The 57,671-nt window shown below is 39.6% G+C and carries 48 protein-coding genes and 1 pseudogene (1 of these 49 running past the window's edge); 14 read left to right on the top strand and 35 right to left on the bottom strand.

Features of this window, described 5'->3' with window-relative positions; genetic code table 11:
* Positions 1–165: 165 nt before the first annotated feature.
* The 6 genes from H4J41_RS06555 to H4J41_RS06530 form a co-directional block, all read right to left on the bottom strand.
* Positions 166–939, bottom strand: coding sequence for a tRNA isopentenyl-2-thiomethyl-A-37 hydroxylase MiaE (locus H4J41_RS06555; protein ID WP_182136999.1), 774 nt, complete (start codon positions 937–939; stop codon positions 166–168).
* A 274-nt stretch (positions 940–1,213) separates the two neighbouring features.
* Positions 1,214–2,011: an alpha/beta fold hydrolase gene (locus H4J41_RS06550; RefSeq protein ID WP_182137000.1), complete on the bottom strand. Its 798-nt coding sequence runs from the start codon at positions 2,009–2,011 to the stop codon at positions 1,214–1,216.
* Positions 2,012–2,088: 77 nt separating this feature from the next.
* Positions 2,089–3,018, bottom strand: coding sequence for a DUF6178 family protein (locus H4J41_RS06545; RefSeq protein WP_182137001.1), 930 nt, complete (start codon positions 3,016–3,018; stop codon positions 2,089–2,091).
* Between the two features lie 329 nt (positions 3,019–3,347).
* Positions 3,348–4,001 carry a hypothetical protein gene (locus tag H4J41_RS06540; RefSeq protein ID WP_259363249.1) on the bottom strand — a complete coding sequence of 218 codons (654 nt, stop codon included), beginning with the start codon at positions 3,999–4,001 and terminating at the stop codon, positions 3,348–3,350.
* 84 nt (positions 4,002–4,085) lie between these two features.
* On the bottom strand, positions 4,086–4,547 hold the full coding sequence (locus H4J41_RS06535) for a hypothetical protein (RefSeq protein ID WP_182137003.1): 462 nt from the start codon (positions 4,545–4,547) through the stop codon (positions 4,086–4,088).
* Positions 4,548–4,603: 56 nt separating this feature from the next.
* Entirely contained in the window at positions 4,604–4,864 is a 261-nt protein-coding gene (locus tag H4J41_RS06530) for a DnaJ domain-containing protein (protein WP_182137004.1), read from the bottom strand.
* Positions 4,865–5,331: 467 nt separating this feature from the next.
* On the opposite strand from H4J41_RS06530, the gene H4J41_RS06525 reads away from it, so the two are divergent.
* Both H4J41_RS06525 and H4J41_RS06520 read left to right on the top strand, forming a co-directional pair.
* Positions 5,332–5,610: a hypothetical protein gene (locus tag H4J41_RS06525; protein ID WP_182137005.1), complete on the top strand. Its 279-nt coding sequence runs from the start codon at positions 5,332–5,334 to the stop codon at positions 5,608–5,610.
* A 228-nt stretch (positions 5,611–5,838) separates the two neighbouring features.
* A complete protein-coding gene (locus H4J41_RS06520) occupies positions 5,839–6,438 on the top strand; it encodes a Yip1 family protein (protein ID WP_182137006.1) in 600 nt (199 codons plus the stop codon).
* A 130-nt stretch (positions 6,439–6,568) separates the two neighbouring features.
* On the opposite strand, the gene purF is transcribed toward H4J41_RS06520, so the two are convergent.
* The 20 genes and pseudogenes from purF to fabB all read right to left on the bottom strand — a co-directional run bounded on the left by purF (position 6,569) and on the right by fabB (position 34,135).
* A complete protein-coding gene (gene purF, locus H4J41_RS06515; protein WP_182137007.1) occupies positions 6,569–8,086 on the bottom strand; it encodes an amidophosphoribosyltransferase in 1,518 nt (505 codons plus the stop codon).
* 32 nt (positions 8,087–8,118) lie between these two features.
* Positions 8,119–8,601, bottom strand: a complete 483-nt coding sequence (locus H4J41_RS06510; RefSeq protein ID WP_182137008.1) for a CvpA family protein — start codon at positions 8,599–8,601, stop codon at positions 8,119–8,121.
* A 71-nt stretch (positions 8,602–8,672) separates the two neighbouring features.
* The gene (locus H4J41_RS06505; RefSeq protein WP_182137009.1) at positions 8,673–9,305 is read right to left on the bottom strand and encodes an SPOR domain-containing protein; all 633 of its coding nucleotides are present in this window, start codon (positions 9,303–9,305) and stop codon (positions 8,673–8,675) included.
* 18 nt (positions 9,306–9,323) lie between these two features.
* Positions 9,324–10,598, bottom strand: a complete 1,275-nt coding sequence (gene folC / locus H4J41_RS06500; RefSeq protein ID WP_182137010.1) for a bifunctional tetrahydrofolate synthase/dihydrofolate synthase — start codon at positions 10,596–10,598, stop codon at positions 9,324–9,326.
* A gap of 10 nt (positions 10,599–10,608) precedes the next feature.
* On the bottom strand, positions 10,609–11,466 hold the full coding sequence (accD, locus tag H4J41_RS06495; RefSeq protein ID WP_182137011.1) for an acetyl-CoA carboxylase, carboxyltransferase subunit beta: 858 nt from the start codon (positions 11,464–11,466) through the stop codon (positions 10,609–10,611).
* A gap of 146 nt (positions 11,467–11,612) precedes the next feature.
* Entirely contained in the window at positions 11,613–12,395 is a 783-nt protein-coding gene (truA, locus tag H4J41_RS06490) for a tRNA pseudouridine(38-40) synthase TruA (protein WP_182137012.1), read from the bottom strand.
* 865 nt (positions 12,396–13,260) lie between these two features.
* Complete coding sequence (locus H4J41_RS06485; RefSeq protein ID WP_182137013.1) at positions 13,261–14,571, bottom strand: lipopolysaccharide assembly protein LapB; 1,311 nt, start codon at positions 14,569–14,571, stop codon at positions 13,261–13,263.
* A 96-nt stretch (positions 14,572–14,667) separates the two neighbouring features.
* Complete coding sequence (locus tag H4J41_RS06480; protein ID WP_182137014.1) at positions 14,668–15,291, bottom strand: energy transducer TonB; 624 nt, start codon at positions 15,289–15,291, stop codon at positions 14,668–14,670.
* 2 nt (positions 15,292–15,293) lie between these two features.
* Entirely contained in the window at positions 15,294–15,707 is a 414-nt protein-coding gene (locus tag H4J41_RS06475) for a biopolymer transporter ExbD (protein ID WP_182137015.1), read from the bottom strand.
* 87 nt (positions 15,708–15,794) lie between these two features.
* A complete protein-coding gene (locus tag H4J41_RS06470) occupies positions 15,795–16,325 on the bottom strand; it encodes a MotA/TolQ/ExbB proton channel family protein (protein WP_182137016.1) in 531 nt (176 codons plus the stop codon).
* Between the two features lie 2 nt (positions 16,326–16,327).
* The gene (locus H4J41_RS06465; RefSeq protein WP_182137017.1) at positions 16,328–17,701 is read right to left on the bottom strand and encodes a MotA/TolQ/ExbB proton channel family protein; all 1,374 of its coding nucleotides are present in this window, start codon (positions 17,699–17,701) and stop codon (positions 16,328–16,330) included.
* On the bottom strand, positions 17,688–18,566 hold the full coding sequence (locus tag H4J41_RS06460; RefSeq protein ID WP_182137018.1) for a DUF3450 domain-containing protein: 879 nt from the start codon (positions 18,564–18,566) through the stop codon (positions 17,688–17,690). The genes H4J41_RS06465 and H4J41_RS06460 overlap by 14 nt, the downstream gene beginning before the upstream one ends.
* Before the next feature lie 302 nt (positions 18,567–18,868).
* Positions 18,869–21,577, bottom strand: coding sequence for a TonB-dependent receptor domain-containing protein (locus tag H4J41_RS06455; RefSeq protein WP_182137019.1), 2,709 nt, complete (start codon positions 21,575–21,577; stop codon positions 18,869–18,871).
* A gap of 151 nt (positions 21,578–21,728) precedes the next feature.
* Entirely contained in the window at positions 21,729–24,506 is a 2,778-nt protein-coding gene (locus H4J41_RS06450) for a hypothetical protein (RefSeq protein WP_182137020.1), read from the bottom strand.
* A gap of 248 nt (positions 24,507–24,754) precedes the next feature.
* A pseudogene (locus H4J41_RS17590) lies at positions 24,755–25,027 on the bottom strand (transposase); the annotation flags it as partial.
* A 310-nt stretch (positions 25,028–25,337) separates the two neighbouring features.
* A complete protein-coding gene (locus H4J41_RS06445; RefSeq protein ID WP_182137021.1) occupies positions 25,338–29,333 on the bottom strand; it encodes a FimV/HubP family polar landmark protein in 3,996 nt (1,331 codons plus the stop codon).
* 447 nt (positions 29,334–29,780) lie between these two features.
* Positions 29,781–30,806 (bottom strand): aspartate-semialdehyde dehydrogenase, encoded by a 1,026-nt coding sequence (locus H4J41_RS06440; protein ID WP_182137022.1) that lies wholly within the window; start codon positions 30,804–30,806, stop codon positions 29,781–29,783.
* A 23-nt stretch (positions 30,807–30,829) separates the two neighbouring features.
* Entirely contained in the window at positions 30,830–31,948 is a 1,119-nt protein-coding gene (locus H4J41_RS06435) for a 4-phosphoerythronate dehydrogenase (protein WP_182137023.1), read from the bottom strand.
* A gap of 48 nt (positions 31,949–31,996) precedes the next feature.
* Positions 31,997–32,347, bottom strand: a complete 351-nt coding sequence (locus H4J41_RS06430) for a 5-carboxymethyl-2-hydroxymuconate Delta-isomerase (protein ID WP_182137024.1) — start codon at positions 32,345–32,347, stop codon at positions 31,997–31,999.
* 576 nt (positions 32,348–32,923) lie between these two features.
* A complete protein-coding gene (fabB, locus tag H4J41_RS06425; RefSeq protein ID WP_182136572.1) occupies positions 32,924–34,135 on the bottom strand; it encodes a beta-ketoacyl-ACP synthase I in 1,212 nt (403 codons plus the stop codon).
* Between the two features lie 171 nt (positions 34,136–34,306).
* Between fabB and mnmC the strand changes: the two genes are divergently transcribed.
* Positions 34,307–36,322: a bifunctional tRNA (5-methylaminomethyl-2-thiouridine)(34)-methyltransferase MnmD/FAD-dependent 5-carboxymethylaminomethyl-2-thiouridine(34) oxidoreductase MnmC gene (gene mnmC / locus H4J41_RS06420; protein ID WP_310649803.1), complete on the top strand. Its 2,016-nt coding sequence runs from the start codon at positions 34,307–34,309 to the stop codon at positions 36,320–36,322.
* Between the two features lie 104 nt (positions 36,323–36,426).
* On the opposite strand, the gene H4J41_RS06415 is transcribed toward mnmC, so the two are convergent.
* From H4J41_RS06415 to nhaA, 5 genes are all read right to left on the bottom strand, one after another.
* Entirely contained in the window at positions 36,427–36,699 is a 273-nt protein-coding gene (locus tag H4J41_RS06415) for a YfcL family protein (RefSeq protein ID WP_182136573.1), read from the bottom strand.
* Between the two features lie 83 nt (positions 36,700–36,782).
* Positions 36,783–37,928 carry an ATP-NAD kinase family protein gene (locus H4J41_RS06410; protein ID WP_182136574.1) on the bottom strand — a complete coding sequence of 382 codons (1,146 nt, stop codon included), beginning with the start codon at positions 37,926–37,928 and terminating at the stop codon, positions 36,783–36,785.
* 96 nt (positions 37,929–38,024) lie between these two features.
* Positions 38,025–38,612 carry an elongation factor P hydroxylase gene (locus H4J41_RS06405; RefSeq protein WP_182136710.1) on the bottom strand — a complete coding sequence of 196 codons (588 nt, stop codon included), beginning with the start codon at positions 38,610–38,612 and terminating at the stop codon, positions 38,025–38,027.
* Between the two features lie 202 nt (positions 38,613–38,814).
* The gene (locus H4J41_RS06400) at positions 38,815–39,684 is read right to left on the bottom strand and encodes a prohibitin family protein (RefSeq protein WP_182136575.1); all 870 of its coding nucleotides are present in this window, start codon (positions 39,682–39,684) and stop codon (positions 38,815–38,817) included.
* A 42-nt stretch (positions 39,685–39,726) separates the two neighbouring features.
* Complete coding sequence (gene nhaA, locus H4J41_RS06395) at positions 39,727–40,932, bottom strand: Na+/H+ antiporter NhaA (protein WP_182136576.1); 1,206 nt, start codon at positions 40,930–40,932, stop codon at positions 39,727–39,729.
* A 258-nt stretch (positions 40,933–41,190) separates the two neighbouring features.
* On the opposite strand from nhaA, the gene H4J41_RS06390 reads away from it, so the two are divergent.
* Entirely contained in the window at positions 41,191–41,661 is a 471-nt protein-coding gene (locus tag H4J41_RS06390; protein ID WP_182136577.1) for an Lrp/AsnC family transcriptional regulator, read from the top strand.
* A 320-nt stretch (positions 41,662–41,981) separates the two neighbouring features.
* On the opposite strand, the gene H4J41_RS06385 is transcribed toward H4J41_RS06390, so the two are convergent.
* Positions 41,982–43,571 (bottom strand): hypothetical protein, encoded by a 1,590-nt coding sequence (locus tag H4J41_RS06385; RefSeq protein ID WP_182136578.1) that lies wholly within the window; start codon positions 43,569–43,571, stop codon positions 41,982–41,984.
* A gap of 517 nt (positions 43,572–44,088) precedes the next feature.
* On the opposite strand from H4J41_RS06385, the gene H4J41_RS06380 reads away from it, so the two are divergent.
* On the top strand, positions 44,089–44,271 hold the full coding sequence (locus H4J41_RS06380; RefSeq protein WP_182136579.1) for a hypothetical protein: 183 nt from the start codon (positions 44,089–44,091) through the stop codon (positions 44,269–44,271).
* Between the two features lie 127 nt (positions 44,272–44,398).
* Here H4J41_RS06380 and H4J41_RS06375 read toward each other — a convergent pair whose 3' ends face one another.
* The gene (locus tag H4J41_RS06375) at positions 44,399–46,642 is read right to left on the bottom strand and encodes a YjbH domain-containing protein (protein ID WP_182136580.1); all 2,244 of its coding nucleotides are present in this window, start codon (positions 46,640–46,642) and stop codon (positions 44,399–44,401) included.
* Between the two features lie 729 nt (positions 46,643–47,371).
* Here H4J41_RS06375 and H4J41_RS06370 point away from each other — a divergent pair.
* The 8 genes from H4J41_RS06370 (at position 47,372) to yacG (ending at position 54,758) form a co-directional block, all read left to right on the top strand.
* On the top strand, positions 47,372–47,800 hold the full coding sequence (locus H4J41_RS06370) for a prepilin-type N-terminal cleavage/methylation domain-containing protein (protein WP_220461000.1): 429 nt from the start codon (positions 47,372–47,374) through the stop codon (positions 47,798–47,800).
* Positions 47,801–47,908: 108 nt separating this feature from the next.
* Positions 47,909–48,340 carry a prepilin-type N-terminal cleavage/methylation domain-containing protein gene (locus H4J41_RS06365; RefSeq protein WP_182136581.1) on the top strand — a complete coding sequence of 144 codons (432 nt, stop codon included), beginning with the start codon at positions 47,909–47,911 and terminating at the stop codon, positions 48,338–48,340.
* 114 nt (positions 48,341–48,454) lie between these two features.
* Positions 48,455–50,161, top strand: a complete 1,707-nt coding sequence (pilB, locus tag H4J41_RS06360) for a type IV-A pilus assembly ATPase PilB (protein ID WP_182136582.1) — start codon at positions 48,455–48,457, stop codon at positions 50,159–50,161.
* 284 nt (positions 50,162–50,445) lie between these two features.
* Entirely contained in the window at positions 50,446–51,702 is a 1,257-nt protein-coding gene (locus H4J41_RS06355; protein WP_182136583.1) for a type II secretion system F family protein, read from the top strand.
* 139 nt (positions 51,703–51,841) lie between these two features.
* Positions 51,842–52,723 (top strand): prepilin peptidase, encoded by an 882-nt coding sequence (locus tag H4J41_RS06350; protein WP_404842472.1) that lies wholly within the window; start codon positions 51,842–51,844, stop codon positions 52,721–52,723.
* A 133-nt stretch (positions 52,724–52,856) separates the two neighbouring features.
* A complete protein-coding gene (gene coaE, locus H4J41_RS06345) occupies positions 52,857–53,486 on the top strand; it encodes a dephospho-CoA kinase (protein ID WP_182136584.1) in 630 nt (209 codons plus the stop codon).
* 100 nt (positions 53,487–53,586) lie between these two features.
* Positions 53,587–54,336 carry a cell division protein ZapD gene (gene zapD, locus H4J41_RS06340; RefSeq protein WP_182136585.1) on the top strand — a complete coding sequence of 250 codons (750 nt, stop codon included), beginning with the start codon at positions 53,587–53,589 and terminating at the stop codon, positions 54,334–54,336.
* Between the two features lie 185 nt (positions 54,337–54,521).
* Positions 54,522–54,758 (top strand): DNA gyrase inhibitor YacG, encoded by a 237-nt coding sequence (yacG, locus tag H4J41_RS06335; RefSeq protein ID WP_182136586.1) that lies wholly within the window; start codon positions 54,522–54,524, stop codon positions 54,756–54,758.
* Positions 54,759–54,999: 241 nt separating this feature from the next.
* Here yacG and mutT read toward each other — a convergent pair whose 3' ends face one another.
* Positions 55,000–55,395 carry an 8-oxo-dGTP diphosphatase MutT gene (gene mutT, locus H4J41_RS06330; protein ID WP_182136587.1) on the bottom strand — a complete coding sequence of 132 codons (396 nt, stop codon included), beginning with the start codon at positions 55,393–55,395 and terminating at the stop codon, positions 55,000–55,002.
* A gap of 311 nt (positions 55,396–55,706) precedes the next feature.
* Here mutT and H4J41_RS06325 point away from each other — a divergent pair, with 311 nt between their 5' ends.
* A complete protein-coding gene (locus tag H4J41_RS06325) occupies positions 55,707–55,883 on the top strand; it encodes a hypothetical protein (protein WP_182136588.1) in 177 nt (58 codons plus the stop codon).
* 4 nt (positions 55,884–55,887) lie between these two features.
* Here the strand turns inward: H4J41_RS06325 and secA are convergent, their stop codons facing one another.
* Positions 55,888–57,671, bottom strand: partial view of a preprotein translocase subunit SecA gene (gene secA / locus H4J41_RS06320; RefSeq protein ID WP_182136589.1) — the 3' portion only. The gene runs 895 nt beyond the window's last position; only the last 1,784 of its 2,679 coding nucleotides appear in the window; the start codon falls outside the window, past its right edge; its stop codon occupies positions 55,888–55,890.

The following is a 57,671-nucleotide window of genomic DNA, read 5'->3' as shown; positions in this document are numbered from 1 at the left end:
TTTTATCCGACATTATTGATCATTGGGTAGGTATAAACCCTACAACCGAAAATATATAATAGGGTAATAGGGTTTTAATTATTCACTGTAATAGATGGGATTTTTCGCTAACGATTGCCTTTAGTCATTATTGAGCAAGTTAAACAGCTAAGGTGGTTTTCGCCACTAAAATGATGGTGCACCGCTATGAAATTTAAAATCATTATCTGGGCTGATGATTAATTGGCTTTCTACCTCAGCAAAGTAAGCAATACGACTATCAACTTTGTCACTTTGTTCTGGGCCTGAAATTTCTTTTGCCAGTGTTAGGTAGTCTTGATAATGTCGTGCTTCAGAACGAAGTAAAGAGATATAAAAGTCGCCCAAGCGCTTATCAACCAATGGCGCCAACATAGCAAAACGTTCACAAGATCTTGCTTCAATATAAGCTCCAACAATTAATTTGTCGATAAGTGCATCAGGTTCGAAGGTTTTAACGTGCTTTAACATGCCTTTAGCATAGCGACATGGGGTAATACTACGATATTCAACACCGTATTCAGCCATAATTTCTAAGACCTGATAAAAGTGATGCAGCTCTTCTTTTATTAACAAGACCATTTTATCAATCAAACTTTGCCCATAAGGAGAATTTGCTTTTGGGATCACTGACTTTGTCAGTTTATTTTTAGTTGCTAATGAACGCCAATCACCTTCTCGCTTGTATATCAGGGTTTCAAAAGGTTGTAACCAAGCTAATAATGCATCCCCACTGGCTTTATCAACCACATATTTTCGGATAAAAAACATCGCAGATTGTGCGGCTTTAAGCTCGCATATCAGGTGATCAATTAACAGAATCGATAAGTTTTCTTTTTTCGCCGCTTCATCAAGCCATGCTTGTGGTGTTTCACATTTTAAGAATGACTTGATTGGGGCTAAAAGTTTTTCTGTGGTCACAGGTAAGGTATCTCGCTATAGGCTTAGAAATCATGACTATTTCATCATGAATTTATGAGTGGGAATATTGGTAAATCATGGAGTGAATTTTCTCTCTGTAACAAACCATACAAGGGCTAACTCGCCGCCATTAAGATATGTTATGTGCATACTTCTAGCGTAGAGTAGGTGTTTAACGTGACTAAAATATATTGACTAGGCTTGTTTCAACAACTCTGCTTGCGCGTTATTTAGTGTTAACTTTCATTTAGTAGTTTCATACCAATAAAGCCGTTTAGCTATTTTGCTGCGCTATAAAATCTAAAGAGTGTTTATTAAACACATCTGGGCTCTCAACATTACAGACATGGCCGCATTGATGAATGGTATGTAATAAACTATTTTTGTGTCGCTTAACCATCTCTTTTACCGGCTCTAGAAACATATGGTCTTCTTTACCCATAATATAAAGAATAGGTATGTCGATTTCCTTCTCTTTGAAGTAGCGCATTAAAGGGTTAACATCCATGGCTAATTTGAACCAACGAATAAATTCTTTCTGGCACAAACGCTTAGCTTCGCGAACAAATAAATGACGAGATTCTTTATGGCGTTTTTTCGGCATCATAATAAAAGCAAATAAACGGTACAACCACATATAGGGTAAGCAATGTTTAAAGGTATTGCCCAAATAAACTAAAATATTACTGCGCACGTTAAAACGTGTAATAGCACCACCTAAAACCATACTTGATACGTACGTTGGTGCAATTTCAGCTATGTTACGAATGATAATAGTGCCTAACGAAATGCCAACAAAATGTGCACAAGCAATATTATTATGATCTAAGACATCAATAATATCTTCAGAGACTTTATTAAAAGAATAATGACTGCCGACAAAGCTTTTGACTAACTGATTTGATTTTCCATGGCCTCGAAGGTCCAACAAGAGCACATTATGCTGTTGTTGGAACGCTCTGATCTGACGAAACCATACCGCAGAACTACCACCAGCTCCATGGACAAAAACCACCCATTCTTTACTTGTTTTATGTGGATAAATAGTATGAAAAAGAATTGGTTTTATCATTACTGCAAGTGACCTGTTATATATACAAATTTAATATCGACGAGTATAACTAATTTAAAAAAAAATCGCTCAAATACCTACTGATGTGATGAGGCATCTGGTCTTAAGTAGGCAATATCGTCTTCATCATCAGCATGAAAGTCGTAACCGCCATCAAAGTCACCATTCAACTCATTGGCAACAGTGATAGGTAGCTCTAATATCTCTTGTATATAAACAGCGATATTTTCTTGTTGGTGAATAATACCCTTGAGTTCAGTAAAATCCAATAAAGCTAGCGCTTGAAGATCACTTTTGGTTAATCGTGATAATTTTTCAGTAAAGCTAATAATACAACGCTCTATATTAATCAGCACTCGCTCTTTTTCTGTACTCAAAAGGTAAGTCGTTAACTCTTGATATAAGCTATGGGTAAAGATCTTTTTATCAGAATCAATCAGTAATAATGCAATAGCGCTGTTAAGAAATCGTTGTAATTCAAATTTCAATACCTCTTCATCACTATCAATGAGTATAGTGCTAGCGCAATAGCTCGCCGCAATAGTTTTATAGACTTGTAAAAGCTTAGCACTTTGATAGCCTTCATTCACTAACGCTGCATGCATAAGGCGAATATCTGAGGTGTCATTAATCGCTAAAGCATAGGAAAAAATAGAAATGCTGTCGAAGTATGACGCTGATATGGTTTTTAACTGAGCATACTTTGCCCAGCCGGCCCTAAAGCAGTAAACGACACCATGGGTTTTTAGTATCGCCTTGGCTTGCTCAGTATCGTTATCACAAAGTTCTAATAAACCTAAGTTACTCATGCCTAATACAATTTCACAGCCTTTTTTTATTTGATCGGCATAAATTATTGAGAGATTATCAGAGGCTATCCTCAACGACATATCAATTAATTGTTGTTTGGTTTTACGGATAAATTCGGCGGTAAAATAGCCGTCATTTTCACCATCTTTTAATACTAAAAGTAAAAAAGGATGATTTCTTAACTTTGCAATGGTCATTGATGGATCCCAATCAATTAAAGCGGTTGCTATTGGTGAGCTTGGCTTAAGCTTTTGTCTTTATCTCTGCTGGCGCTTGTTTTATGCCAAACAATAAAGAATCTCTCTTGATTATGCTAGGTAAACGACAAACAGCGTTAGCCGGGTAAATAGCCCTGAGCCTTTGCAGATAGTTTAAAAAGCTTAAGCTTAAGCTTAAATTTTTCATTGTTTATTAGAGCAACCCAACAATATTTTCAATCTCTAATTGATGGGTTTTTGTTGTCCAAAGCTGAAGTTCAATCTTCAATCTTCAATAGTCAACAGGCTCTAAATACAATATTTATACATTACAGTGGCGCGAACATATCGTCGGTGTCCATTTCAAGGGCTGTAACGCGATGTTTATTGGCATTTTGTTTTAGCGAGTTTTCAATATTCTCAAGTGTACCATTGCTGCTAACTGTCATCACTTCACGATAAGCTTCTTCGCTTAGTGTTTTTATTTTCATTAACAGTTCTTCAAGGCTGCCTGATGTTTGTTCTTCATCTTCTTCTAATTCAGAAAAATCGTGACCGATAAAGGGTAACGACAAATATAAAAGACCAAAATCGTCTTCCACAATAGCTTTTAATACTTCTAATTGTTTTTCTTCATCATCAGAGGAGAGAAATATTTGTGTTAATAAACTGTGTGCTTCTGTTTGCGCACAAAACACATGGTCTTCATCGATATTTTGCCAGTATGAGGGTTCAACGTTTAATAGTTGTTTAATTGAATCTGCATCCATTAACCAGGTGGCAATAGAAGGTATGGTGGCATCATGCTCTCGCACAATTTTAGCTACGGTTAAAATATCCATCTCTGTTAGTACCGCAAGCATTTTCTCATCGCCTTGTTCAGAGGCAATCGCTTCTAGTGAGGTGCCAGCACGTCGACCACTCAGTTGTGCTTGTTCAATAATGTCGCTAGCAAGAATTAATGCATTTTTTGTCAAGGTCATTCCTTAAAACTGATATCTATTGAGTAATGAATAAAATTTTTATTTTGTTCAATGCAAATTTTATAAAATCTATTGTTTATCGCCTTAGTAATTCTCATCATAGTCATTATATTCATCATCTGTGACTTGATCATCTTCATCTACTTGCGTTCTTAAAGGTGTCGCATCATAGCGGTTATAAAAATGAATCAATAAAACAGCAATTTTTAGCTCTTGTTCTGCATGCGTCATTATCTCAGTAATACAAGTTCGAGCATCTGTGTGTACTCCAACAAAAGGTTTTACTTCATCCCATGAAGGCTCAGGGGTAAAACATATTTTTTCTAGGCTTTTACTGTCAATTTTAATTTTAGTTGATATCGCCATCGCTAATTGATCAACCATGCCAGTAAATAATAATGGCATTTGCTTTAATTGTTCGAAGAGCGTCGCGACATAGTTTGATAATAAGTCAGGATTTTCAGGATCAGCTAACGAGGTCATATTCTCTAAATACAGAGAAAAATCATCGGTTAAATAATCAGGAATATTGGTTTCTGATGACATTCTTTATTTCCTAATGGAGAGGCTAATTGAGAAACTCATGTAAAGCTTAATAACTACTAACTTAAAGCGCTTTGCCAAAAGGAGTCAGCAATTTCTCGAGGATCAGTGATAACGGTATAGTTATTTTTTAAATATAAAGATCGTTTTTTTGGATCCGCAATAACATCATAAGCTTGCTGAATTAATTGAAATTTTTCTTTAGCTTCAACACTATCATTTCTGTCTGGATGATATTTATTAGCGAGTTTTCGATAAGCTTTTTTAATCTCTAAGGTGGTCGATACTCTACTAACACCTAACTGTTCAAAATAATCCATAAACCTTCAATTACCTTTTACTAGACCACATAAAATAACGGTTACCACAATAGCGCCAATTTTACCTTGACAGTTATATTATTAACACCATTATGTTTGCTTATTTATTGTTTGATCGTCAGATATTAATGGCTATTAATTTTAACTGATTATTTTTCAGCAGTTTAATCGTTTTTACTAAGCTGCTACTCACCACAACTTATAGCTCAACGCCCGGCTATCTTGATAAACGATTTTCGCAACAACTTACCTGCCTGCTATGGCAATAAAGAGTAACTTTGCTTTGGAATTAATCAATTATCGACGTTTAAATAACTCAATAATAATTAATTTTTACTAACAAGTATTCAAAGATAGCGTTAAAAGTCAGCAATTAGCTAAAATAAAGTGGCACTATTTGTTATAATATTTCCTTAACAAGTTAACCAGACGAACTTATTTTTAACAAAAACATAGTGAATACCACAATGAAACAAACTGACGCTGAATCACTAACAAAGAAACACCAGGCACTTACTCATAGTGAGCAAAAAACTGTGCTCTCACATGTGCAGCGTGAAGTTGACCATTGGTACCTAAATACCATTATGCTAAAGGGTATTGATGTACCTTTTAAGTATCGTAGAAAAAAACTTTATAAGTCGTTACACAACCAACAGGTCAATATTACCTATTATGCCACTAAAGAAACGGTTGCAGGTTTTGAACTTGAAGTCATGAAGATTGTGCGCATTAAAGTCTGCTAATTAAAGTCTGCTAGTCATTTTTTGTCTAAAAGACAAATTAGCAGACTGATAGATGGCTAAAGAAATATATTTACGTCTAAATATCAAACAAGCCTTGACGAATCCCTCTTCATCTTACATAAATAGCATATCAACAATAAAAAAAATAACGTTGATTTAAAGTCAGGTCGCAGATTTTTACTTATATCTGCAATATTTTGGGCTACAGTACAGAGAGAGGTACATAACATGATCTTAAATCATATCTGGGGGCTTTATACTGCACCTAAAAAAGAATGGCAAACCATTGAGAAACGTCACGAGAGCTTAACCTATTCTATGGTGCATATTCTCACTATAGCCTTAATTCCCGCCATTTGTGGTTATTATGCTACTGCACATATTGGCTGGGCAATAGGCGCAGGCGATCCGATTCGATTGACTGAATCAAACGCAATCTTTATGTCAATCGCTATGTATATTGGTTTAATTATAGGTGTACTTTCCCTAGCCGTTTTAATTCAATGGATGGCAAAAACCTTTGATTCAACACCAAACTTCACCCAGTCATTAGAGCTAGCCGCCTATGCAGCAACACCTTTATTGATGGTTGGTTTAGCTGCGCTATTTCCAGTGCTTTGGTTTGTAACTCTGGCCGGGTTAGCCGCGCTGTGTTACTCGGTATATCTGCTTTATTCAGGTGTACCCATTATGATGAATATACCTGAAGAAAAAGGCTTTATTTATTCAAGCTCTGTTGTAACTTGTGGTCTAGTACTGATTGTGGCACTCATGGCAGCAAGTGCTATCGTTTTTAGTTCTGGCTTAGGCGTTGAATATATTAGCTAACAACACAAAATAAACATCGTCGTGCGTTCACAGCTATGTGATCACGACATACCCTTTTTCTTGAACATAAAAAAACCGCTTAATTAGCGGTTTTTTAATATCAAAGATTTAGTATTTAAAATTTAGGTAATTATTCTGAACCTTCATTATGCATATCAATAATTGAGTCAGCATTTTTATCAGAGGTTTCTTTAGTGTCGTTATTGCGCAAAGCGTCTAATCGGTCTAAATAGCTTTGATCTATGTCCTTAGTAACATATTCGCCATTAAAAACTGAGGTTTCAAATTCAGTAATATCTGGATTTTGTATTGAAACAGCCGCAACCAAATCTTCTAGTGTTTGAAAAATCAGTTTATCTGCACCGATAAGCTCGCAGATATCGTCTAGTTCGCGACCATGAGCAATTAACTCATTAGCACTTGGCATGTCAATGCCGTAAACATTAGGGAAACGAATCTCTGGTGCAGCTGAAGCAAAATACACTTTTTTAGCACCGGCGGCACGAGCCATCTCAATAATTTGTCCTGACGTTGTGCCACGTACGATAGAGTCATCAACTAACAAAACATTTTTGCCTAAAAACTCTGTACCAATAGCATTAAGCTTGCGACGTACTGATTTTTTACGCAGCTCTTGTCCCGGCATAATAAAAGTACGGCCAATATAACGATTTTTAACAAAACCTTGGCGATATGGAATATTAAGGTGACGGGCAATCTCTAATGCGGTATCACAAGAGGTTTCTGGAATAGGAATAACAACGTCAATATCGATGTCGTCCCATTCTTTGGCAATTTTATCACCCAGCTTTTTACCCATTTCAACACGAGAACCGTAAACTGAAATTTTGTCGATAGATGAGTCAGGACGAGCAAAATAGACGTATTCAAAAATACAGGGATGAAATGATGGATTTTCAGCACATTGTTGGCTATGAATTTCACCCGATTCAGTAAAGAATATCGCTTCTCCAGGAGCAACATCACGCACAAACTCAAATTCGTTAGCATCAAGTGCTACCGATTCAGACGCCACCATATATTCAACACCTGATGATGTTTCGCGCTTACCAAATACCAAGGGACGAATACCATTAGGATCACGAAATGCCACCATACCGTAACCAATAATCAAAGCAACCGTAGCATAGGCACCACGTACACGTTTGTGAACATTGCTTACGGCTTTAAAAATATCACTTGGGTCTAACGTATGTTGCTCTGAGTTTTGTAGTTCGTGACCTAAAATATTTAATAATAATTCGGAGTCAGATGTCGTATTGACATGACGACGGGCTTCTCTGTTAAGCCATAACTTTAACTCTTCGGCATTAGTTAAATTGCCGTTATGCGCTAGAGAAATACCAAAAGGTGAGTTGGCATAAAATGGCTGCGCTTCTGATGAACTTGATGTTCCTGCCGTTGGATAACGAATATGACCAATACCCATATTACCTTGCAGACGTAACATATGGCGGGTATGAAAAACATCTTTCACCAAACCGTTACCTTTTCGCAATCTAAAGGTATCATCGTGAATAGTCACGATACCTGCTGCGTCTTGGCCACGATGCTGTAATACCGTTAAGCCATCATATAAAGCTGTAACAACGGGTGTTTTACCAACAATACCAACAATACCACACATGAATTTTTTCTCCGACGAACTAAGTTTAAATACTAAGCTAAAAAACTTGATGATTGTTTGAGATACTCAAAAAACCATTCAACTATTAATGTAAATTCTGGAACTAATTGTGAATTCTGCCACCATGCTCTAGATGACGCGGGCGTAAACGCATCCATAAAAAATAATACCGCAGCTATAATTAATACACCTCTTAACGCCCCGAACACGATACCCAATACCCTATCGGTACCAGACAAACCGGTTTTGCTAACAAGTTGACCAATGATGTAATTAATAAGCGCACCTAAAATTAAGGTGGAGATAAATAAAATGGTAATCGAGGCGGCGTTACGCAGCAGTTGATCAGAAATATTGGTGAGTTGGGTCGACAAGTTGACATAGAAGCTGCTAGCGACAAAAAAGGCACTGATCCAGACAATTAATGAAACCGCTTCTTTGACAAAGCCACGCACTAAGCTAATTAAAGCTGAAATGCCAATGACAGCCAAAATGGTATAATCTATCCAAACCATAAATCGAATATTCTCATTGATTAGAGGCGCGCATTCTATCAGAAGGCGACTAGGATTTACTATTAATTTTATTATTTAGCTGGATAAAAGCGAGCCACTTTACCTTGCACATTAGTCAACTTTTTCAATGCCGGTAACTGTGCTTCCAAGGATGACTTGATCAATTCAGGTCCAATACACACCTTGGTCAAATTACCATTTTTAGTTTTAATAGGCTTAGTAAAGGCGGTGTAGCCGGCTTTTTGTAATTTACTGAGTAAGTCATCAACATTATTTTGATGACGAAAACTGCCCAATTGAATGACCCACGCCTGTTGAGGTATTGCTTTGCTAGGTACTTTTTTTATGGTTTCAGTCACAGAAGTTTTTGCTGACGCGACTGCCGGCACAGCTGAAAAATCAGGCTCTTTGGATAAAGTAGAGACGGTAACACCTTTTTCCTTAAGGGCTTTTGCTGAGTCGATAACACTTTGCTCGTCCAGGGCAAGCTCATCAGAAATAGACTCTACGGGTAAATTAGCCAGTTTTTCTTCTGGAAAGCTTTTTTTGGCTTGCAAAAAGTCTACCTGAGGTGTGCTTGGAATGGCCTCAAAGTTATCTTGGTAAGTTTTTTTGTCACCATCAAGTACATCAGGTAAGAATATGATGGCGATAGCTGCAACAATAATGGTACCCACTAAACGATTTTGAAATGGTGTAGACAAATTAGACTCCAAGCATGGCTAAACTAACAAACGTCTTATTTCAGCAACCGTATAGAAAGATCCGAAAACCAGAATAAGATCAGTTGCTTTTGCATTCTTTTTAGCCATTTTAAATGCCTGAGAGACATTGTCAAAACAATTCACCTTAGCAGGGTCTATTTCTGTAGCTTCAAGGATTTTTTTTGCTTCACAGCCTCTGTTAATATCAAGCGTACCTATATACCAATGCGCAACTTCTGGCAATAGTGGTGCTATGGTGTTGGTGATATCTTTATCTGCCAACATGCCTAGCACAGCATGAACCTTAGGATAGTTTAACTGCTGCAATTGTGCTGCTAAATATCGCGCCGCTTGTGGATTATGACCAACGTCTAAAATAACATCACAATCAAGAATGAATTTCTCCATTCTCCCCGCGACTTTTGTTTGAGTAATAACCTGATTGATAAAGGCACTATCTAACGATAAACTGAGTTTATCCGCTAAAACACTTAACACCATAATCGCTGTTGCCACGTTGTCTTGGGGTATTTGGCAAGGTGTCAGTGCTGAAAAAACCTGGTGACTACTGCGCCAATGCCAAGTGTTATTATCGCCTTGTTCAACAGTAAATTTTTGCTCGCGAGAATACGTTATAGCACCAATATCCTTGGCGTGAGTGATTAATGAGCTAGGTGGATTAGTATCACCCACTACCACCACTTTATTTGCCCGCATTATGCCCGCTTTTTCGAAACCAATAGCTTCTCGCGTGTTACCCAAAAATGCTTGGTGATCTAAATCAATAGTGGTAATGACGGCAATATCGGCGTCGATCATGTTAGTAGCATCTAAACGTCCACCTAAGCCAACTTCAAGAATAATAACCTCGGGCTGTTCGGCCATTAAAACCAACAAAGCCGCTAATGTAGTGTATTCGTAGTAGGTTAGGCTAATATCGCCACGGGCGCTTTCTATAGTTTCAAAAGCACTCACGAGTGCCTTGTCACTCACTTCACAGCGATTAAGGCGCAAACGCTCATTAAAGCGCTCAATATGAGGTGAAGAGTAAACTGAACAAGTTAAGTTTTGTGCTAAAAACGCATTTTCTAGAAAAGCACAGGTAGTGCCCTTGCCATTAGTGCCGGCAACGGTGATCACCGTTGACTTAGGAAAAGCAATGTTAAGATTTTTCGCCACAGCGGTAATACGCTTTAAGCCAAGCTCTATTTCGACTGAGTGAATGCTTTCTAAATAAGAAAGCCATTCAGTAAGATTTTTTCTTTGTGAATGGCTTTGAGTCATTTTTGACATGAGTTTACCGTTAGGCTGCTGGGCTATCTTGTCCCATAAACTTAGCAAGCATTCTTGCTAAAGTACTGCGCATTTCACGGCGGTCAACAATGATGTCAATCGCGCCTTTCTCTTTTAAGAACTCACTGCGCTGAAAACCTTCAGGTAGTTTTTCACGTACCGTCTGTTCAATAACGCGCGGGCCGGCAAAACCAATCAATGCTTTGGGTTCAGCCACGTTAATATCACCTAGCATCGCCAAACTTGCTGAAACACCACCCATAGTTGGATCGGTTAATACTGAGATGTAAGGGAGACCTTTTTCACTCATTTTTGCTAAAGCGGCACTGGTTTTTGCCATTTGCATTAATGAAAACAATGCTTCTTGCATACGCGCACCGCCACTAGCAGAAAAACAAACAAAAGGTACATTATTTGCTAAACAGTACTCAACACCTTTAACAAAACGCGCTCCAACAACAGACGCCATTGAGCCACCTAAAAAGCCGAATTCAAATGCAGCAACAACAATAGGTTGCCCATGTAATTCACCTCTCATTACCACCAAGGCATCTTTTTCACCGGTACTTTTTTTCGCCGCTGAAAGACGATCTTTATAGCGTTTTGAGTCTTTAAACTTGAGAATATCTTGTGCTTCAAATTCTTCACCTAGCTCGACTCGCTCGCCTTGGTCAAGAAAACCGTCAATGCGTTTACGTGCAGAAATTCGCATGTGATGATCACACTTTGGACAAACCGACATCTGTCGGTCTAACTCAATTTTATATAGAACCGCGTTACAGCTAGTACACTTACTCCAAACACCTTCTGGAATATTTCTTTTTTGTGTCGACTTTGCTTTTGGGAGAATCTTTTCAATCCAGCTCATAATATATTTTTGCCTATACACGAAAGATCTAATAATTGTTTAAAATACAACCACTAAATATAAAATTTTTGCTAATACTATGAATTAAACCATAGAACACCTATATAATTATAGGAAAAACTGGTCTGTTTACTTCTAATATTTGATTATAGTAAAAACAAGGGTCCTGGGTTGCGCTTTGGAATGCCAAACTCCTCTGGGTAATCAACATCAACAAAGTATAGTCCAGCCGATGGTGCTGTAATACCAGCAACACAACGATTTTTTGCTTCTAATACTTCTTTGAGCCAACTCACTGGTTTTAGTTCCTGACCTACTTTCATCAAACTACCGGCAATATTTCTCACCATATGGTGTAAAAACGCATTACCTTTAACATCAATAATAATAAACTCACCTTGGCGAGAAACATTACAATGATGCAAGGTACGGGTTGGAGAATGTGATTGACAATGCACGGTTCTAAACGACGTAAAATCGTGTTGACCCACCAAATATTGTGCGGCTTGATGCATTAAATTTTCATTAAGTGGAAAATGACAAAAGCTAATACCTGAACTTAAAATCGCTGACCGTAACCGATTGTTATTAATAATATAACGATACCGTCTAGCCGTTGCACTAAAGCGCGCATGAAAGTCATCATTAACCTCTTTCACCCAAGATACCGCAATATCTTTTGGTAGGTTAGTATTAACGCCTAGTGTCCAAGCAACATCTTTACGGACTTTATCAGTTTCAAAATGAATGACCTGATTAGTCGCGTTGACCCCAGTATCGGTTCGGCCTGCACATACTACCTCAATGGGTTCATTTGCTATTTTTGATAAAGCCTTTTCTAATGACTCCTGCACACTAATAACATTCTTTTGTCTTTGCCAACCGTAGTAGTTGCTACCATCGTATTCTATGCCTAAAGCGTAACGCATTTTATCCTCCACTGCTAAGATCACGACATTATCTATTATTTTACTGATTATTACCAAGTGACTATTGGCTAATGACCAATAAAATAATGAATTATACTCATTTGATGAATTAAGTGAGCACCTTTTTCATGCAGAAAAATGGATAAATACCAGACATGAAATTTAATCAGTAGTTATTCACCTTATAAATTTTATAACGCCATAGTTTTTCATTTTAACGTGAGCGTCTAGTAAACAACACCTAGCCAAATTTTACATTCCAAGGTACCAGTGGAGCAATATCAGTAGGGTTTTGACTTAGTTGCTCAAGACAATGTGGCTTGCTTGGTAATGACATGTGCTTGAATAAAACCCTTGTTGTCTGCCGCCTTACAAATCATAGATTAACGGGAGTAAAAATATTTTAGCTTTAATTGATGTTGATGACAAAACTGGAGCACAGATAAGCCGCTAGCTATTTGTTCATCAAGAAGTTTTCCAATCATCAAAATTTTTACAAGACATAAGTTGCTCCAATGAATTAGCTGGAAGTAACTTTAGAAGGAAAGGTTAACGAGGGAAATGTGCAGGTCGCCGGACACTGACGATAAATGGTTATAATTTTGATTATTAAAATAAAAATAAACAAAAAACAGCCGTATAAGGAGCCTTTAGGTATTTATTTTTCTCATCAATAGACAGCTTGTATTAGATCAATAGTTACCCGTTATCCTTGAAACTACGCCTTACTAGGGTGCCAATTACATAGTTTATCTCTTCTCATAGCACTCACTTGCTCATCGCCTAACGGCATTTATGCTGCTTTCCGGGATATTATTTTAACGCTTTAGTTCAACGTTTTAGTTCAACGTTTTAGTTTAACGCTTTAATTCAACATAGCTAAGCGGTTTTGCTGAATCTGCTCTTTTTCAACGTAAGTAAACCATTGTTTTGCCACTTTGGTCGTTTCAGCATAACTAATAGCTTGGGTTAAAGAAGTTAGCGCCTGATCATATTTTTTTAAATTAAATTGCGCCATACCCACCACTAAATACATAGTGCCCGTTGAGGACAGGCCGCCGCGAGCTATGGCTTTTTTTGCGGCATCTTGCGCAAGTTGCCAATGCTCAGTATTTAAATAAGCTTGCGCTAATTGCGCATCAAAAACACCAGTTTCAGCAATGCTGGCCGCTTGTTGCAATACCGGGATCGCTTTATTATCTTCTTTCGCCATTAGGTAAGCTTGTGCTAACAAATTAAAATATTTTTCTTTTGCACTCACTTGCCCCTTGTCAATGGCTTCATGTAACAAGTTGGCCGCCTTGTAGGGTACGTTATGATAAAGATATAACTGTACTAAAGAAATAATATCATTGGGTTTGGTAATAAAGTCATTTTGCCAAGCCGCTTCCATGACCGCTAACTGCTTAGCTTCTTCACCAATTTCTCCGTACATAGCTGCTAGTTGTGGCCAATATTCAGCTTTATTGTAATAACGTACCAGTTGTTCCATTACCTTAGTGACTTGCTTTGGTTGTTTTAATTCAAAATACGCAGCGCGTTGCAATATCAGCCAATTTTCTGCGGGTAGATCATTTTTAGCTAAAGCCTGTGCTATGGCGCTGTCAATATGGCTAATACTGGCTTCATATTGCTTGTCTTGGTAAAAAATCTGAGCAAAGAGTAAATCTTGACCTGGCGTTAACGCTTTTTTATTAACACTTTGCCATTGCTTGAGATAAGCCAAAGCTTTGGGATAATTATTTTGCTGCATTGCCAACTGTGCCAGTGAATACAAAGTGGATAAATAAAGACTGTCGGGGATCCCTTCTTCACGCACCACCTTTTCAAAGCTAGTCATAGCTAATTCGGTATCGTCATTACCATAGTGCATAAAACCGTAAAAGTTCCAGAGCATGGCACGTTCATACGAATTTAAGCTATCAAGGCGGGCTTTAACTTCATCTAAAATCGCAAAGCCGCCAATTTTATCACCTTCATCGGCCTGTTTTTGTGCTCGTGCTAGCTGGCTGTAAACCCGATCTCGCATGGCTGGCACTATTTTAGATTGCCTTGTTTCAGGCGTTGAATCCGCCGCTTGAGCTATGCCAATATCGATAAACCCGGTGATATTTACCAGTACCGGAGCAAAATATAACAAGCCAAGACTTAATAGCAATAAGGGTGTTTTATTCATGAGTATTTATCCTAAGTTAATCATTATCTTTAGCTTGATCTTAAGCTTACCGATTTTAAAGCTACGGTTTTTAAACTTACATTTTATATCACGGCGTTAATCGTCAATTTGAAAAGTGATTTTGTTTTGCACGCCGGCCACCGCCATCGCCTCACCATCAACGACTCTAGGTTTGTATTTAAACTTCAATACCGCATCCATTGCAGCGCGGTCAAATAAACTTTCAGGATTTGCTTCTACGACCACAGGGTCTTTAACCGAGCCATTTTTAGTGACGGTAAATTCAACAATAACGTAACCCGCTATGCCCCTAGCCTGTGCGCGCCTTGGATAAATCGGGGCCACTTTAACAATTGGTAAATAATCGCCGTCACCGCTGTCTAAACTTAAGCCCCCGCTTAATCCTGCATCAATTTGAATGTCAGCAGCAAAGCTGGTGCTTAACGTTTCGCTATTGGGATTATTTTGCTGCATTTGTGGTACAACCATAGGTGGTGGTGGTGGTTCTTTCGGCTTGGCGGGTTTTTGTGGTTTACGCTCTTTCTTTAGCACCTGTTCATCTTTTTTTAAGCGAATAAAATCAAGAACATGACCTCGTGGCGCTTCGGTCATGGCTTTATTACCACCCACGATAAGCGCTTGCATACCCCAAAGTAATAAAAAGGTCATAACAACAGCGAACAGCAAAGCGATACCGTAACGACCAGTGTACGAAACCATGATTAGCCCTCTTGCGCAGCAATGGAAACGTCATAAACACCCGCAGCGCGAGCAGAGTCCATGACTTTAATTAATACGTCTGTCGTGGCTTTTTTATCCGCTTGAATAACCACAGTACCTTGCGGGTTTTCAGCTTTTAAGCGCTCAATGTTAGCTTGTACCGAACGGACATCAACGTGACGTTTGTTGATCCATATTTCACCTTTATCGCTGATGGCCACTAAAATATTAGCGCGCTCTTTTTTTACTGCCGTAGCGGCTTCAGGACGATTTACCTCAATGCCCGCTTCTTTAACGAATGAAGCAGTAACAATAAAAAAGATCAGTAAGATAAACACCACATCCAGCATAGGTGTCATGTCAATTTCTACGTTTTCATCGGTATTTTGTTGTAATTTTGCTAATTGTGAACGCATAATATTTCTCAAATGTTGTTTTCGTGAGTCACTCTTGTTGTGCCAACATGCTCTGCCAACATGTGGTTCCAACACCTAGTTAACGAATTATCTAGTGCTTATTACCATACTATCTTCAAGCAATTGGCTTTCACGCTTGGCATAACTTTTCAGCCATGTGACCGCGAATACCCCAGATAATGAACCCACCATGCCGGCCATTGTTGGGATAGTGGCACGCGACACCCCAGAGGCCATGGAACGCGCATTACCGCTGCCTGAAATAGACATAACATCAAACACTTCAATCATACCGGTTACCGTACCAAGCAGACCTAATAAGGGACAAATCACCACTAAGCTTTGGATCAGAACCAAATTATTGTTTAACGCGGCTGAGCCGCGAGATATCAACGCAGTTCGAATTTGTTCTGCGTGCCAGGATTTTTGCTCACTGCGCCCTTGCCAATTTGCTTGTAACTTTTTTTTGGTCTCTTTATAGCCAAAATATACAAAGGCAAAACGTTCAAAAATGAATAACCACATCAAACAAATAACCCAAGCAATCACAGTCAACACCAGACCGCCAGTGTCCATAAATTCACTGATTGCGTTCATCATTTCCATGAACCAAATCATGTTTACGCTCCTTTTTCCGCACGTTCGGCAATTATTCCAGCACTTTGCAGTTGCAACACATTGATAATGTTGCGGCTACGAGAGTTTAATAGCGCAAAGATAAATACCATAGGAATAGCAACTACTAGACCTAACACTGTGGTAACTAGTGCCTGTGAAATGCCGCCTGCCATCAATTTAGGATCGCCGGTACCAAACAAAGTGATGGCTTGGAAAGTATTTATCATCCCAGTCACTGTGCCCAATAAACCTATTAGTGGCGCAACCACTGAGATAATTTTTATTAAGGTTAATTTACTGGATAGTTTTGGCACTTCACGCAGTATTGACTCAGAAAGTTTTAGCTCGAGGGTTTCAGTATCCGCCGTTGGATTTTGTTCTCGAACCAGCATCACGCGGCCAAGCGGATTATCACTTGATGCCTGATCAGATTTAAGTTGGCGATTGACTTTAGCGCCAGTAAGAAAAAGACTAATAAAACGTTGTATAGCAATCAACAAACCAATCAAACCAAGACCTAAAATCACGTAACCGATAGCACCACCCTGTTCGATACGTTCTTGCATGTCAGGTGCCTGTACTAATAAACCTAATATTGAGCCGCCAGTGGGGTCAAGCGCAAATGGCACCACATCACCGTCACTGTTACTTAAGGCTGTTGTGGTGGTTAAAAAGCGCTCAGAGGGTTGTCTGATAAGTTCGGCTACCGTGCCAGTTTCATCAATATATTCAAGATATTTACCATCGGCTATCAAGTTAAAACCACCGACACGGGTAATTTCTTGGTTTACTTTTTTACCATTAGCTATAACAACTTCGCGGGTAAATTGCTGAACTTTACCGCTTTCAGTCATTTCACGTTGTAATTCAAACCATAAACGTTCAATTTCTTCAATCGATGCAAGTTTCGATGTTGAGCCCATGCTTTGCGCAAACTCATCTAAGAATTCACCACGGTCTTCAAACTCTGCTGAAATTACCGAGGTTTCAAACTTACTCCTGGTATCACCCGCTACTTGCTGTAATACCCCAAACAATTCTTTTAATTCGCCTAGGCTTTTATTGAGGGCGTCGCTTTGATCAGCCAAAGCAAGCTCGTTGTTTTGAAAGTTTTGCTCAAGCTGGTTACTTAAATCAATTTGCTCATCACGCTGTTTACTTGCCTGCACCAGTAATTGGTCTTGTTCGCTAAACTTTGCCTTAAACTGAGCTTCTCGTGCTTTGTTTTGTGAATTTTGAGCAATTTGTCCAGCTGCTACTTGAGCCAACAAATCATCTAAATCAGATGCTGGCTTTGCAAAAACAGTATTTGCCATTGCCAACAGGGTGCTTAATGCCAATACTAGGCAAGAAAATGGTTTTTTAATTCGCTTCATTATATGTTCCTATATTCCTATCGGTTGGCGACTCATTCACACTGTTTTGGTTTGCTGAGGTGCTCTTGGCTATGTTATTGGCCCTGCTATTAACAAGTAATGGGACTAAGACCAAGTCAGGGGCAAGTTGTTTGCGCGCAATGCGCAGCGCTTTGTTAACACCCAAACGGTAATCACTCGGCAGTGTTTGCCAGCTTTGACTTGTCTGGTCCCAACGCCCTAAGTGATTACCATCACGCGTTTGATACACCAAACTTATCCGGCCAATGCGCAAAAAATCGACGTCGCGCTCACTCCCTTCAACCTCAAGTAAACCTGAATAGGCTTCGATAGTGCGACCGTAATCCACTTCCACCTGATAGGCTGCTAACACTCGACGAAATTTTTCAGATACAGAAACATCGGCGCGATTAAGCATGGTATTTAAACTCGCGATACGTTCACTGCGCTCTATCGGTAAAAATGGCACATCTAATTTTACAAACTCAACCAAAGTAGAGATCATTCGCGACATCAAGGGTGAAACCTGACGTTCGATAATACTTACCTGATTCATCGACTGAGCAATTTGCTGTAATTCAATCAGTTGATTCGAGGTCTGGCTTTGCATTTGTTGGTTGTAAATATTTAACCCCTGAATTTCCTTATTAACAGTTTTAAATTGCTGTAATTTACTCAAGGTCTTATCACTTAACTTATTGATCTGTTGTTGTGACTGACTCGCCGTTTTGTTGAGCTGTTTACCTGCTTTAACAACGTCAGTAAGTTCAGCGCTCTGGGCATTAACTTGACTAACAAATAACGAACAAACCAGTGTACTTAAACTAATAAGCAAGTTAATTTTCGCCTTTAGGGATGTTTTCATAATAAAACCTACTTATTGCGGTTAATGCTAAAAGTGGTAGACAATCACCTAGTGTGGATATGTTTGTTTACCGTTATTACTATGAGGCGCAGCTTACTTACCCATTGTGACATTCAGGTTGCAGTAATATTTCATCTCTGTTAAATAACAAAAATATGATTTTTTTCTTATAGTTAGAACAAACAAATCAGAAAAACAATTGCGCCCGTAAGTTCCAGCTATAATTTACACACTTAACTTACCCGCATAAAAAAAGGCCACCGAAGTGACCTTATGAATTAAAGACAAGCATGACGCTTACATTAGAAATCCCATTTTAACGACAAGTCTACCCCGACACCCCGAGACTCGCTGCGTAACAAGGTATTTTCAAAAGTAATTTCTTTTTGTTTGTCTAACAGGTTCTTAACTTTGAACTTAACCGTTGAGGCATACGTTGGATAATAAGTGTAAATAAAGTCCAACGAATGGAATGGTTGCTCATAAGCATCATCTTTTTCATCAATACCTGGAATGATAATGCGTGCACCAGAAACGTTATACGCTAAAGTCGCCGAATGGTTACCGTTAGGCGCGTCGTAACCCAAATTCAAATTGACCACGTATTTAGAATGGCCTGTCATTCGTCTAATTGGGTTAGTGACGGTAGTTGAAACGCCCGTTTGCTCCACCACTTTTTGAGTGTCTATGGTGATTTCAGAATCACTTAAGGTCAGGTTACCCGATAAGAAGAAACTTTCAGCCCACTGCCCGATGAAATTAAAGTCTTTCAAAAATTCCATTTCAATCCCGTACACTTCGCCCTTTTCCGCATTAGCGATTCGGATCAATGGTGGACCATCTTGAGAGGGTGATTGCACCGCCTCTATGGGGTCGATCATATCTTTATAAAACAGACCAACTGACAGGTTTTCACCGCTACTTAAATACCATTCCCAACGCAAATCGTAGTTTTTCACCTCAGTACTAGTGACACTAGGCGTACCACCGATAGGGAAACCAGTCAGTGGGTCAAGATAAGTGGCCGGAGCCACTTCACGAATATCAGGACGCACGGTAGTTTCACCGTAAGAAAAACGATATTGCATTTCAGTATCAGGAATATAGGTCAATGCCAGTGCCGGATAAAAACCTTCTTCAGCAAAAGCAAGTTTCTCTAAGTCGGCTGTGGTCGGTTGTAAAGGTAGATCAAATTTTCCAGTCGCTGGGTCTAACGGTGCCACCACTTGGCGGAAATCTTCCCAACGCACGCCACCACTAATTCGCCAGCGATTATTGAAGAAAAAATCAGCTTCAACATAATAAGCATCCACTAACTGTGCGGAATAATAATCATCACCAGCCACCGAAGTATCGCGAATAATTTGCTCATTGCCTCGCAGTGGTTGATTGAGTATGACCTCATCGGTCAAAATACTGTTCAGTTGGCTACCCGTTAAATCAAGTGCATCGAACGCCAGCGTATTTACGTCAACTCTGCGGGCAAGCGCATCACGTGATTTTTCAACAAAATCAGCACCCGCTTTTAACTCAACTTCTAATTGTTTGAAGCTAAGCGGCAACGAGAGGTTAAAACCATAATTTTCAACTTTGTCATTCAGATTTTGAAAGCTGTATCGAGAGGCTGTGGTAGCTTTGCGCAGTGAACTTTCATTGCCGACATCAAACAGACCATCTTCGTTAACATCTGACAGAATATAACGGGTGGAAATATTACCTGGTGCATAGCGATTCGAACGGGCATTTGAGTATTTCCAGTCCAGCCCTATGTTCCACAACGCGGGGAAGTTGTGAGTACCGCGCACCTGATTAGCCAACATTTGGCGCTCTTCATAATTCACTTCGGTATCGCGTACCCGCAAGCCATCACTTAATAATACGTTATTGGTATTACCGAATTTGTCTTTTATTTCATCGCGAGTATCACGCAACACTAATGAGCTAAAATCAAGGCGGTGATTATAGTTATATTCAATGCCAAAATTGAACATACCTGAAAATTTAACTGAATGCTCGGTGGCATCCACTTTATCGAAACCGCGCACTAATGACCAGATACCATCACCTTGATTGGTAAAGTCTTGCCCTTCATATTGTTTAGATACTTGCCATTGATTGTCATAAGACAAGGCGGCCAAATATCCTAAGCGAAAATCATTATAGGTAAAAGTGTCACCCAAGGTCGCATCAACACCAAAATCAGGGGCCACTTTATCGTCTACTGGGTCGTAGTCACGGTTAAGATCGGCGGCAATTTGGCGATTTTTCTCTTGCGAAAGACCATTGAGTGAATTGTAATTGTTCCATAATTTCTTTAATGCTGCAGGTGCTGCGCGAGTACCATCATCTTTGCCACGCCAGTCGTTACCTCCGCCTTGATAACCAAAGCCTTCGCCAATGTTGTCAGTATTTCCACCAAAATTTCCCGCCAAACTAAAGATAAAGTTCTTGGGAATAGTTTTTAAGCGAATATCAACATTACCGCCACCAAAATGGGCCGGCATAGACGGCGAGTAAGATTTTTGTACCGATAAAGTCTCTATGATAAGTGCAGGAAACAAATCCAATGGGATAATAGTTCTAGTGGGATCTGGACTAGGCACAGCGGCACCGTTTAGCTGGGTGCTGGAGTAACGCTCACCCAAACCACGTACGTAAATAAATTTCCCATCAACTAGCGTTAAACCGGTAACACGTCTAAGCGCCGCGGCGGCATCACTGTCACCCGTTCTTGATATTTGCTCTGCCCCTAAAATATCAGCAATAAACGCCTGATTTTTTCGCTCTGCAATGACCGCGCTGGCAGTTCCTTTTAAGCGACTGGCTTTAACAACGACTTCTTCAATGGCGGCGTTTTCGAGCGCATTGTTAGTCACTTGGTCGCTAACTTCAGTGTCGGATGTAACCACTTGCTCGGTTGTTTCTTGCCCAGAGGCATGCAAAGCGATCAAACTGCTTAGCACGCCAAGTGCAATGTGTGATAAAGAGAAACGGTTTGATTTAGTTTTCATTTTTAACCTCATATGAATGGCTGTCCATCAATAGGAAAAGCTGCTTATTCGCAAACTGTGAGTTAACGAGGCATTAAAGGTAATAACAAATGCCCTAATTAATGTTGCCGCCAACACGTATGTTGGCGGCAATGTTTAGATTATTAACAACTTATTCTAAACCTACAGTCCATCCTTGAGTCCAATCGTTGTCAGCAGTAACCGCACCTATATGGGTGGCATTATTGAAGAACGCATGACCGGTAAAGTCTTTAGCCGTTGTAGTATCTGTTGTGAAGATACCGTTAACCACATCGGTCATACTAGCGGCGGTACTGTTATCAAGATTACTGTTTAATACCCAATCACTGGTGTTTAATAACACTGAACCATCGGCCTCTTTTGCATTTTTGAAATTCTCGCTACAGGCAAATACTGAGTTAGCAATCACTGTTTCGCCAGCAACCGCTTGGTCAACTGTCACTGAAGAGGTATTGCCACCTTCAATTTCAAAGCACTCACCCATATCTGCTGTGCCAGTTACCACAAAGTTAAAAAGCTGAGCTTTAGTGCCTTCGCGTAAATAAACTCCTTCAGAGTCACTTGACGTACCTTTAAAGTTATTGCCGATAATAGTCATGTTGGCGATCGTTGGATTAGACTGTGGCAGCCTACTTGGATTTGAACCGTCGTTATCCGCTTCAATACCACGATTTGCTGGGCCATTGTCCGGATTTGCTTTTACCAAGACATATTGCAGATTACCGCGAAAACCATTATCCCAATCCAAAGCATCATCTTGGTTTGAGGTTAATACTAAGTATTTCGCATTGACTGTGCCACCAAAGAACTCAACACCATCGTCAGCGTTGTCGTTAACTTGCACGTATTCAACCGTTGTGCCTGAGCCAACACCACCAAAGGTGATACCGTTCAATTCGTTATCTGGCGCAATTTCAAAACCCGCATGATTAACCACTACATAACGCAAAGTTCCCGAACTATCGCTGTCATCGCTGCCACCAAATACAGCACCTTCTTCAGCGCCTTCCACTTGTAATGAACAAGCACTGCCATCGGTAGGACACTTATTGGATTGGGCATTACCTAACAAGACTAAACCGCCCCATTGCCCCGCTGATGTAGCTTCTCCTTTAAGATCTTCACTTGAAGTGAAGGTGATGGGCTTGCTTTGACTGCCGTTAGCTTGAATTTTTGAATCACGGCTAACTACTAAATAGTCAGCACCTGAACGGCCATAAATAGTAGTTCCTGCTTCTATGGTTAATACCGCAGAATCCGCTTTGTCGTTCCCCACAAATACTGGACCATTTAATGCGTAAACATTTTTAGCCGTTAAGGTTAAATCTGCAGTAAGGTGACCTGTGAGTTGACAGGTGGTCGTGACACCGTCGATAGGAGAAATGGCGGTAGTACCTGTTGGGCAACCTTGTACAAGTGCTGCGGCGGTAACTACGCCACCACCAAAGCCAAATGCCCAACCTTGACGCCAATCATTAGTGCTTGATATTGCGCCAATATAATCCACTGAGTCAAAAAAGCCGTCTTGGGTGTTTGCTACATTTTGACCCGTACCCACTAAGGGTGAATTGCTATCAGGCTGACCGCTTTCATCTAACAATATAGATGTACTGATACTGTTTGAAGACTCAGCCAAGAACCAAGCTTCAAGGTCTAACAGCACTGAACCGTCAGCTGCTTTTGAGTTTTTAAAGTTTTCACCGTTGCTACAAGCCATTACCACGTTTTGCATGACTATTTTGGCGCTATTGGCATTATCAACAGTTACCGATGAGGTGCTGCCACCTTCAAATTCTAAACATTCACCCATTTCGCTTGGGCCAGTAACAACAGTATTGAATATTTTTGCTGCTGTGCCTTCGCGTAAATATATACCTTCAGAGTCGTTAGCTGTGCCTTTGAAATTATTACCAATAATGGTTAAATTTGATAAGGTTGGATTAGATTGTGGTTCGATACTAGGATTTGAACCATTATTGTCTGCTTCAATGCCGCGATTGCCTGGGCCTGAATTTTTGTCTTGTTCAATATAAGCAAACTGAATTTTACCCCGAAAACCATTGTCCCAGTCGATACTATCGTCTTGGTTAGCAGTTAGCACTAAATGTTTAATTTGCACTGCACCGCCGAAAAATTCAACACCATCATCCGCGTTTGAGTGCACTTGCACGTAATCAACCGTGGTACCTGAACCAACACCACCAAAGGTGATACCGTTTAATTCGTTATCAGGGGCTATTTCAAAGCCAGCATATTTTACGACCACATATTTCAATATACCTGAATTATCTTCCCAGTCAGTACCACCAAATACCGCTCCTTCTTTAGCGCCTTCAACTTGCAATGAACACGCGCTGTCATCAGTGGGACATTTGTTTGTTGGTGCACTACCTAACAGCACTAGACCACCCCATTGACCAGCTGCTGTCGTTTCACCGATAACATCTTGCAGTGAGGTAAATATAATAGGTTTTGTACTTGTGCCGCTGGCATCAATTTTTGCGTCGCGATGAACAACTAAATAATCACCACCTGATTGACCAAATAATACTACCCCTGGCTCGATACTTAAGGTTGCACCCGCTTTCACTTCTAACGGACCGCTAATCGCATAAAAAACCGGTGCACCATTAGTAGAGGCAACAAGCGTCATATCTTCGCTAATTTCACCATCTAAGGTTTGTACGTTAACATCAAAACCAATTACTTGAGAAACTTGACCACTCAAGGCAGAGTTAGTTTTGCCAGGTAAAGCCACATTAATAGGGGTGCTTGGAGCAGGATTATTGATAACATTGTCTCCAGCAGAATTATCAACATCGGATGATAAATTAATATCTCCGCCGCAACCGGTTAATATTAGCGCGCCTGCAATGGTACTTATTTTGAATAGGTTTTTTATGTGCATTTAGCTCTGCTCCGTAGAAAGTAGTTGAAAAAATGTAATAGTGAATAAATTATTTTCGTTATCGTACGGTTGATAAATGACAGCAATGCGTTATTTTTGTGTACTTAATGTGACAGCAATGTAACTGTCAAAGAGGAAAGCGAATAAATAGCGGCTAACTGAACGGAAAAAGATAGCTCAACAGGAGCTGCTACAGTAATTGAACCAATTTATTGGTCACTTAATGGTGAGCGTCTGGCAATCGACACCTAGCCAAGTTTTACATTCCAGGGTATCAGTGGATTAATATCAATAGGTTTTTGACTTAGTTGCTCAAATTAATGTGCATATAGTCAAAGAAAATTAAGTCGTTCGCTTTGGCTGTTTCTATTATGGAATACAACATCCCACTGGCTTTTTCGCCATTAGCGGTATTTGAGAACAAGCAATTTTTTTCTACCTATCACAAAGGGTTTTACCGCACGTTAGGCACGGTTATTATCAATTGATAGATTGCCATCTTCAACGAAGCGAATAAGTTTATGCTATTGGTTTTTCCAGTCATCAAAAGTTTTACGATACATAAGTTGTTCCAATGAGCTAACTGGGAGTAACTTTAGAATGAAAAATTAACGAGGAAAATGTGCAGTTTTCCGGACGCTCACGTTGCTCTGCTGTGTACATTCATATAGTTTATCAATTGGCGCTATGATTAGAGTTTCCTAATGAGCTTTAAGGTAAGAGTTTAAACGGCTATATGCCTGTTATTGATGCAATGGCTCTGTCGATAAAAGGATCAAAAAAGGCTGCAAGTTGCAGCCTTTTTACCCAAGCTAAAATACTACAGCTTAGTTAGTCTTTTAGGTTGTCTAATAGTTGCTGTGCATCAAATTGTTGTTGTACATCGCCCTGTTTAATAACATCGAGTAAAATCACTTCGGCGTTATCGTCATCACCAATCTCAAGATACACCTTAGCCAAATCTAATTTTGCCGCAATACCATTGTCATCATCAATATCGTCTTCGGTGAGATCACCTGAAAACTCAGGAAATTCACTCAAACCGACATCAATATTCATTTTTTCATAAGGTTCACTTGGCTCACCATCTGATAGACTATTAAATAACAAAGAATCTACAGAAATAAAATCTTTATCTGCAGTTTTGTTATCCGAATTATCTTTTGTTGGCGCTATATCTTCCTCAACTGTCTCTAGGTCATCACCTATGTCAAAGTCATCACCGATGTCAAAATCATCATTACCAATATCACTGGCAGGTTGACTACTTTCTTCTTCAATATTGGCCAATAAGTCATCAAAATCTAAGTTATCAAGCTCTTTCATACCATTAACTTCTTCAGCGTTGCTCTTTGTAGTGTTTTTAGCAGCGCTCGGTGCAGTGTCATCATGACCAGAGAGTAAATCAGCTAAGACATTGCTATCAGTAAAATCTGGTGATAATTCCACCATATCATCACTATCTTTTTCATCATTGAGCAAATTGGCTAAAGTTGATTCGTCGAAGTCGCCAGATGATGCTGGTAAGTCTTCTTCATCAGTAGCGCTGCTAGCTTGCTCTGCCGCTTTATTTTCAGTATTTTCACTGAGCAAATCACTTGCCAATTCGCTATCTGAATCGCTATCAAATTCTTTATCAAACTCTTTATCAAATAATGTAGTATCAAGAATATCATCACCAATATCTAATGGTGCGTCACTCGCTTCAGGCGTTTGGTTGACTTCATCAATAAGAGTGTCAATATCGAAATCAAAATCATCTGAAATTTCTTCGTTGTTAGCCGTTGAGTTTTCAGTTTTACTCTCTGTGATTGTGTTTTTTTGCGGCTCAACAACCTCTGCTTCGTCAACACTCTCATTCGATTGTTCACTAAAGTCTGTACCTAAAAATGATTGTACATATTCATCAGTAAAATTATTAATCAGTGCTATATTTTCATTATCCGATGGCGCTGAAGTAGCAATATCGTCGTTACTGATATTCTCACTTGCTAATGCTGTAGCCGGATTACTTGTTGTTGCAGTTGCATCAGGGTCTGATACTTCACTGCTAGCTTCTTCACCCGTGTTATTTATTGCGTCTAATAAAGCATCAATATCATCCGGGTCTGATACTTCACTGCTAGCTTCTTCGCCCGTGTCATTTATTGAATCTAATAAGGCATCGATATCATCAGGATCTGATACTTCACTGCTCGCTTCTTCGCCCGTGTCATTTATTGCGTCTAACAAAGCATCGATATCATCAGGATCTGATACTTCACTGCTCGCTTCTTCGCCCGTGTCATTTATTGCGTCTAACAAAGCATCGATATCATCAGGATCTGATACTTCACTGCTCGCTTCTTCGTCTGTGTCATTTATTGAATCTAATAAGGCATCAATATCATCAGGATCTGAGACTTCACTGCTCGCTTCTTCACCCGTGTCATTTATTGCGTCTAACAAAGCATCAATATCATCAGGGTCTGATACTTCACTGCTCGCTTCTTCGCCCGTGTCATTTATTGCGTCTAACAAAGCATCAATATCATCAGGGTCTGATACTTCACTGCTCGCTTCTTCGTCTGTGTCATTTATTGAATCTAATAAGGCATCAATATCATCAGGATCTGATACTTCACTGTTCGCTTCTTCGTCTGTGTCATTTATTGCGTCTAACAAAGCATCAATATCATCAGGGTCTGATACTTCACTTGTCTTCGCGGCTAAGTTATCTTCTTCAACTTTTTGGTCATTGACTGGTAAAGTGTTACTTTGATCATTTATCGAGTCTAGCAGTGCATCAATATCATCGGGGCCTGATAGGTCATTAGTCTCTTCTGCTGCAGTATCTTCAACTTTTGGGTTATTGGCTGCTGACGTATCACTTTGATCATTTATCGAGTCTACCAATGCATCAATATCTTCGGGGGCTGATAGGTCATTAGTCTCTTCTGCTGCAGTATCTTCCGCTTTTTGGTTATTGGCTGCTGACGTATCACTTTGATCATTTACCGAGTCTACCGGTGCATCAATATCATCGGGGGCTGATAGGTCATTAGTCTCTTCTGCTGCAGTATCTTCAACTTTTGGGTTATTGGCTGCTGACGTATCACTTTGATCATTTACCGAGTCTACCGGTGCATCAATATCATCGGGGGCTGATAGGTCATTAGTCTCTTCTGCTGCAGTATCTTCCACTTTTTGGTTATTGGCTGCTGACGTATCACTTTGATCATTTACCGAGTCTACCGGTGCATCAATATCATCGGGGACTGATACGTCATCAGTCTCTTCTGGTGCAGTATCTTCCGCTTTTTGGTTATTGGCTGCTGACGTATCACTTTGATCATTTATCGAGTCTTCTAATGTATCAGTGTCATCAGTGCTTGATACTTCACTTGTCGCTTCTGGTGGCGTATTTTCAGGGGCTGATACTTCACTTATATCTTCACTGGCGGTATCCAACAAAGCGTCAACATCTTCTGGCTCGTTCAGGGTTTCAGAGTTGTCACTTGCTGTTGACTCACTTTTCGTACTTTCAGCACTCTCAGCCAATAGACTATCTAATTCACTTTGATCAATTTGGTCTGAATCAAGCTTTGTATCATCGTCCGTACTCGGTTCGTCTTCTAATCCTGCAAACAAGGAGTCTAAGTCGCCTTGGTCTAACTGACCACCTTCTAAGGCTTCACCTTCAACAATGTCATCATCTAAAGAAATAGTTTCCGAGTCATTGTCTAAAGAAATATCTTCGAGCTCGTCTAAATCATCTAAGTCATCGGAAAATAAATCATTATCACCTTCATCATTCTCTGATAAATCCATTGATAATTCATCGTCGAGTGAAAGTTCATCAAGCGCTAATTCATCGTCTACACTTGTAGACTCTGGTTCATTTATCGGTTTGGTTGTCGGCTTAGTTGTCGGTTCAACGATTTTTTCTTTCTTTGTAGGCACAACATTTTCGCTACTAGCTTTACGTCGGTATAAAAAAGCTAAAAATGACAACACTAATATGGCAGGTAAGGTTGCCATTAACACAACAAACCATGTGCTTGACATCAAGCTACCTTCTTCGAGATCAGCTTTTTGTTTTTCTAATAATAAAGCTTGCTCTCTAGCTTCAGCTTTTGCCAGTAAGGCTTGTTGTAGTGAGATCATATCGTCCATCTGCACTTTTATTTCTTTGCTTTTAGCTACTTCGTTCTGCATAACGCCCAGTTGGTCAGTAAAGCTGGTAAGGCGTTGACGTAATGCTTCATTCTCTTTTAGTAGACTTTGTAAGCCATCGATTGAATCTAAAACATCATTCTGAATGGTGGCGAATCTTTGCTGTTGAGAACTGTCTATCGCCTGTAACTGCACATTGATTTCTGATTTAGCATCATCTAAGTCTTTTTTATTCACCGAGGTTTCTTCTGACGGCCGCACTTTGTTAGGGGCTATTTTGAGCACTTTCTTTTGCCAAGCTTTATCATCACTAACTGATTTTTGTTGTGCGCCTTCAGGGTTAATGGCTCTCATTGCTGCAATTGAGGGGATTTTTAAATACTGACCATTGATCATGTGATTTAAATTTTTATCTTTAAAAGAGTCAGGATTATTTTCATACAGTGCTTGCATCACTTGATAAACAGACAAACCCGAGTCTGGCCGCACTTGCAGCGCAATATTCCATAAAGTATCTTTGCCTACAATCGGGCCATAACGGTCATAAGGAAAAGCATCTGTCGATTGTGGGCCACGAATACGTATACCATCGTCAGCAGAAATAGGTAGACTAAAACAGCTAATGCTAATAATAAGTACCTGCCATAGGCACAGGCGTAACAATGTTTGCATTAAAATTTCCTATTTATAATAATTATGCGCCAATACAATGACGGGACCAAGCTATGAGGTTTTAGAGCAAAAATCATTCCAGTTCTTAATCATTGCTGCTAGATAATTGGATAAATGCTCACTAATTTTCACTATATTATCAAATTAACGCGACAATACTTATCTTATCGTTAATTTAATAAAAGTTAAATAATACCAAGTTGTAATATCAGGTTGATTGACTACCTGTTCATTTTTAAGGCTTAAAATGAAAAAATACGGCGTTATAAAATTTATAAGGTCAATAAGTGCTGACTAAATTTTATGCCTGGTATTTAGCTATTTTTCCTGATGAAAAGGTCATCACTTATTTAATCAAATCGGTATAGTGACTATAAAAACAAAAAACCCGACGTTTATGATAACGACGGGTTTTCAAGTTTCTTTAGTAAAGCTATTACTTAGCGTTTAATACTCGCTAAGGTGCTCTTTAATTAATAACTCAGCAATTTGAACGCTGTTCGTTGCGGCGCCCTTACGTACGTTATCGGCAACTATCCACATATTAATACCACTGTTGTGGCTAATGTCTTCACGAATGCGACCAACAAAAGTTTCATCTTTACCGCTAGCATCAGTAATTTGCGTTGGAAAGTCTTCATCTTTGTGACAAACCACTATACCTGGTGCTTTGCTCAGTAACTCTTTAACTTCTTCAGCAGAAATAGGTGAGTTAGTTTCAATATGCAGTGATTCACCGTGACCAAAAAATACCGGTACACGCACAGCTGTTGGGTTAACCATTACACTGTCATCGCCCAATATTTTCTGGGTTTCCCAAACCATCTTCATTTCTTCTTTGGTATAACCATTTTCAAGAAATACATCAATTTGTGGAATAACATTAAAAGCAATTTGACGAGAGAAATTTTTCGGCTCGACCGGCTTGCCACACAATAAGTCTGCAGTTTGCTTAGCTAACTCGTCCATAGCCGCTTTACCACCACCAGAAACTGACTGATAAGTACAAACATTAACCCGTGAAATACCTACGGCATCGTAGATAGGCTTTAATGCCACCATCATTTGAATGGTTGAACAATTCGGGTTAGCAATAATATTGCGGTTACGGTATTCAGCTAATGCTTGTGGATTAACTTCCGGTACAACTAATGGAATATCAGCGTCATAGCGAAACTCAGAGGTATTATCGATAACAATACAGCCATCATTAGCCGCTATTGGCGCATACTTTGCCGATATTTCACCGCCAGCTGAGAAGAAACCAATTTGTGCTTGGCTCCAATCAAAATTGTCGGCATCTAAAACTTCAATACTTTCACCCTTAAAGTCAATAAATTCACCCGCTGAACGAGCGCTCGCTAATGGGTAAAGCTTATTAATGGGAAAGTCGCGCTGTTCTAGTATTTCAATAATTGTTTTACCAACTAAACCCGTTGCTCCTAGTACGCAAACATCAAATTTCTGTGCCATGTTCCTCTCTCTTTTTATCCAGTTTATTTATTAAAGCCAAGCTGATGTGGCACATCTAAACTCGACGCGTTATTCAAGTTGACAGTTATTGACGAAAACTCCCGGCGAGTCGGGTAAGTTTTACGAATATGGTCAAATCCTTGAATATTAATTTGTTGACGAAAAATTGCATCGTCACGCCTAACATCGTATACCATTTTTACTAGCTGGTTTAACAGTATTTCATCAAATTCTTGTTTAATTTCAATAGTGCCAATTGCCGATATCGGTAAAAAGTCAGTAAGCTGCTTATTTGGCAAAATATCTAGCTGTCGGCATAATGCCTGATAGAGAATTTCTGTGCCACGCGCTTTTCCTTCTAAGCTATAACCAGCAATATGCGCGGTGGTAATGTCACAATACGCGATTAAAGCGGATAATATATTGGGTTCATTTTCCCACACATCTAATACCAGCTTTAACGTATGTCCTTGCTGCTTGATTTTCAATAAAGCAGCATTGTCGATAACTTCACCCCGACAAGCATTAATCAGTATTTGATTAGCTTTAAATTGAGCTAATCGGCCGGCATCCAATAAATGATAAGTCGAATTCGGACCGGTGCGAGTTAAGGGCACGTGTAGCGAAACCACGTCGCAACTTAACGCTTGCTCAAGGGTAACAAAATTTCGTTTATCCACTGAATTTTCAGCCAGTATAGGATCACATAAAACATGCTTAATATTTAAAGCCGATAACTTCTCACTTAACCTTGAGCCAGTATTACCTGCGCCAACAATGCCGACGGTTAACCCTGATAAGGTTATTAAATATCGCTCTGCTAATACGACTAAGGCACTCAGAACATATTCAGCGACAGAGACGGCATTGCAACCCGGTGCAGAACAAAAGTTAACCGCTCGATCGGCTAAATAGTCTTGATCTATATGATCAACGCCAATGGTTGCAGTACCGACAAAACTTAAGGTTTTATTATTTTGCAACAAGGCTTCATTGACTTTAGTGATTGAACGCACTAATAACACGTCAGCATCACTAATATCAGCTGCCGACAAATCGCGGCCAGAAAATGCTGTTAACACGCCTAAATCAGCAAAAAAATCCGCCGCAAACGGCATATTTTCATCATAAAAAATATTCATTTAGCGTTTCCAATTCATCAGAAAGTCATAAAAGTATGACGACAGGGTTTACGCCGTTAATGTGACTTTCTTAATATAACTTTCTTTTTCAATTTTTGTTACTTCAACCGTAATTACCGCCTCTTCAATACCCAAGCGTTCAAGTTGATTGCTAACACTTTCAGTCAGTTTTTTACGCTGTGATAAATCACGCCCTGATAATATTTTTAAATTGACATGGACAAAGACTTGCTCAGCACCCGGCAGATAAAAGTCATCATAAGCACATGCTCGAACTTTAATATCAGCTGCCGTAAATAATTCACTTTGGTTTACACCTTTATAAACAGCATGCATTAGCTGTTCTACGGGTAAACTTTCGATAATTTTTGCAGAATACTCAACAATACAATGAGGCATAATAGGCAGACACAATTAATAACAGACAAGATGGCTATTGTAACGAAAATCTAAGCTAAAAAGAATATCGATGGCTAGGTTATTTAGCCAATTTTCTAATACTTTAGGCTTAAGTATATGTTAGCAAGCTATATATGCTGACCTAGATCTAGGTCATTAGCCTAATGTAGGAATAGTGTCGGAGTAATGACCTAAATCTATTAATGCTCCGCAGCCTTGGATGTCCTTACTTAGCTTTTTTCGCAATCATAAAAGCGAATACCAATCTCACTAATTATCTGATCATTTTTACTGGTTAAAATAACCCACTACTGCGTTATTTATTTAATAATTAGAACAACTAGTTATTAAATAAATGCCTTATATTTGGCCATTTTTCCTGCGTATAAAGTAGACCACCTAATTAATGAAATTGGTATAATTATTCTTCGACATACAAAGATGTACTCATACCTAAAAGACAGGATGTCTAAGAGCGGTCAGGTGATCGCACCATGCCATTGTCCTGAATATAAAAAAGCCGCTAAAATTAGCGGCTTGATAAACAGTTTGGGCTAAAAGCCAATTAATGCGGTTTTATTTATACTTTTGCATAACCAGTGTGGCGTTTGTGCCACCAAAACCAAAGCTGTTTGACATCACTAAGTTCAGCTCCATGTCACGCTTTTCAGTAACTATGTCTAAGCCTTCAGCTTTTTCATCTAAGGTATTGATATTAATAGATGGCGCAACAAAGCTATGTTCCATCATCAATAATGAAAAAATCGCTTCATGAACACCAGCGGCACCCAAAGCATGACCTGTCATGGCTTTAGTGGCACTAATGGCTGGAGAATCATCACCAAATACCGCTTGAATCGCACCAAGCTCTTTAACATCACCTACTGGCGTAGAGGTGCCATGGGTATTTAAATAATCAACTTTCGCGTCAACACCCTGCATAGCTTGTTGCATACAACGAATAGCGCCTTCACCACTTGGTGCCACCATATCAAAGCCGTCTGATGTTGCACCGTAGCCAACAATCTCAGCGTAAATATGCGCGCCACGCGCTAAAGCGTGCTCAAGCTCTTCAACAACAACCATACCGCCGCCACCTGAAATAACAAAACCGTCACGGTCTGCATCATAGGTACGTGAAGCTAGCTCAGGTGTATCATTGTATTTAGAAGATAACGCGCCCATGCCGTCAAACATCATAGCTAATGACCAATGAACTTCTTCACCGCCACCGGCAAATACTACATCTTGCTTACCTAGTTGAATAAGCTCAGCCGCGTGACCAATACAATGGGCACTGGTAGCACAAGCCGAACTAATTGAATAGTTAACGCCTAAAATTTTAAACGGTGTTGCCAAACAGGCAGAAATGGTGCTCGACATGGTTTTTGGTACCGCGTAAGGCCCAACACGTTTAACGCCTTTTTCACGCAGTGTGTCTGCTGATTTAACGACGTTTTCTGAAGAAGCACCACCAGAGCCCGCCACAATACCTGTGCGGAAGTTTGAGACTTGATCTGGTGTTAATTTTGAATCTTTAATCGCTTGATCCATGGCTATGTAAGCAAAAGCTGAAGCTTCACCCATAAAGCGTAAGGCTTTACGGTCAATGTGGTCTTTTACTTCAATGTCAGGCTTGCCCCAAACTTGACTACGCAAACCCATTTCAGCAAAACTTTCAGAACGGGTAATACCTGAACGCCCTGTTTTTAACGACGCTAATACTTCTTCTGTATCATTACCAATACTTGATACAATACCTAATCCGGTGATAACTACACGTTTCATATTAATAACCATATTCAATTAAAAAATCTGGGCGTATCATACATACTTTTGCCCCCTATACTGGTCTGTCCAGCGTACACTTGTACACTGAATTTTTTTCATTTTATGACAGTATTTTGTAATACTAGATAAAATAACCTTTTTTCACCTCCAACGGAAGACGTTAATATTGTGATTGTTCAAACAAAAATTACCTTTGAGGGTGACGGTTCACCTTATTCAAGCCAGTTTGAAGATATTTATTTTGATAGCAACCATGGTACTAGCCAAAGTGAATGTATTTTTATTGATGGCAATAATCTTAAAGCAAGACTAGCCCAGTACCCAGAAAAATTTGTCATTGCTGAAACGGGTTTTGGTACGGGATTAAATTTTTTATTGACCCTAGCGGTATTTGACCAAATAAAATCAACCGCTCACCAGCAAAATACAGCGCCAGCTAAAGTGAGTGCTTTGCACTTTATTAGTGTCGAAAAATATCCCTTATCAAAACAGCAACTGGCACAATCGTTAGCGATTTTTCCGCAACTTAAAGAATACAGTCAACAACTTATTACACAATACCCTGAAGGTTTTGATAAAGATATTACGCTAAGTTTTCTTGAGGGCTCAGTCACACTCCAGCTAATATTTAACGATGCCACACAAGGTTTAGCTCAGCTGGGAAACGAGAAAAAAGTGCATACTTCCACACAGGTTGACGCTTGGTTCCTTGATGGTTTTTCACCCGCCAAAAACCCTGAAATGTGGCACGAAGCGCTTTTTAAGCAAATCACACGCTTATCAAAGGAGCAAGCAACGTTAGCCACCTTTACGGTATCAGGAGAAGTTAAACGCCAACTTGTTGCTGCCGGTTTTCGGGTTGAAAAACGCCCTGCTATAGGTAAAAAAAATGAAATGCTTAGCGCGGTGTTTCAGCAAAATCCTCTTTCAGGCAAAGGTTATCAGCAACGCCCTATAGTGAACAAACCGCAACATGTCAGTATTATCGGGGGTGGTATAGCGTCAGCATGTGCCGCCTATGCCTTAACAAAAGCTGGGGTTAAAGTAACAGTATATTGCCAAGACTTCAGTGTTGCTCAAGGCGCATCGAGTAATAATATTGCCGCACTATACCCACTTATTCATCAAAAAGCCGATGATATTAGCCTATTTTATCAACAAGCTTTTGAGCAAGCACTCACTTATTATAAAAGTATTAGTGAGCAAGGGTTTCACTTTGATCACGACTGGTGCGGCCTGTTAGAAATATCCTATAAACCCGCTTTAGCATTGCGTCAGCAACATATAGCAGGCTCTAGTGTTTGGCCAAAAAGTTTAATTCATAGTGTTGATAAAAACCAAGCTAGCGCATTAGCAGACATAGCCCTTGATCATGGCGGGCTATTCTTTCCTAAAGCGGGCTGGATAGCACCTGCTCAACTGGTAAAGCAAATATTTAAGGCAGCTGAGTTAAGTCATCGCTTGCGCATTGAAACCGGTTGTAAAATTAATGAAATTAGCCAACAAGCTCAAGGTAAATGGTTACTACACAGTGATACGGATAATTATCCAGCCAATGTTATTATCTATTGTGGCGGCGCCCAAGGCATACCCTTGAACCTGATTGAGCAATTACCCTTCACGTCTGTACGTGGCCAGGTCAGTAACATGACCAGTAATGAAAAAATTGCCAAACTAGCGACCGTTATTTGCCATAAAGGTTATTTAACACCGGCGAATAAAAACCTACACTGCATCGGAGCAACGTTTCAAAAGCACAGCTTTGATATCGACAACAAAGCCGAAGAAGACCAATTTAATCTTGCTATGCTAGATAAATGCTTACCGGGTTTAACACAATGGCAAAGTAGAGATATTTTCAGTAGCAAAGCGCGCTTACGTTGTATGACGCCGGATCACTTGCCAATGGTAGGTGCTATGCCTGACATTGCTGGCCATAAGCAGCAATTCCCGCACTTAAGTAAAGATAAACGTTGGCGCTATAATCAACAAGCACCCGTGATTGAAAATCTTTATATGTTAACTGGATTAGGGGCGCGAGGACTTTGTACCGCGCCTTTATTGGCCGATATTTTAACCGCTGATATTTGTGGTACACCCTATCCACTAAATAATGAACAGTTATTTAACCTGGCGCCAAATCGCTTTGTTATTCGAGACATTATTCGTCGTAAATTCGATTGAGTTTCTCGACTTAAATCTAAAAAAAAGCAGCTAATTCAAAATGAAAGCTGCTTTTTTCAAACTGACGGTAATAAAACTTACGCTGTAAAACTTACGTTGTAAACTTACGCTGTAAAAGCCGTTTTTAATCCTAGCCAATAATCTTGTACAATTTGGTGATCTTGTGGCGTAAGCTCAGTACGAGCAACTTGTAACTTCTCACTAATATTTATCGCTAACGCTTGCGTTAACACTTGTGACTCATCGCCATATTCACTGCCCGCTAAACTAATAAATCCTCTTAAATAACTCCCGGCAAATAAATCATCGCCGCTGACATCTTGTGTAACTTGTTCATCTAAAAAGTGATATAACGCAGTAAGGTTTTCAAATTGCATACTTAATTCCAAATTCATGTAGACTCGTTTTTCAACTGCGTCTACTTTTAATATATTTAACGTTTGTTCAGGAGAGCTATTTATTATTGCGGGCTAGCAACCGGGTATAATACTTGATCATTATAACCTGTGATAACCGCCAAATAGCCTGACAAAACCATATCGAGTTCGCTGTCGCCGGTGTCAGCAATTAAAGGCCTAGCTTGCAGCGCATTCAATTTTGCTTTTGTTGCGATAATAATAATATTTTCTTTACCTATAGCGCGAATAACACGTGGACTCAATTGTTGATTACCGCGGCCAAATATATGACCTTGACCACCAATTAAGGTAATAAGCAGTTTAACTTTACCTTGTGCATAAGGCTGAATTAACTGCCAAAGCTGAGGTTCAGTCAAATCACTAGCGATTAAGGCTTGCTCGCTTATCGCATCGACGCCCAGTAAAGTATTTTCAAGCGCCAACTCTTCCATAACAAAAGCCGTGGTAGAGCCTGAGCCAATAATAAATAGCTCGTCATCCATTTTAGCGATAACATCCGCAGCAATATCTTGTAACACCAACTCGTCTGACTCTATACCACCCGATTTAACCGCTTGAATATAACGTAACTCTGATGGTACTTGCATTTCTCCAAAGCGCTTTGCTTTTACTATGCCTTGGCGAAATAAACTTTCATCAATATCCATAACGTCAGCATCGGTTAAGCTCACTAATTGATTCGTTATCATCAATTCGACCACTCGCCCAGCGGCTTTAGGCGTAATAGCATAAACACCTGAATGAATTTTGCAACCGGCTGGAATGCCCAATACTGGAAACTTGTCTTCAACAATATGGCACACATTACGTGCAGTGCCATCACCGCCAGCAAATAACAGTAAATCAATATCTTTAGTGATTAATGCGGTGACTGCCTGCTCAGTATCAAGCTCTGTGGTAAGCCTATCTTCAAGCCTATTTTCAACTTTATATACCACTTGAGTGTTAAAGCCTAACGCTTTAGCTGTATGCTCGCCCATATCGCCAGCAGCGGTATAAATAATGATATTTTCTTTGTAAGGGAGCAATATTTCTAACGCCAGCGATGCCCTACTGTTTGACTTTGCCGTAGCGCCAAGCGCAATCGCTTGTTCCGCAATGCCAATACCGTCGCTACCTTTTAATGCCACACTACCACCAATACCCGCAATAGGATTAATGACTAAGCCTAACTTAAATTGTTTCATTAATTAATCTCATAAATTTTCCGTACATTTATTTCAAAGACACGTGTTCTGCTGAGGATTTTAATTTTAATGACATTACTTTTAATAACATTACTTTCAAAAATATTCATGGTCTGAAAATTTAAAATGCTCAGAGACTAAAGGCCAAGGCGTTTGATAATAATTTGTTAAAGCGATAATAAATCTTGCTGCATCGTTTGGAAAACCGTATTCAAGATAGGCAAGCACTTGTTGGTACACCTTAGCTTTAAACGCCACTCGGTCAGTTTCGCCGTTACCCAGCAGATTATCACTAGAAACATCAAAGGCTTTTCCTGTAGCGACACATAACGCCCATTCAATCGCCTGCGGTTTAATCTCTACTTGCTCAAATGCTTGTTGTTGGCTTTGATCACGACCATCAGGAATATACCAATAGCCAAAGTCTTCTAATAATCGCCGCGAAGCCCCTGCCAAGCACCAATGAGAAATCTCATGTAAGGCGCTAGCGTAATAGCCATGAGCAAAAATAATCTGATTAAAATCACATTGCTCATTATTCGGCATATAAATAGGCTCATCGCCACCTTTAACTAATCGCGTATTATACAAATTATAGAAACTGGTATCGAATAACTGGATCAAATCTTGATAGTGATGTGAATTTTTTTTGATAGCGACTTCATCAGCGGACAGTATTGACATAGGCTTGGACATAGGCTCTGACATGAAAGAACTTGTTTAGGTAAATATACTGAAATACCTAGCGAGTGCTAACCGCTATGGCATTTTAAAGTTAAGCTTATTCTAACTAAAAACGACGATTATTACATCGCCGTTTTAAAAAAAATCACTCCAGCCGTTAAGTACCTAATCGGGCTTAAGCTAAAGTCTACACTGGCTTAGCCTAATCTTTAGTGCTTCTCATATCTAAAATCGGCATATTACTGCTACCTAAAATAGTTGCAGGTAATTTACCATCCCAATTTTGCGCTTCAGTCAGTTTCACAATTAACGGATTATTACCCAATGCTTTCGCTTTAGCCGTGATAGCCTCGGCTTCTGCCAAACCTTTAATTCGAATAGACTCAGCTTCGGCAATCGCGACTAATTTAATACCATCCGCTTTCGCTTTCGCCGTATTTACATCACGCTGTGCTTCAAGGTTCTGTCTGGCTAACTTGTGCTTTTCTGCGTCAGCTAAATTTTTCTCGGTTTGTTTAGTTTCAATTGAGGTTAAATACTTCGCCGGAAGTTGAATATTTTCAATTTGAATATTGTCGACAGTAACCGGAAATTCTTTCATTTCTTCAATGAAGTTAGCTTCAATCGCTTGAATCGCACCCGCTCTGTCTTGAATAAGCTTTTCTGCGTCATATTGTGGAATAACATCTTTTGTCGCTGATCTAAAACGGGGATCTAAAATTCGGTTTTCAAATTGTGACAAGCCGCCATATTGTCTAAATAACTCCAATGCCGCGGCTTTATCAACGGTCCAGTTCACTGATACACTAATAGTTACCGGCATTTGCTCTTTGGTACTTGAGGCCATTTTTTCTTCATTTTTACGGGTTCGCACTTCTATTTCTTCAACGCTATCAATAAAAGGTACTTTAAAATGTAGACCCGGATTTACCTGCTCTTTTGCTTCACTAAAGCGTTTTACAATGCCGATATGACCTTCGTTAACCGTATACACAGATCCAATGCCAGCAACAACAACGGCGGCAACAACGACAAGCGATTTTACTGGGATATTAAATTGTTCTATTTTCATGAGTAAACCTTTTTTATTTTGTATAGAATTTATTATCTGCATTTATTCTTTTATATCGTCACTTTCTTCACTTTCTTCAGCACGGTCAACACCACCTTTAATAATGATGTAACCAAAAATACCTGATATCAATGAACCAATCACAATACCTAACCTATCTTGAAACATAAGGTTAACGCCATTACCTTGCTCGAAAGCTAAAGAGCCAATAAATAAGCTCATGGTAAAGCCCACACCACATAATATTGCCGCGCCATAAAGCAAACGCCAATTAACCTTAGCGGGCATTTTTGCCCAACCCAACTTTATAGCAATAAAACAAAAACCAAATACCCCAAGTTGCTTGCCAACAACCAAGCCGACAATAATGCCTAAGGGTACAGGTGCCATCACTTGCTCAATACCAACACCCGCAAAGCTTATTCCCGCATTGGCAAAAGCAAATACCGGTAAGATAATAAAGGCAACTAGCGAATGCAAATTATACTCTAAAGACTTAAGCGGCGATGGCTCATTTTCTTTACCTTTAATAGGAATAAAAAAGGCTAACACAACACCGGCTAATGTCGCATGTACACCTGACTTTAATACCGCTATCCAAAGTACAACACCTAAGAAAATATAAGGTGCGGTATTGGTGACGCCACGTTTATTCATCGTAAATAAAATAGCAATAATACTGGCGGCAACAACTAAGGATAATAATGAAAGTTGATCAGTATAGAATAAAGCTATAACGATAATCGCGCCTAAATCGTCAAATATGGCTAACGAGGTTAAAAACACTTTGAGTTGTAACGGTACCTTACTACCGATAATTGACAAAATTCCTAAGGCAAAAGCAATATCAGTAGCGGTTGGAATTGCCCAACCATTAATCGCATCTGGATCATTATAATTAAAGGCGACATAGCATAAAGCGGGTATCAACATTCCGCCTAAAGCACCTATGGCCGGCAATGTCACTTGTCCTGGTTGTGATAAATCTCCTTCTATAAATTCTCGTTTAAGCTCTAAACCCACAAGAAAGAAGAACAACGCCATTAGGCCGTCATTTATCCACAATAATAGTGGCTTAGCTATTTCAAAACTGCCAACAGCCACTTGAACGGGAATGCTCAACAGCATGTCGTAGTAGACCATAAACGGCGAATTGGCGATAATCATCGCCGCAACTGCAGCTAACATTAATATAATGCCACTGGCAGCTTCAAGCTTTAAGAAATCATTAACACTTTTAATAATCATTTGTTCTCATCAATTAATTGTCGACATGACATAATATGTCACATGGCGGATTTTTACAAATTTGTTAAGGTGTTAATTTGTAATAGTTTTAATTTACATCGGTAGAAATTAATGACAATAATTCGGAAAGATGCAAAAATATCGAAAATAATTCATCTTTATAGTCAGTTCGCTGGTAATATTGGATTTAATAAGTGTAATATGTAAATTGATAAAAATAAAATCCAGTAAATGTTCTCCCAAAGGCTAATTGTATAAATGAAAAAACTTGATGATATAGATTTACGTATTCTCACCTTGCTTTATAAAGACGCTGATATTACTAACAAAGAGTTAGCATCACAGATAGGTATAGCGCCCTCAACTTGTTTAGAGCGTGTTAAACGCATGAAAAATAATGGCGTAATCAATAACGCTTTTATTGATATCAACTTCAAGAGTATTGGCGGCAACATTGAAGCGATAGCGGCAATAAAGTTACAACCGTATTCAGAGTTAATTGTGAATAAACTGAGAGATGATCTACTTAAGCTACCTGAAATTGTCAGCTTATATCACATGGGTGGAAGCTATGATTACTTTATTCACATGTCTGTAAAAGATAGTGAACACTTACGTCAATTTGTCTTCAATGCCATTACTTCTCGCGAAGAAGTCACCACAGTAGAAACTTCACTTATTTTTGAGCATAGTCGCAGTGGCGTATTACCCATTTTTGATGATGAGTAATATCTTATTATCAAAAACCCCAAAGCATTAAGTCTCAGCAATTGTTTAGTTTACTCGTCAATATAGTGTGTAAAACTCGCTGTTATTGAGATTTTTTTAGACGCTGCTATAACCAAACGCCTTACTCTGAAACAGTACCACAGAAACAGTACCACACTTTCAAAATCATCTACTCGTGGTATTGCGTGCATGGGCAGTTACTTGGGTAAAAATCTAATAAAAAAAAGCCGCATTGCTGCGGCTTTTTTATTTAGGGTTACTGTCCCATACTAGGACGGGTCATACACCCTACAGTACTTACTAGTTAGCAGTAAAGTCTACTATGAACCACCTGTAGCACCTGTACCACCTGTTGCAGTATCACAAACAATAGACTCTGTTTGTGTTTCGTCAGTGCCATCTGCAGTAATTGTATACGTTTTAGTACCTAAGTCTGCAAGGCTACCTTTATAGGTAACGCTTACGTTATAAGTTGAACCGTCAAGAAGGTTTCTTAGAGCGTAAGTACCCTCACCCTCGTCTTTAGCCACTTTTTTAGACTTATTACCTAAGCTATATTTAACTAACGCGCCAGAAGCACCTACAGTTAAGCTGGTATCGTTACTACACTGCGCTACTAACGAAAGAGTTTCATTAACAACAGCTGGGCCATCTAATACTACCGGAATATCACCACATAAGGCAACTTCTGACGTTGTTTCAAACCATACTGTGTCACTGCTATCAGTAATCACTAAATTCGCTGTAGTATCTGTAGCAATACCTCTTTTAGATAACTTGTTTAGTTTTACTAGTATTGGATTATTCGCTTTAAGCTTTTTAGAAAAATTAACGCTAGCTGATGAAATATCAACATACAAACCATCAGCAGGTATTGCATCACCCGTAGTTAAAATACGCACTGGTACAGAACAAGTATCGCTTACTGTAACACCCGCAAAAGTAGTTAAGTGATCAGTTGCAAAACTAGCATTGTAATAGTTTTCTGCTGTAACTAGGTCACCCACAACTAATTTTTGAGTTTCAGTTGTCCACACACCCGTATCTTCGTTTTGCGAAAGCAATGTTAGCTCATCACCTGTAGTAAAACCTTTATCTTCAGGTAGTGCCATTTCAATAGTAATTGGCTGAGAAAATTTCTTAATCTTAACGCCAGTATTATCAACCATTACTATGCTTGCAACACTTACAGGTGTAAGCGTTGTAGCTGACTCAGCAGCATTTAAGCCTTCTGGCGTAATTGCTGTACCAGAAGATGTACTAGTATCTGCAGTAACTATCGCTAATGAGACAGAGTCACCAGGAATTGCATTGCCATCGGCATCTTGTAATATAGTGCCCGCAGCAACCGTTACATTTGCTGCTGCTTTACCATCGGCTACACCGCCAGTAATTTCATCTGGAGTAGCTCCACCTGCTACAGACGCAGTTACTTCAGTAGTTGCAACACCCGCTGTGTCTTTTGAGATCAGCTTCAATTGCAGATCTAAGTTACCTTCGCTTAAGTCTTCAAGCTCAATAACATAGCTTTTAGTAATATAAGTATCAGCGGTAACAATAGCCGTTACTTCTGAAACACTAGCACCACTTTTCAGCTGAAAAGTAAAGCTACCATCGGTAGAGTCAATAGTAGCAGTAACATTACCATCAATATCAACTACGTTTGTTGACGCTGTACCATTTTCGAAAAATGAAATATTAGCAGCAACAAGGTCAGCACTTTCGGCATCAATAACGTTAACATTTGCAACAGGAGCTAATGCCACTGGCGCTTCTGGCTGAACGATGACTGCTGGTGGCGGCTCAACCGGTGGTGGCGCATCAGCACCTTTTTTGTCGCTAAAGCAACCTGATAATGCAATAGCAGATGCTACTGATAAAGCTAATAGTGATTTTTTGTTAGTAAACATAGAGAGTCCTTTTTGATTCCATCATTGTGTTGTTTTTAATACTGCGTCATTGTGTTGATTTTTAATGCTGCTTAATTGTACCTTGTTGTATCCCGTGGTTAAACATAGAGCTTGTTAATTTTTTGCTAAAAGCTAAAAGATTATAGCTTTAAACTGTCTTTAAACTGCTTTAAAAAACGTAGGGGCGACTTCAGTCGCCTTTATCAGCTGAACAATTTACCAATACCAGTGTTTATATTTAACTTTGTTCCAAGGCGAATAAATTCGCCCCTACAAGTGGCCGCAACCAAAAAACGCATTTAAAAACGTAGGGGCGACTTCAGTCGCCTTTATTGGCTGAACAACTGGCCAATACCTGTGTTTTATATTGAGGTTAGTGCCAAGGCGAATAAATTCGCCCCTACAGGTGCCACAACCAAAAAACGTCTTTAAAAACGTAGGGGCGACTTTAGTCGCCTTTATTGGCTGAACAACTGGCCAACACCTGTGTTTTATATTTAGGTTGGTGCCACGGCGAATGAATTCGCCCCTACAGGTGGCCGCAACCAAAAATGTCGTTAAAAAACGTAGGGGCGACTTTAGTCGCCTTTATTGGCTGAACAACTGGCCAATACCTGTGTTTTATATTGAGGTTGGTGCCACGGCGAATGAATTCGCCCCTACAGCAGGCCGCAACCAAAAAATGTCTTTAAAAACGTAGGGGCGACTTTAGTCGCCTTTATTGGCCGAACAATTTGCCAATCACCTGTGTTTTATATTTGGTTGGTACCAAGGCGAATAAATTCGCCCCTACGGTAAACTTCAACCAAAAGATCTCTGCCCTTCTTTTACTTATACTCCATATAAGCATTTTTCAATCGGGCTAAATTAGCATAAATATAATCGCTCGACATGCGGCCTTGATTGAAAAAACTACGATCTAAGCTAATGGCAGTGCCTGGGGTGTAGCCCTGGTTAAATACCAAGCGGTTATGCGACTTGCCTATTTGCGTACTCGCCGTATGGCGCCATGCTTCTTTACCCTTTATTTGACCATATCGGGTAACGGCCATATCTTTACGTGAGGTTAGCGGAATACTGATAGACACCCCGGCTTTTTGCGCGCTGGTATTTTCGTAAAACAGGCCAATGTAACTATCACCAAACCAAAAACGGCTTTCTAGTTTAGCGCCGGTATCGGTACTCCAAAACTCACCGGCCGTGGCATGAAAAGTAATATTCTGCTCTACCCAGTTATATTGATACGACATCGTTTTATAGTCGCGGTTACCATTATAGTTTTGATATACAAAGTAGCCTACATTAGCACTTACCTTGTGGCGCCCTGCAGGGCTTAACCAAGCGGTTTCATTAATAATACCGCTGTAATCGTAAGTTTCTTGAAAGTAACCTACTTGAGTTTGGTTGTATAAACCAAAAGGTAAAGCAAATGTTTGATAAAACACCGCACGGTCAACCCCGGTATGCTCACGATAACGTTTAAATGGGGCGGTTTTTTCAAAGTCGTCAGAGTTAGCAACATGTACTTGGCCGCTAACACTTACACCGCCCCCTTGCCATAAGGGTAAATCAATATCAGCGCGAAGCGCTAACGAAAAATCAATAACACCCAACTCGGTAGCATAAGTGTTTGTTAGTGCTGGGCTAATGGTCACCCGGGGTTTAAAGTAAGGCGAGTTTGCTCGTGTAAGCCCAACCCAAGTTACCCCTTTAGGGATAGCCGTTACACCTTGGTGTATAGCTAAGTCTGGGTTTTGCTGGCCGTTAATAAAGGCGCGGTAATTATCAACTTGCCCAAGTATACTCATTAATGGCGTATCGTATTTTGCCAGCTGAACATTAAACTCAACACCCGGCTCAGTTACATGTTCAGCGATACGGCCAAGGACTAAACCAAAAGCATCAATATCGTTACGGTTAAACACCGGATTTTCAAACTGAATAATCAACTGCTTTTGTTGGTTATAACCTACCAGTATGTTTTCAAAGCCATCGGCAGCCAGTGCCGCTTTTAGCGAGAATGCTTGGGTATTTAAGGTCAGTTTATTTAAGGTCAATTTATTTAAGGTAAGAGTATTTAAAGCGGTATCAGCTGCCGTTATCTGGAGAGCCGTAGCCTGTGCTGCAACTTTCATGGTATTGCGGCTAGGCGTGTTCTTTGATGCCGCAGTAGTTGTTACAGGTGCAGGAGCCACTAAAGGTACAGGTGCAGCAGCCCTGGGAGCAAAAGAAGAAAACCCTGGCGGTTTATTTTGTTTTACACCATATGTTGGCGCCGCGTGATTTCGCTGTACTTGTGCTGCGCTTTTGCTGTTAACTGTTGGCTGATCATAGTCATCAAACAAGGGTATGGTAAGGTTAAGGCCCCAATAGGTGCCCTGTTCATCATAAGCGCTATTACTATAAAAGCGACTGGTTAAGGTCAATGTACCTACATCAAACAGCCATTTTTTGGGTAAGGTAATGCGAGCCGCGGCATTTTCTGCCTCACCATCATGCTCTACCTGTAGGCTAAACCAATCAAATAATTGCCACTCAACACCGGCAAATACCCCATCCATTTGCCCAGTTAAACGCTCGCTGGTTGCAATACCCGCAGAAAATCTAAAATCCCATATTTGTTTAGAGGCCACCGCATAATAAGTTGCGTAATTATTCGCAGCGCCACCAATATCTTTACCCCCTAATGCTAAACTAAACCAATCATTAGGAATAAACGGAAGTTGATACTTCGCATTAAACGACAAGTCCCTCGTCTGACCTTTTCCCTCGCTATAAAAAAAATTATCGTTCATTGAATTAGCAGCAATTTGCCCGCTAACCTCAAAGCCCTTAAATAACCCAGCACTAAATATAAAGTTATGACCATCTATATATTTATTACCACGAAAATCAAGCTGGTTATTATAGCCAATATCAACCGTGCCTTTAGCCTGCGCCTGTGCTGAGGGCGTATTTATTAGCCCGGTATAGCCGTTTAACGATTGAAAGCTATTTAACTTATCTGCCGCCATAATAGGCGCGCTTAAAGCAACTAAACCGCCCAAAAATACTGTATTTAATTTAGTCATAGTGATAGTCATAAATCCGTGTTAACTCTTTTATTTTAGTGATTGTCAATGCGACATAAATGCGTCATTAGTGCGGCATTAACACAACATCAATCCATTATTCACTCACTACTAATGTGAGTATTTACTACACTTTGAATAGGCAAACGTTATTAACACTGTTTTTCAAGGTGGTTAGCATGAACAGCTTAAATTATATTAATGACAAATAGAAATAAATTAATAGTGCCGAGGCTAAAAAAAAGCTTTTCTACACTTGTTAGCACAATATCTTTATCAAACCGAAAGCAATTAATGCCCTCTAAAGCCCAGAGCCTATTGATGATGACTTTAATTAAAACCCATTGTCACCATAAGAAATAAATAAGGCTAAATGAAAAGTTAATGAAAAAGCATTAGCATATCTTCTATTACACCTATAAAGCACAGCGCCCTCATAACCTCTTCTTATACATAGTCTTTTTCAGACAGTGCACACGCTATAAAACCACACCTAGAGTAAAGCAAACACGAACTTGGCTTAATGTCTTACTGAAAGCTCAAAACTGATAGCTGATAGCTGATAGCTGATAGCTTAAAAATATATTTATAAGTTATTAAATAGCGTATAAATTAGTCATCTAGCCTTAAAAAGACAAGTATTTTAAAAAAAATTTCACAAGTAATTTACATTTAGTCTTTTTTACCGCAATATAAATTTAGCGAATATAATCAGATATGGAATTAATAATGAAAAAACTAAATACAATCAAAAAAGCACAAGGTTTTACCCTAATTGAATTAATGATCGTTGTTGCGATCATAGGTATTTTAGCCGCAGTGGCTTTGCCGGCTTATCAAACATATACAGATAGAGCCAAATTTTCTGAAGCTGTACTGGCTGCAACACCTCTAAAATCAGCACTTGAAGTGGCAATACAAACTAAAAGCCCTGAAGAATTATCAAAATTAGTAGGCGGAAAACTTGGTATTCCAACGGATATAACTGCCACTACAGCAGTTCATGGCTCAAAGGTAATCGCTGGTGTAATCACTATCACATGGAAGGATGACGGTACTAAGCTTGATGGCATTACTTACTCATTAACACCAAATGGTGTTACTGCGCCGGTAGTTTGGACGCAAGGCGGTTCTTGCTTAGAGAATGGGTACTGTTAAGAGCGAAAGTATTTTAATCTACAATGCTCAGTATATTAAAAAAAGAGCTCATTAGAGCTCTTTTTTTATTTTAAGATTTTGTTAAAATTACGCTACTGTGGCAAATTAATGAATAATAAACATGAAAAATTTAGTAGTTCATCAGGCTTCACGCTCATAGAGTTGATGATTGTGGTGGCTATTGTTGGAATACTGGCTGCAGTAGCATTGCCCGCATATCAAACTTATTTCGATCGTTCAAAATTTTCAGAAGCCATATTAGCAACAACTTCAATTAAATCAGCTGTTGAAGTCGCGGTTCAAACAAAAAGCCCTATGAATACAGCCGCACTTAAGGGCGGAGCTTTTGGTATACCGGTAGATGTTATGGCTACTGCAAATAAGCATGGTTCAACAGTCAGTAACGCCATAATTACAATTACTTGGAAAAGCGATGGTTCTTCTCTTCAGGGTACTACCTATACTTTAAAGGCAAACGGAATAACAAGCCCTGTCAAGTGGGAACAAGGTGGAACATGTTTAATCAAAAGTTACTGTTAACATTAAATAATTTTACTGTTATTTCATACATACCATATTTATAGTTAGCCGTGTAACGTACATATACCTTATACGACTAACTACATGTATTAACTGAGTTTTATTAAGAAACCTATGAAAGGACTACATCAACAATCTAGCCTACTATCTGCGCTATCTAAGCATAACGTTGTTCCTACTGAAAAAGCAGGGAAAATTAGTGCTGACTTTATTCGGCAGAACAAGCCTTTTTTGCGCTATTTAGTTGAAGACAAAGAGATTAACGCTAAAGACATTGCTAGCACCTTATCGCGTAGTTTTGGTTGTCCATTAATCGACTTAGACCATTTTGATACCTCGATAATTCCTGAGGGGATACGTAACGAAAAACTGATCCGTAAACACAACGCCCTGCCGTTATATTTACGTGGCAAAGTGTTATTTGTTGCCATGTCTGATCCCACTAACCTTGATGCCCTAGAAGAAATTCAGTTTAATACCGGCTATGCGACCGAGTTAGTAATTGCCAACGAAACCGCTTTAAGCAATTGCATTGAAAAACTATTAGAAGCCGACAGTGATGCGCTAGATATTTCTGATATCGACGCGAAAGAACTAGCTGGCATGGGTGTTCAAGAAGAGCGAAAAGAAGAAGAAAACATTGGTCTTGGCGATAAAGAAGATGCGCCCATTGTGGTCTATATCAATAAAATACTACTCGACGCCATTCGCAAAGGTGCGTCAGATTTACATTTTGAACCTTATGAAAAATCTTACCGCATTCGTTTTCGTATTGACGGTATTTTAAACGAGGTGGCTAGGCCTCCAGTATCACTAGCTGCGCGAATGGCTGCACGTTTAAAGGTGATGTCAAAGTTAGATATTGCTGAACGTCGTGTGCCACAAGATGGCCGTATTAAATTAGCCTTATCTAAAAAGAAGTCGATTGATTTTCGTGTCAGTACCCTGCCCACCATGTGGGGCGAGAAAGTGGTTATGCGTATTCTTGACTCGTCAAGTGCCATGTTAGGCATCGACATGCTGGGCTATGCGCCCAAGCAAAAGCAAATTTATATGGACGCCTTAGCACAACCACAGGGTATGATTTTAGTCACTGGGCCAACCGGCTCAGGTAAAACGGTTTCACTTTATACCGGCTTAAATATTTTAAATACCGAAGAGCGAAATATCTCTACCGCCGAAGATCCCGTTGAAATTAACCTTGAAGGCGTTAACCAAGTACAAATTAATACCCGCGCCGGTTTAACCTTTCCCAGCGCATTACGCTCATTTTTACGCCAAGATCCCGACATTGTTATGGTCGGTGAGATTCGTGATTTAGAAACCGCAGAAATTGCCATTAAAGCCGCGCAAACCGGCCACTTAGTCTTATCAACATTACATACTAACTCAGCAGCAGAAACCTTAACCCGTTTATTAAATATGGGTGTACCGTCATACAACGTTGCCAGTTCAGTCACCATTATTATCGCTCAGCGATTGGCTCGACGATTATGTACCCAATGCAAAACAGAAGAGCACATACCTGAAAGTGAACTGCTCGCTCAAGGTTTTTTACCTGAGCAAGTTAGCGAGATAAAATTATTTAAACCCATGGGTTGCGATTTTTGTACCGGCGGCTATAAAGGTCGTGTGGGTATCTATGAAGTGATAAAAATTAGTGACATTACCGCGAACTTAATTATGAACGGCGCTAACTCCTTAGATATTGCCGCCCAATGCCAACGTGAAGGCTACAATAATTTACGCCAGTCAGGGTTAGAAAAAGCCGCTTTAGGGGTAACCAGTTTAGAAGAAGTTAATCGGGTAACCAACGCCTAAGCATTTTACTGCTACGCCACTTAACATTATAATATTACTCGTTGTTTGAAAACGCTTAGCGTTATTTATTACCCCCTTAGCCAATAGATGCTGTTCGCTAACCTGCGATCCCTAGCTAAAAATTGCCAAGTGTAGCCAATAGCGATAAGCTCAATGTGACTATAACTATAACAATCATAAAAATTAACCTAGCGCTATGGCTAGCAATAAGCTTAACCATAGCTAGGTAATAACTAGACCATAACTAGACCATAACTAAACAATAAAAAAATTAGGTTAAGCCCATGGCTGTTTCTTCAACAGTAAAAGTAAAAAACAAAAAAACTAAAGTTAAAGCGCTTGATGTTTATAAATGGCAAGGGCTAAACCGCAAAGGTAAAAAAATCAATGGTGAGCTTAATGCCACCAGTATCTTAGAGCTTAAAGCCCAGCTCCGTAAACAAGGTATAACCCCAGGTAAAATCAGCAAAAAAGCTAAACCTTTATTTGGTATGGGCGGCGATAAAAAAATCATGCCGGTTGATATTGCGGTGCTTACTCGCCAAATTGCCACCATGTTATCGGCTGGCGTACCCTTAGTGCAAACCATTGAAATGATCGGCTCTGGCCACAACAATGGCAATATGCAAAAATTACTCGCCACTATAGGTCACAAATTACAGTCGGGTATCCCACTGTCTGAGTGCTTGCGTGAGCACCCAAAATATTTTGATGACTTATATTGTGATTTAGTTAACTCAGGCGAACAATCTGGTTCACTTGAAACTATCTATGAACGTATTGCGACCTATAAAGAAAAGGCAGAAGCACTAAAAGCAAAAATCAAAAAAGCCATGACTTATCCTATTTCTGTTTTAGTTATCGCCTTTATTGTTACCTCAGTTTTATTAATTTTTGTGGTGCCGGTATTCCAAGACATTTTCGCTAGTTTTGGTGCAGAACTACCCGGCTTTACGTTACTAGTTATTGCGATATCAGAATTTATGCAAGCCTATTGGTATTTTGGTCTTGCCGGACTATTTATTGGTAGTTACTTCTTTAAAAAAGCCCATACCAATAGCCTGACATTTCGCGATAGCGTTGATAGAAAAATATTAAAAATTCCTGTTATTGGTAGTGTGCTAAAAAAAGCAGCTGTTGCTCGTTATGCCAGAACCTTATCAACCACCTTTGCCGCTGGTGTACCTTTACCCGATGCGTTAGAGTCTGCTGCTGGCGCCTCAGGTAATGCGGTATTTCGTGAGGCTATTTTAGAAATTCGCGCTGAAGTAACCTCAGGTATGCAAATGAACTTAGCCATGCGCAATTGTGCTATTTTTCCTGATATGGTGGTGCAAATGGTCGCCATTGGTGAAGAGTCTGGCTCAGTTGACGATATGCTGGCGAAAGTGGCTACGGTTTATGAGCAAGAAGTTGACAATGCGGTGGACAATTTAACCACACTGCTTGAACCTATGATTATGGCGGTGCTAGGTGTGGTTATCGGGGGCTTAATTATTGCCATGTATTTGCCTATTTTTCAAATTGGTATGGTGGTATAAGTTATCTTAAAACACTAGCTATATACCTTGACTTAACTCGATAAAATTAAAGCCATGCTTGTCATCGTTTTTTTGTTCACTTGGCATTATTTAATCGAACCCACTAACATGAATCACCTACATTTTGAGGCTTATTCTTTTGACTGACTTTATTACACTAATGACCAACTCACCCGCATTTTTCTATGGTGTTGTCATCGTTTTTTCATTACTGATAGGGAGCTTTTTAAATGTGGTTATTTATCGCTTACCTCAAATACTAGAACAAGGTTGGAAAAGAGAATGTCGTGAGTTTTTAGCTGATGAACTTGCTAAACCCGTCAAGCCTGTAGAAGCGACTATTACCCTGTCAACGCCAAGCTCTAGCTGCCCTTCTTGCCAACATAAAATTCGTTTTTACGAAAACATTCCTGTCATAAGTTGGTTACTTTTACGCGGTAAATGCAGTCAATGTCAGAAAAAAATAGCGCTGCGTTATCCGTTAGTTGAATTAACAACTGCGCTATTAAGTGTGGTTATTGCCGCAAATTATGGCGTTACCTTCACCACACTCATGCTATTAATATTAACTTGGGGCTTAATTTGTTTAACCTTAATTGATTTTGATCACATGCTATTACCTGATCAAATAACGCTACCATTAATATGGCTAGGGCTATTGGTTAACATTAATGGCAGTATTGTGCCATTAAACGAAGCGGTTATTGGCGCAGTGGCCGGTTACTTGAGCTTGTTTAGTATATTTTGGTTATTTAAGTTAATGACCGGCAGAGAAGGCATGGGCCATGGCGATTTTAAACTGGTGGCGCTTTTTGGTGCTTGGTTAGGCTGGCAGTTATTACCCTTACTGATTTTAATGGCCTCAGCTGTTGGCGCTGTTATTGGCATTAGCCTAATGGTATTTAAAAATCACCAGCGAGAGCAAGTGATTCCCTTTGGCCCCTATTTAGCGGTTGCAGGTTGGATAACGCTACTATGGGGTAATGGCATTTGGTTGTGGTATTTAAGTACATTGACTTAACAAGCGTTCGAAGACAGAAAAAAGCTGTCAGCTGTCAGTAAAAGAAGCTTTCAGTAAAAACAATCGCCTCTAGACGGTTAGGTGACACTGATAGCTGACAGCTTCAAACTTAAAGCTTAAACAGGAATTATTTATGTCTGAATTTATTGTAGGCTTAACCGGTGGTATTGGCAGTGGCAAAACCACCGTCAGTGATATTTTCGCCGAGTTAAACATTGACATTATCGATGCAGATATTGCCGCCCGTATTGTTGTACAGCCTGGCAGTAAAGCACTATTAGCGATTAAAGCGTATTTCGGCACTGACTATATTGCTGATAATGGCGAACTTAACCGAGCTAAACTGCGCAGCCGCATTTTTAGTCAGCCTCAAGATAAAGTTTGGTTAAATAATTTATTACACCCGTTAATTCGAGCAGAAATAGTCAGCCAAATAGCGCAGGCCAAAAGCAGCTATTGCCTACTAGTGGCGCCTTTACTACTAGAAAATAATTTACATAAAATGGTCAACCGCGTTTTAGTGGTTAATGTTGACGAAGCAAGCCAAGTTGAACGCACCTTAGCGCGTGATCCAAGTTCAGCGGCAGAAATCAAGCGTATTATAGCGAGCCAAATGCCAAGTGAACAACGCCTAAGCTTTGCTGATGACATCATCAATAATCAGCATAAAAGTCTTGAAGATATTCGCCAACAGGTGATAGTTTTAGATAAAAAATACCGGTTATTATCTGCTAGCACTTTCCACTCTAGCCTTGATAAGTAAGCCTTTGGGCAGTGTTTTTGATAAAAAAATTCGCCATTTTACCAAGCTGTGCGTACTATAAAGACATCACTCACTCATTTTCAAAAAAAGTTTCTAATTAATGACCGCTATACTGTATGAACATCCGCTCAATGAGCGTATTCGTAATTATTTAAAACTTGAGCAATTATTTGTCCAAGCTTCTGACTGCTTACAATACAATATGGCCACTAGTCACAGTGTGTTTTTTAATGCTTTATTTGCCATTTTAGATACCGTTGATCGTAATGATATACGTGGTGACTTGATTAAAGACTTAGAAAAACTAGAACAAAATTTAGTGCTTTGGTCACAAATTCCAGATATTAATAGCGCCGCGCTCGAAGATAACTTAAAACAAACGGTTGCCCTCTCCAGCCAACTAAAAGTCCCTAGCCCTAAGTGGCTGCAATTCAAAGATGATAAATTTTTGATGGCGTTAAAGCAGCGTTTCGCGATTCAGGGCGGCAGTTCGCGCTTTGATCTACCACAATTACAGTTTTGGTTAAGCCAACCAAGCGCTGAAGTTGAAGCACAATGCCGCCATTGGCTGTCGTTACTGGCACAAATTAGTTCTGCTTTATCACTGGTGCTAAAGTTTGTTCGTCAACGGACGCAGTTCAAGGAAGTAACAACCGATAGTGGCTTTTACCAAGACAATGGCGAAGGGTTAATATTATTACGTATCAAGATTGCGGATCATCTACCTTTTTATCCCATCATTAGTGGTAACCGTTTTCGCTACTCAATACGCTTTATGATGCCCTGCAATGAAAGCGGCCGTAAATACGCCAAGCAAACAACCCACTTTCAGTTGGCTCGGTGTAAATAAACAGAGTTAATAGAGTGATTAGTTAATAGTTTTAAGCTGTCAGCTATCAGTATCGACATAGTTGTTAGTTTTAAGCTGCTAGCTTTTAACTGACAGCTTAAAACTGAAAGCTTATCGCTTCCCCTAGCCGCTTAAGTAAAATTCTCTTATAATGACATAACAATTTTAAGTTAGTAGTAATTCTTATGACACTAAAAGTAGCTTGTCCCACTTGTAAAAAAGAAGTAATTTGGCAAGAAGAAAGTCAATATCGCCCATTTTGTTGTAAACGTTGCCAGTTAATTGATATTGGTGATTGGGCTGACGAGAATCATAAAATTAGCCAACCCGTGCAAGGTGCTGTTGAGTTAAATGAAGAGATGCTCGATGCTTTAGAAGCCGAATTTTTACAACATAACAAATTCTTTGTTGAACCTGAGTAATAGCCATTTGATTAATTAAGTGATCCCCTTTTTTATCTGGAAAAATGGATAGATACCAGGCATAAAATTTAATAAGGCGTTATTCACCTTATAAAATTTATAACGCCGTAGCTTTGCATTTTAACTATTAATAATGCACAGGTCATTAATCAACTTAGTATATATGGCCTACTTAACATAAGCGGAGTTAATGTTAATGCTAATAGTGCCGCTATTGTTAGAGTGGATCAGCGATAAAATATTATTGATAATTTTTTATCAGCTTTTCAATAATGGCTTGATTAGCCGCCGGAAAGTTTAAAGTAGCGAACTCGGCTAAACTAAACCAACCTGATTGCTGCCCTTCTAAAGCTTTTGCTTGGCCGTTAAAGTTATCAACAACAAATACGTCTAGTAACACTTTTTTATCGCCGTAATCATGGCTGATTTGCATTAATGGTGTACACGTCAGGGTTTCAATGGCGACTTCTTCTTTTAGCTCTCTGTGAAGCGCTTGATGAACAGTTTCATTTTCTTCGACTTTGCCACCAGGAAATTCCCACTTGCCACCCTGATGACTATCAGCTAATCGTTTAGTGAGAAAAAACTTATGGTCTTGCTTGATCACCCCAACCGCCACATGCACAATTTTTGTCATTATTTATCCTAAATACCTATCTAGTACTTATCTAATACTTATCTAATACTAGGTTAATTTATTATCTGCGCATTTTTAATGCGCTGAAGTAAAAACTAGCTCATTTAATTAATCAAACGTGTATAAAAGATTATACCCGCTGCAGATACTTGCTAGCAAATCATGTTGATCGCCAGCTTAATAGTTGACGGACTGAAGTCCGACCTACAAAAAAACGGCCCTACACCGCATACTACCCGTAGATCCTATCAGCTGCACTTTAGTCCATTAAACTACAGGCTATTTCAACTGCATTGAAACACAAAACAACCATGCCTCAAAAATTAGCATGTCTGCACATTGTCACTCTTTCACCTGGCGTGCAAGCATACACTAATGCCGTGCAGCTATGGATCGGTAGTAACGGCCATGTGATTGTGACACACCCTGATCCTGAAAATAAAAATGCCAGTCAAGTGACTGGCATTTATCAACAATTTACTTGTTGAGTGCTTAGGTTAATTTACCATGGCACTGCTTATATTTCTTACCTGAGTTACATGGGCAAGGTTCATTTCGACCCACACGTGGCAAGGTTGCTTGTTCTGGCGCTGAAGCTGATTCATGCTTAAACTCTTTGGGCAATTCATCGGCTTTTCTATGTTGCTCTTCAACGGCTTCAACATCAGATTCTGCTCTGATTTGTACCTTACTTAAGATACCAATAACGTCGTATTTTAAGTTATCAAGCAACTCAGCAAACAATTCAAACGACTCACGTTTAAATTCTTGTTTCGGGTTCTTTTGCGCGTAACCACGTAAATGAATACCTTGACGTAAATGATCCATCGCCGCTAGGTGCTCTTTCCAATGCGAGTCTAAGCTTTGTAACATAACAGCTTTTTCAAATTGACGTAAAACCTCAGCACCCACCATTTCTTCTTTGGCTGCATAACTGGCATCAACTGTATCTAAGATTTTTTCACGTAAAGTGTCTTCATGCAAATTACTGTCTTCTTCTAGCCATTTTGCAATAGGTAGTTCAAGCGTAAGTTCGCCTTTAAAGCGCTCTTCTAAGCCAGTAATATCCCACATTTCTTCTAACGATTGTGGCGGAATATGTTGGCCAATTAGGCCATTAACCACGTCAGCACGGATAGCGGTAATCACGTCAGCAATATCCGCTTCATCCATTAATTCATTACGTTGTTCGTAAATAACTTTACGTTGATCATTTGAAACATCATCAAATTCAAGTAATTGCTTACGAATGTCAAAGTTACGACCTTCAACTTTACGCTGTGCGTTTTCAATGCTCTTAGTTACCCAAGGGTGTTCAATAGCTTCGCCGTGCTCCATGCCAAGTTTACGCATCATGTTGCCGATACGCTCTGAAGCAAAAATTCGCATCAAACTATCTTCCATTGACAGGTAAAAACGTGTTGAACCCGCATCACCTTGGCGACCCGAACGACCACGCAATTGGTTATCAATACGACGAGATTCATGACGTTCTGTCGCAACAATGTGTAAACCACCGGCGGCTAATACTTTGTCATGCTCTACTTGCCAAGCCGCTTTAACTTCAGCAATTTTCTCTTCACTGGGATTATTTAGCTTTTCAAGCGTAGTGGTTAAGTTACCACCTAGTACTATATCGGTACCACGACCCGCCATGTTAGTGGCAATAGTCACGGCGGAAATTTTCCCGGCATCAGCAACAATTTCAGCTTCTTGTTGATGAAACTTAGCGTTAAGTACTTTGTGCTTAATTTTTTCTTTCTTTAAGAATGACGACAAAAACTCTGAAGTTTCAATACTGATGGTACCCACCAACACTGGTTGGCCACGCTTAACACAATCTTTAATATCTTCTAAAATGGCTTCAAACTTTTCTTCACCTGTTAAGTAAATTAAATCAGGTAAATCTTTACGTACCATTGGCTGGTTTGTTGGGATAACTACGGTTTCTAAAGCATAAATATGATTAAACTCAAACGCTTCAGTGTCGGCAGTACCTGTCATTCCTGACAGTTTATTGTAAATGCGGAAAAAGTTTTGGAAGGTAATTGACGCCAGTGTTTGATTTTCGTTTTGAATATCTACACCTTCTTTTGCTTCAACAGCTTGATGTAAACCTTCTGACCAACGACGACCTTCCATTGTACGTCCGGTATGCTCGTCAACAATAACAATTTCGCCGTCTTTTACGATGTAATCTACGTCTTTTTGAAATAGCTTATGTGCGCGTAACGCGGCCATAACATGATGTAATAAGGTAATGTTTGCTGCTGAGA

Origin of the sequence: Colwellia sp. MB3u-45 (assembly GCF_014077005.1) — a bacterium.
Taxonomy (GTDB): domain Bacteria; phylum Pseudomonadota; class Gammaproteobacteria; order Enterobacterales; family Alteromonadaceae; genus Cognaticolwellia.
The sequence above is the reverse complement of the archived record's forward strand: the minus strand, read 5'-3'. Positions and strand labels throughout refer to the sequence as shown.

Excerpts from the sequence above, each read along its gene's own strand:
- zapD (WP_182136585.1), top strand. The coding sequence starts at position 53,587 with ATGACCGCTATACTGTATGAACATCCGCTCAATGAGCGTATTCGTAAT.
- H4J41_RS06385 (WP_182136578.1), bottom strand. The coding sequence starts at position 43,571 with ATGTTTACTAACAAAAAATCACTATTAGCTTTATCAGTAGCATCTGCT.
- H4J41_RS06465 (WP_182137017.1), bottom strand. The coding sequence starts at position 17,701 with ATGAAGCGAATTAAAAAACCATTTTCTTGCCTAGTATTGGCATTAAGC.
- H4J41_RS06535 (WP_182137003.1), bottom strand. The coding sequence starts at position 4,547 with ATGTCATCAGAAACCAATATTCCTGATTATTTAACCGATGATTTTTCT.
- yacG (WP_182136586.1), top strand. The coding sequence starts at position 54,522 with ATGACACTAAAAGTAGCTTGTCCCACTTGTAAAAAAGAAGTAATTTGG.
- H4J41_RS06325 (WP_182136588.1), top strand. The coding sequence starts at position 55,707 with ATGCCTCAAAAATTAGCATGTCTGCACATTGTCACTCTTTCACCTGGC.
- H4J41_RS06550 (WP_182137000.1), bottom strand. The coding sequence starts at position 2,011 with ATGATAAAACCAATTCTTTTTCATACTATTTATCCACATAAAACAAGT.
- nhaA (WP_182136576.1), bottom strand. The coding sequence starts at position 40,932 with ATGATTATTAAAAGTGTTAATGATTTCTTAAAGCTTGAAGCTGCCAGT.
- H4J41_RS06455 (WP_182137019.1), bottom strand. The coding sequence starts at position 21,577 with ATGAAAACTAAATCAAACCGTTTCTCTTTATCACACATTGCACTTGGC.
- H4J41_RS06480 (WP_182137014.1), bottom strand. The coding sequence starts at position 15,291 with ATGGTTTCGTACACTGGTCGTTACGGTATCGCTTTGCTGTTCGCTGTT.
- H4J41_RS06375 (WP_182136580.1), bottom strand. The coding sequence starts at position 46,642 with ATGACTAAATTAAATACAGTATTTTTGGGCGGTTTAGTTGCTTTAAGC.
- H4J41_RS06380 (WP_182136579.1), top strand. The coding sequence starts at position 44,089 with ATGAATTCGCCCCTACAGGTGGCCGCAACCAAAAATGTCGTTAAAAAA.
- H4J41_RS06545 (WP_182137001.1), bottom strand. The coding sequence starts at position 3,018 with ATGACCATTGCAAAGTTAAGAAATCATCCTTTTTTACTTTTAGTATTA.
- H4J41_RS06510 (WP_182137008.1), bottom strand. The coding sequence starts at position 8,601 with ATGGTTTGGATAGATTATACCATTTTGGCTGTCATTGGCATTTCAGCT.
- H4J41_RS06540 (WP_259363249.1), bottom strand. The coding sequence starts at position 4,001 with ATGACCTTGACAAAAAATGCATTAATTCTTGCTAGCGACATTATTGAA.
- H4J41_RS06390 (WP_182136577.1), top strand. The coding sequence starts at position 41,191 with ATGAAAAAACTTGATGATATAGATTTACGTATTCTCACCTTGCTTTAT.
- accD (WP_182137011.1), bottom strand. The coding sequence starts at position 11,466 with ATGAGCTGGATTGAAAAGATTCTCCCAAAAGCAAAGTCGACACAAAAA.
- H4J41_RS06405 (WP_182136710.1), bottom strand. The coding sequence starts at position 38,612 with ATGTCAATACTGTCCGCTGATGAAGTCGCTATCAAAAAAAATTCACAT.
- H4J41_RS06445 (WP_182137021.1), bottom strand. The coding sequence starts at position 29,333 with ATGCAAACATTGTTACGCCTGTGCCTATGGCAGGTACTTATTATTAGC.
- H4J41_RS06410 (WP_182136574.1), bottom strand. The coding sequence starts at position 37,928 with ATGAAACAATTTAAGTTAGGCTTAGTCATTAATCCTATTGCGGGTATT.
- H4J41_RS06430 (WP_182137024.1), bottom strand. The coding sequence starts at position 32,347 with ATGCCTCATTGTATTGTTGAGTATTCTGCAAAAATTATCGAAAGTTTA.
- H4J41_RS06415 (WP_182136573.1), bottom strand. The coding sequence starts at position 36,699 with ATGCAATTTGAAAACCTTACTGCGTTATATCACTTTTTAGATGAACAA.
- H4J41_RS06460 (WP_182137018.1), bottom strand. The coding sequence starts at position 18,566 with ATGAAAACATCCCTAAAGGCGAAAATTAACTTGCTTATTAGTTTAAGT.
- H4J41_RS06525 (WP_182137005.1), top strand. The coding sequence starts at position 5,332 with ATGAAACAAACTGACGCTGAATCACTAACAAAGAAACACCAGGCACTT.
- H4J41_RS06370 (WP_220461000.1), top strand. The coding sequence starts at position 47,372 with ATGAAAAAACTAAATACAATCAAAAAAGCACAAGGTTTTACCCTAATT.
- fabB (WP_182136572.1), bottom strand. The coding sequence starts at position 34,135 with ATGAAACGTGTAGTTATCACCGGATTAGGTATTGTATCAAGTATTGGT.
- pilB (WP_182136582.1), top strand. The coding sequence starts at position 48,455 with ATGAAAGGACTACATCAACAATCTAGCCTACTATCTGCGCTATCTAAG.
- H4J41_RS06435 (WP_182137023.1), bottom strand. The coding sequence starts at position 31,948 with ATGAATATTTTTTATGATGAAAATATGCCGTTTGCGGCGGATTTTTTT.
- truA (WP_182137012.1), bottom strand. The coding sequence starts at position 12,395 with ATGCGTTACGCTTTAGGCATAGAATACGATGGTAGCAACTACTACGGT.
- purF (WP_182137007.1), bottom strand. The coding sequence starts at position 8,086 with ATGTGTGGTATTGTTGGTATTGTTGGTAAAACACCCGTTGTTACAGCT.
- H4J41_RS06520 (WP_182137006.1), top strand. The coding sequence starts at position 5,839 with ATGATCTTAAATCATATCTGGGGGCTTTATACTGCACCTAAAAAAGAA.
- H4J41_RS06365 (WP_182136581.1), top strand. The coding sequence starts at position 47,909 with ATGAATAATAAACATGAAAAATTTAGTAGTTCATCAGGCTTCACGCTC.
- H4J41_RS06355 (WP_182136583.1), top strand. The coding sequence starts at position 50,446 with ATGGCTGTTTCTTCAACAGTAAAAGTAAAAAACAAAAAAACTAAAGTT.
- H4J41_RS06450 (WP_182137020.1), bottom strand. The coding sequence starts at position 24,506 with ATGCACATAAAAAACCTATTCAAAATAAGTACCATTGCAGGCGCGCTA.
- H4J41_RS06475 (WP_182137015.1), bottom strand. The coding sequence starts at position 15,707 with ATGCGTTCACAATTAGCAAAATTACAACAAAATACCGATGAAAACGTA.
- coaE (WP_182136584.1), top strand. The coding sequence starts at position 52,857 with ATGTCTGAATTTATTGTAGGCTTAACCGGTGGTATTGGCAGTGGCAAA.
- H4J41_RS06530 (WP_182137004.1), bottom strand. The coding sequence starts at position 4,864 with ATGGATTATTTTGAACAGTTAGGTGTTAGTAGAGTATCGACCACCTTA.
- H4J41_RS06400 (WP_182136575.1), bottom strand. The coding sequence starts at position 39,684 with ATGAAAATAGAACAATTTAATATCCCAGTAAAATCGCTTGTCGTTGTT.
- H4J41_RS06470 (WP_182137016.1), bottom strand. The coding sequence starts at position 16,325 with ATGATTTGGTTCATGGAAATGATGAACGCAATCAGTGAATTTATGGAC.
- mutT (WP_182136587.1), bottom strand. The coding sequence starts at position 55,395 with ATGACAAAAATTGTGCATGTGGCGGTTGGGGTGATCAAGCAAGACCAT.
- H4J41_RS06485 (WP_182137013.1), bottom strand. The coding sequence starts at position 14,571 with ATGAATAAAACACCCTTATTGCTATTAAGTCTTGGCTTGTTATATTTT.
- folC (WP_182137010.1), bottom strand. The coding sequence starts at position 10,598 with ATGTCAAAAATGACTCAAAGCCATTCACAAAGAAAAAATCTTACTGAA.
- H4J41_RS06440 (WP_182137022.1), bottom strand. The coding sequence starts at position 30,806 with ATGGCACAGAAATTTGATGTTTGCGTACTAGGAGCAACGGGTTTAGTT.